The sequence below is a fragment of the Burkholderia pyrrocinia genome, from assembly GCF_003330765.1.
Classification (GTDB): Bacteria; Pseudomonadota; Gammaproteobacteria; order Burkholderiales; family Burkholderiaceae; genus Burkholderia; species Burkholderia pyrrocinia_B.
Genome location: NZ_CP024902.1, coordinates 1,864,946 through 1,922,616 on the forward strand (window position 1 = coordinate 1,864,946; position 57,671 = coordinate 1,922,616).

The following is a 57,671-nucleotide window of genomic DNA, read 5'->3' on the forward strand; positions in this document are numbered from 1 at the left end:
ACGGCGGCGTGCATGCCGGGTCGAACCCGGTTATCACGAAGACGCTAAAGAAAGATGACAGCGTCAGTCTACCGATGTTCCGCAAAATGTTAAAAATTTTAAAGGGGGTCGGCTCATTCGTTTCGCAGTGCGGTAAATCGGGTTAAATCAGCATTTATTACGACAATTCACGTCAGCCCGGCAATTTGTGCGCGGCCATGCAGCGCGGCGGACGTTCGGATGGCGTCGAAGCCGGCGTCGAGCATCGCTTCGGCGTCGTTCCACAGGTTGCCGCGCAGCCGGTTGGTCCAGATCATCGACGCGAACACGCCTTCGAGCAGCGACACGAGATAGACGGCAGCCAGATGCACGTCGAGATCGGCGGCGATTTCGCCGGCCGCGATCGCACGGCGCAGCAGCGCCTTCGTGATCCGCAGCATCTGCAGCTCGAGCAGCATGCGGCGCCGCTGCAGCGCGCCGTTTTCCTCGCTCTGCTCGCACTTCGTATAGAGGATCACGAGCACGCGCTGCATCGGGCCCGGCTCGCCGCATTCCTGCAGGTAGTGCGAGGCGGCGCGCCGCAGCGTGTCGAGTGGCGGCAGGCCGTCGCCCGCGTCGAAACCTTCCGACGTGCGCGCGAACGCTCGGTCGCACATCGCGAGACACACTTCCATCTTGTTGCGGTAGTGGCCGTAGACGGCGCCCCGCGACATCCCGGCGGCCTCGGCGAGGTCCGCCATCGCGGTTTGCGCGACGCCTTTCTCGAGCAGCACGAGCTCGGCGGCGTCGAGGATCCGGTGCTTGATGGCGAGCGATTCTTCCCGGGTCTTGCGGGCCATGTCGTGAGTTTCCTTACAATTCGCTGTCGTTTTATTGAGACAGTGTGGCGGTCGGATTGAAACAGCGTTTAATTAATCAGTCGTGACTGATTATAATCGGCCACCCTGAGCCGCCGCATTGTATCGGCGGCGAACGATCCGAGGTCATAGATGAATAACAATCGCTTCCTGTTGCGCCACCGGCTGGCGCCATTCGCGCTGGCGGCCGTGCTGGCCGTGGCCGGCTGCGGAAAGGGCGACAAGGACGCAGCGCCGGAGACCGCGAAGCAGGCGACCGTCGTGACGGTACGCCCGACGGCCGTGCCGATGACCGTCGAATTGCCGGGCCGGCTCGACGCATACCGGCAGGCGGAAGTGCGCGCGCGGGTCGCGGGCATCGTTACCGCGCGCACCTACGAGGAAGGCCAGGAAGTGAAGCAGGGCGCGGTGCTGTTCCGCATCGATCCAGCGCCGCTGAAGGCCGCGCGCGACGCCGCGCAGGGCGCGCTCGCGAAGGCGCAGGCCGCCGCGCTCGCGGCGAGCGACAAGCGCCGCCGGTACGACGATCTCGTGCGCGACCGCGCGGTGAGCGAGCGCGACCACACCGAAGCCGTCGCCGACGACACGCAGGCGAAGGCCGGGGTCGCGTCCGCGAAGGCCGAACTCGCGCGTGCGCAGTTGCAGCTCGACTATGCGACCGTCACCGCGCCGATCGCGGGCCGCGCACGGCGCGCGCTCGTGACCGAAGGCGCGCTCGTCGGCCAGGACCAGGCGACGCCGCTCACGACCGTCGAACAGCTCGATCCGATCTACGTGAACTTCTCGCAGCCGGCCGCCGACGTCGACGCGCTGCGCCGCGCGGTGAAGAGCGGACGCGCGACGGGCATTGCACAGCACGACATCGCGGTGACGCTGTTGCGCGCCGATGGGTCCGCGTATCCGTTGAAAGGCAAGCTGCTGTTCAGCGATCTCGCGGTCGATCCGACCACCGACACCGTCGCGATGCGCGCGCTGTTCCCGAATCCGGAGCGCGAGCTGCTGCCGGGCGCGTATGTACGGATCGCGCTCGACACGGCGGTCGACCAGCGGGCGATCCTCGTGCCGCGCGACGCGCTGCTGCGCACGACCGACCGCACGTCGGTGCGCGTGGTCGGCGCGAGCGGCAAGGTCAAGGACGTCGAGGTCGTCGCCGACCAGATGAGCGGCCATGACTGGCGCATCACGCGCGGCCTGACGGGCGGCGAGCGCGTGATCGTCGACAACGCCGCGCAGTTCGCGCCCGATACGGCCGTCAAGCCCGTCGAGCAGGCGCCGCCGTCGAAGGTGGCGCCGGCAGCGGCCGCTTCGCACGCGGCCGCCCGTCAAACCTGACCGGTTCAAACCAATCACCATGGCACGTTTCTTCATCGATCGCCCCGTCTTCGCGTGGGTGATCGCAATCTTCATCATGCTGGGCGGCGCGTTCGCGATCCGCGCGCTGCCCGTTGCGCAGTACCCGGACATCGCGCCGCCCGTCGTCAGCATCTATGCAACGTACCCGGGCGCGTCCGCGCAGGTCGTCGAGGAATCGGTGACTGCGCTGATCGAGCGCGAAATGAACGGCGCGCCGGGGCTGATGTATACGTCCGCGACGAGCAGCGCCGGGGCGGCGTCGCTGTACCTGACGTTCAAGCAGGGCGTGAACGCCGATCTCGCGGCCGTCGAAGTGCAGAACCGGCTGAAGACGGTCGAGGCGCGGCTGCCCGAGCCCGTGCGCCGCGACGGCATCCAGGTCGAGAAGGCCGCCGACAACATCCAGCTCGTGGTGTCGCTCACGTCCGACGACGGCCGGATGACCGACGTGCAGCTCGGCGAGTATGCGTCGGCGAACGTCGTGCAGGCGCTGCGCCGCGTCGACGGCGTCGGCAAGGTGCAGTTCTGGGGCGCCGAATATGCGATGCGGATCTGGCCCGACCCGGTGAAGATGGCCGGGCACGGCCTCACCGCGTCGGACCTCGCGTCGGCCGTGCGCGCGCACAACGCGCGCGTGACGATCGGCGACATCGGCCGCAGCGCGGTGCCGGACAGCGCGCCGATCGCGGCGACCGTGTTCGCCGACGCACCGCTGAAGACGCCGGCCGAATTCGGCGCGATCGCGCTGCGCACGCAGGCCGACGGCTCCGCGCTGACCCTGCGCGACGTCGCGCGCATCGAGTTCGGCGGCAACGACTACAACTATCCGTCGTACGTGAACGGCAAGGTCGCGACCGGGATGGGCATCAAGCTCGCGCCGGGCTCGAACGCGGTGTCCACCGAGAAGCGCGTGCGTGCGGCGATGGACGAGCTGTCCGCGTACTTCCCGCCGGGCGTGAAGTACCAGATCCCGTACGAGACGTCGTCGTTCGTGCGCGTGTCGATGAACAAGGTCGTCACGACGCTGATCGAGGCCGGCGTGCTCGTGTTCCTCGTGATGTTCCTGTTCATGCAGAACCTGCGCGCGACGCTGATCCCGACGCTCGTCGTGCCGGTCGCGCTCGCGGGTACGTTCGGCGTGATGTACGCGGCCGGCTTCTCGATCAACGTGCTGACGATGTTCGGGATGGTGCTCGCGATCGGCATCCTGGTCGACGACGCGATCGTCGTGGTCGAGAACGTCGAGCGGCTGATGGTCGAGGAAGGGCTCGGCCCGTACGACGCGACTGTCAAGGCGATGACGCAGATCAGCGGCGCGATCGTCGGGATTACGGTCGTGCTGACGTCGGTGTTCGTGCCGATGGCGTTCTTCGGCGGCGCGGTGGGCAACATCTACCGGCAGTTCGCGCTGTCGCTCGCGGTGTCGATCGGCTTCTCGGCGTTTCTTGCGTTGTCGCTGACGCCCGCGCTGTGCGCGACGCTGCTCAAGCCCGTGTCCGGCGAGCATCATGAGAAGCGCGGCTTCTTCGGCTGGTTCAACCGTTTCGTCGCGCGTTCGACGCAGCGCTACGCGACGCGCGTCGGCGCGATGCTGAAGAAGCCGGTGCGCTGGCTGGTCGTCTACGGCGCGCTCACCGCGGCGGCGGCGCTGATGCTCATGCAACTGCCGACCGCGTTCCTGCCGGACGAGGACCAGGGCAATTTCATGGCGATGGTGATCCGGCCGCAAGGCACGCCGCTTGCGGAAACGATGCAGAGCGTGCGCGAGGTCGAGTCGTACATCCGCAACGATGAGCCGGCCGCGTATACGTTCGCGCTCGGCGGTTTCAACCTGTACGGCGAAGGGCCGAACGGCGGGATGATCTTCGTCACGCTGAAAAACTGGAAGGAGCGCAAGGCCGCGCGCGATCACGTGCAGGCGATCGTCGCGCGCATCAACGCACGCTTCGCGGGCACGCCGAACACGACGGTGTTCGCGATGAATTCGCCGGCGCTGCCCGATCTCGGCTCGTCGAGCGGCTTCGACTTCCGGCTGCAGAACCGCGGCGGGCTCGACTATGCGACGTTCAGCGCCGCGCGCGAGCAGTTGCTCGCGGCGGGCGGCAAGGACCGGGCGCTCACCGACCTGATGTTTGCCGGCACGCAGGACGCGCCGCAACTGAAGCTCGACATCGATCGCGCGAAGGCCTCCGCGCTCGGCGTGTCGATGGACGAGATCAACACGACGCTCGCGGTGATGTTCGGCTCCGACTATATCGGCGACTTCATGCACGGCACGCAGGTGCGGCGCGTGATCGTGCAGGCCGACGGGCTGCACCGGCTCGATCCGGACGACGTGAAGAAGCTGCGCGTGCGCAACGCGCGCGGCGAGATGGTGCCGCTCGCGGCGTTCACGACGCTGCACTGGACGCTCGGACCGCCGCAGCTCACGCGCTACAACGGCTACCCGTCATTCACGATCAACGGTTCGGCTGCCGAGGGCCACAGCAGCGGCGAGGCGATGGCCGCGATCGAGCGGATCGCGGCGAAGTTGCCGGCCGGCATCGGTTACTCATGGTCGGGGCAGTCGTTCGAGGAGCGGCTGTCGGGCGCGCAGGCGCCGATGCTGTTCGCGCTGTCGGTGCTCGTCGTGTTCCTCGCGCTCGCGGCGCTTTACGAGAGCTGGTCGATCCCGTTCGCGGTGATGCTGGTCGTCCCGCTCGGCGTGATCGGCGCGGTGCTCGGCGTCACGCTGCGCGGGATGCCGAACGACATCTATTTCAAGGTGGGGCTGATCGCGACGATCGGGCTGTCCGCGAAGAACGCGATCCTGATCGTCGAAGTCGCGAAGGATCTGGTCGCGCAGCGCATGTCGCTGGTCGACGCCGCGCTCGAGGCCGCGCGCCTGCGGCTGCGGCCGATCGTGATGACGTCGCTCGCTTTCGGCGTCGGCGTGCTGCCGCTCGCGTTCGCGTCGGGCGCCGCGTCCGGCGCGCAGATGGCGATCGGCACCGGCGTGCTCGGCGGCGTGATTACGGCGACCGTGCTCGCGGTGTTCCTCGTCCCGCTGTTTTTCGTGATCGTCGGCCGTCTGTTCGACGTCGGCCCGCGCCGACGCGGCGGGTCGCAACCGGCGACGATGGAGGGATCGCAATGATGTTTGCGCTGAATGCACGCGCGACGCTGCGGGTTCAGCTCGCGCTGGCCGCCGTGCTCGCGCTCGCCGGCTGCTCGCTCGCGCCACGCTACGAGCGCCCGGCGGCACCCGTGCCGGCCACCTATGCGCCGGCCGACGGCAGCGCATCGCCAGCTGCGGCACCGGGCGCCGAGTCCGATGTCGCGCTGCTCGACGACTGGCATGCGTATTTCACCGATCCGGCGCTGCAGGCGTGGATCGACGCGGCGCTCGCGAACAACCGCGACCTGCGGATCGCGGCCGGCCGGCTCGAGGAGGCCCGTGCGCTGTACGGCGTGCAGCGCGCGGACCTGATGCCGTCGGTCGATGCGAATCTCGGCTATGAACGTGCGCGCCAGTACGACCCGGTCGTGCGCGAAAGCGCGATCAGCGGGCTGTATCGCGCGGGCGTTGGTGTCAGCGCGTATGAACTCGACCTGTTCGGCCGCGTGCGCAACCTGTCCGATGCGGCGCTCGCCGAATATTTCGCGACGGCTGACGCGCAGCGCACGGTCCGCATCGGCGTGATCGCCGAAGTCGCGGGCGCGTACGTATCGGAGCGTTCGCTGTACGAGCAGCTCGCGCTGGCGCAGCGCACGCTGGACGCGCGCGAACGCATGGCCGCGCTCACGCAGCGCCGCTACGCGGCCGGCACGAGCGACGCGATCGAGCTGCGCTCGGCCGAGATGCTGGTGGCGTCCGCGCGTGCATCGCAGGCCGCGCTGCAGCGCGAGCATGCGCAGGCCGTGCGGGCGCTGCAGTTGCTCGCGGGCGATTTCGCGCGCAACGTGCCCGTCGACGCGACCGCGCTCGATACGCTGTCGATCGCGCCGGTGGCGCCTGGCGCACCGAGCGCGCTGCTCGAGCGGCGGCCGGACATCCGGCAGGCCGAGGCGCGGCTCAAGGCGGCGAACGCGCAGATCGGTGCCGCACGCGCGGCGTTCTTCCCGCGCATCGCGCTGACGACCGACTACGGCTCGGTCAGCGATGCGTTCTCGAGTTTGTTCGCGGGCGGCACGAGCGTGTGGACGTTCGCGCCGCGCATCACGCTGCCGATCTTCGCGGGTGGACGCAATCGCGCGAACCTCGACGTCGCGAACGCGCGCAAGCACATCGCCGTCGCCGAATACGAGAAGACGGTGCAGACCGCATTCCGCGAAGTGGCCGACGCGTTCGCCGCGCGCGACTGGATCGATCGCCAGCTTGCCGCGCAGCAGGACGTGTACACGGCCGACGGCGCGCGGCTGAAGCTCGCGGAGCGCCGCTACGCGGGTGGCGTCGCGACGTATCTCGAACTGCTCGACGCGCAGCGCAGCACGTACGAGTCGGGGCAGGAACTGATCCGGCTCAAGCAGCTCAGGCTCGCGAACGCGATCGCGCTGTACCGCGCGCTCGGCGGCGGCTGGGCGCCGGCATCGGCGGAGGCCGCGGCCTCCGCGTGATGCCCGTCGCCTGACGCCACCGCGCGCGGGCGACAAGACGGCGGCGGCACGATCCGACGTGCCGCCGCCGCTTCGACCGATAGCGTTACCCCGGCGATACCTTCCTTCGTCGACCCGCCAGCCAAACGTTTTTCATCCTTTGGCAGCGCGCAGGTGCACGTTCCGGAACATCCCGCATTCCGCGACCGATCGTGTCGCGACCCGGTGCAAACGTGTGCCGCGCCTCTTTCGTTCCCGTCTCCTGCAGTCTGTCGGCAAGTCGCGTTCCGACGGCTGCGCATGCGCGCGATTCCCGATCGGGAGTTGACGGTCGGATTAATCCGTGCATTGAAATTAATGAGAGTGGCAAAGTGTCGCAGTAAAACGTTTGTATTTATACCGCAATCGTTTGCGCAATGAATTTGGATTTTCGGAATAGCTGGTTAATTTCCTGTCTGTTGAAAATGATTTGATATTGGCGTTGTCGGTTGCCAACGGTGGCGGTATTGGACAATGTTTTGTCTTTTTCGGGGTGGATCTTGCATGATCCAATACCAGCAAGGGTGAGCGGGGTGGTTGCGGTTATTCGTCGAAAATATCTTTAATCTTCAATTGGTTCTGTCGAATAGAAAATGACTGCGGATAAAAATGACAGGATTGAAAATTGTCAGGAAATAATGTGATTTGAAGGGCGTAAATCGGACATTGTCAGAGGCATTTGACAATGATTTACAGAATTCTTTCATGATTATCTCGATAATGCCGCCTCGTGACGGACGGGAGCCAACCACACGCTGCCGTTTGAGTCCGCCACGTCGTCCATTCCATTTGCACTCCTTACGGGAAACGTCATGAAAAAATCCATCCTGACCGCTGTCGCACTCGCGGCCCTGTCCACCTCGGCCTTCGCAGCGGGCACCGGCACGATCAACTTCACGGGCGAGATCGTCGCGGGTGCGTGCGGCATCGATTCGGGCTCGGTCAACCAGACCGTGAACCTCGGCAAGGTGCCGACCAACGTGTTCAAGCAGGCAGGCGACAAGTCCACGCCGACCAACTTCGACATCAAGCTGACCGACTGCGACACGAGCATCGCGCAGAACGCGTACTTCACGTTCACGGGCACGTCGAGCGCGGGCCAGCCGAAGCTGCTCGCCACGATCGGTTCGGCAACCAACGTCGGCATCCGCCTGCAGGCCGCGTCGGGCGAATACCTCGACAACGGCGCCGAGCAGAAGGCCCCGACCTTGCTGCAAAACGGCACGAACACCGCACGCTTCGCAGCGATGTACGAAGCGACGGCAGCCGGCGTGACGCCGGGTACCGCCGACGGCGTCGCGAACTTCACGGTCCGCTACCAGTAAGCCGCCGCACCGGGGAAGGGTGCACGCACCCTTCCTCGTTCATTTTCCCTCCCGTTTTTCTCCTCCTCGGACTTTCGGTAGCGCCGCGTGCGAATCAGACATTCCTTCCTTTGCGTCTCCGTGCTGGTCGTCGGCAGCCAGGGCCATGCGACGGAATTCAATTCGTCGTTTCTGAACATCGACGGCACGGGCAATGTCGATCTGTCGCAGTTCTCGCAGGCCGACTTCACGCTGCCGGGCGAGTACATGCTCGACGTGCAGGTCAACGACCTGTTCTACGGGCTGCAGTCGGTCGAGTTCATCGCCGTCGACGCGTCCGGAGCGGGCAAGCCGTGCCTGCGCCCGGAGCTCGTCGCGCAGTTCGGGCTGAAGCCGTCGCTCGCGAAGGACCTGCCGCGCTTCCAGGGCGGACGTTGCGTCGATCTGGGCGCGATCGAGGGGGCGACCGTGCGTTACCTGAAGAGCGACGGACGGCTCAAGATCACGATTCCGCAGGCCGCGCTCGAGTTCACCGATTCGACCTATCTGCCGCCGGAGCGCTGGTCCGAAGGGATTCCGGGCGCGATGCTCGACTATCGCGTGATCGCGAACACGAACCGCAACCTCGGTGCGGGCGGCGGGCAGACGAATTCGATCCAGGCCTACGGGACAGTCGGCGCGAACTGGGACGCATGGCGTTTTCGCGGCGACTACCAGGCGCAGTCGAACGTGGGCAACACGGCGTACGCGGACCGCGCGTTCCGCTTCAGCCGGCTTTACGCATTTCGCGCGCTGCCGTCGATCCAGTCGACGGTGACGTTCGGCGACGACTACCTGACTTCCGACATTTTCGACACGTTCGCGCTGACGGGCGCGTCGATCCGCAGCGACGACCGCATGCTGCCGCCGTCGCTGCGCGGCTATGCGCCGCTGATCGCGGGCGTCGCGCGCACCAACGCAACCGTGACCGTGTCGCAGGCGGGGCGCGTGCTGTACGTGACGCGCGTGTCGCCGGGCGCCTTTGCGCTGCAGAACATCAACACGAGCGTGCAGGGCACGCTCGACGTCGCGGTCGAGGAAGAGGACGGCAGCGTGCAGCGCTTCCAGGTGACGACCGCCGCCGTGCCGTTCCTCGCGCGCACGGGGCAGTTGCGCTACAAGGCCGCGGTCGGCAAGCCGCGCCTGTTCGGCGGCGCGGGCATCACGCCGTTCTTCGGCTTCGGCGAAATTGCGTACGGCCTGCCGTTCGACGTCACGGTGTATGGCGGCTTCATCGCCGCGTCGGGCTATACGTCGATCGCGCTCGGCGTCGGCCGCGATTTCGGCGCGTTCGGCGCGGTGTCGGCCGACGTCACGCATGCGCGGGCGCGCCTGTGGTGGAACGGCGCAACGCGCAACGGCAACTCGTATCGCGTCAACTATTCGAAGCACTTCGACGGGCTCGATGCCGACGTGCGCTTCTTCGGCTATCGCTTCTCCGAACGCGAATACACGAACTTCGCGCAATTCTCGGGCGACCCGACCGCGTACGGCCTCGCCAACAGCAAGCAGCGCTACTCGGCGACGATGTCGAAGCGCTTCGGCGACACGTCGACCTATTTCTCGTACGACCAGACGACCTACTGGGCGCGCGTGTCGGAGCAGCGTGTCGGCCTCACGCTGACACGCGCGTTCTCGATCGGCGCGCTGCGCAACCTGAACGTCAGCTTGTCGGCATTTCGCACGCAGAGCGCGGGCGCGAGCGGCAACCAGTTCTCGGTTACCGCGACGCTGCCGATCGGCGGCCGCCACACCGTCACGTCGAACCTGACGACGGGCAGCGGCAGCACGAGCGTGAACGCAGGCTACATCTACGACGATCCGGATGGCCGCACCTACCAGGTCAACGCGGGCGCGACCGACGGCCGCGCGTCGGCGAACGCGAGCTACCGCCAGCGCACGTCGGCGTACCAGCTCACCGCGCAGGCGTCGACGCTCGCCAATGCGTATGCGGCCGCGTCGCTCGAAGTCGACGGCTCGTTCGTCGCGACGCAGTACGGCGTCTCCGCGCACGCGAACGGCAACGCGGGCGATACGCGGCTGCTGGTGTCGACCGACGGCGTGCCCGACGTGCCGCTGTCCGGCACGCTCACGCATACCGATTCGCGCGGTTATGCCGTGCTCGACGGCATCTCGCCGTACAACGTGTACGACGCGACCGTCAACGTCGAGAAGCTGCCGCTCGAAGTGCAGGTGACGAACCCGATCCAGCGCATGGTGCTGACCGACGGCGCGATCGGCTTCGTGAAGTTCTCCGCCGCGCGCGGCAGCAACCTGTACCTGACGCTGACCGACCCGGCCGGCAAGCCGTTGCCGTTCGGTGCTTCGGTGCAGGACACGGCGAACGGCAAGGAGCTCGGCATCGTCGGCGAGGGCGGTGCGGCGTTCCTGACCCAGGTCCAGCCGAAGTCCACGCTTGCGGTGCGCGCGGGCGAACGCACGCTCTGCACGGTCGACGCACTGCCGAACCAGCTCCAACTCGAAGGCACGCCGATCCCGGTGACGTGCCAGACGCCCGGCGAGTCGCATGCAGCGGCCGCGCGGGTCGAACGATGATTTCACGGATCCTGAGATGAAAAATCCTTTCTCCCTTTCTTTCCCGCGGCGCGCGTCGTACGTGCTCGCAACCGCCGGCGCGCTGCTCGCGGGCGCCGCGCAGGCGGCGATCGTGCCCGACCGCACGCGCGTGATCTTCAACGAAGGCGAACAGGCCGCGATCGTCACGATCACCAACAAGAGCACGACGTATCCGTATCTCGTGCAGTCGTGGCTCGAGGATGCGAAAGGCAACAAGATCACGTCGCCACTGATGGTCGTGCCGCCGCTGCAACGCGTCGAGGCGAACGAGCGCAACGTGCTGCGGATCGCGAAGCTGCCGGGCACCGAGTTGCCGGCGGATCGCGAATCGGTGTTCTACCTGAACATCCGCGAAGTGCCGCCGAAGACCGATACGCCGAACACGCTGCAGATCGCGCTGCATACGCAGATGAAGCTGTTCTACCGGCCGAAGGCCGTGCAGCCCGCGCGCGACGAGGACTGGACGCTGCCGATGACGCTGCGGGTGGACGCGGCCGCGCACAAGCTGGTGTTCGACAACCCGACGCCGTACCACGTGACGGTGGTCGACGTGAGCGCGGGCGCGCAGAAGACGCCGGTGCCGATGGAGCCGGTGATGGTGAGCCCGATGAGCACGGCCGACGTGCCGTTCAAGGCCGCGACGCCGTTGACGCTGTTCGTCACGCATATCGACGATTACGGCGGCCAGGTGGCGGTCGAGTATGCGTGCGATGCGGGTGCTTGCAAGAGCGTGAAGAAATGAGCGGGGGAATGCGTCGACGGGTGTCGCCCGTAGGGTGGCTGCGCTGGGCCGTACTCGCGCTGCTGATCGTGGCCGTGCAGCCCGCGTGGGCATTGCGCTGCCTGACCAACAGCGGCGCGACTTCGCTGACCGAGCCGATCGGCGGGGTCGCATCGTATCCGACCGATGCACCCGATGGCTACGTGATCTGGGTGTCGCCGGTGCGCACGACGTCGGGGTATTGCTACAAGGACCTGGGCGACGACAGCAGCCTGAAGGTCGTCGACAACATTTACTTTTACGCGAACCCGAATCGCACGAACCTCGCCGCATGGGGGCTCGAGATCGGTATCCGCTACCAGGGCGTCGACTATTTCGACAAGACCAGCAATCGCGGCGGCGGGGTATTTACCGGGTATTCGGTACCGCCGTGCAGCAAGTACGACTTCGACCGCGGGCGTTGCCAGCAGACGCGAATCAGCATCGACTACCAGGTCGTCGTGCGCAAGAAGGGCAACTGGGTCCAGCCGCCGAGCGATATCTACACGGTGTTCCAGTTCGACGGCGAGTTCGGGCTGAACGCGTATAGCCCGAGCTTCCAGTACCGCCTGAGCGGCCTGCGCAACCTCAAGCCGACGCCGTGCTTCGTCGACGTGCTCGTGACGCCCGAACCGGGCATCGTCAATTTCGGGCAGGTGCAGGCGGTCGGCAACGGCTTCCTGCCGGCCGTGCCGCGCAAGCGGTTCTCGTTGTCGCTGACCAAGAAATGCAACGTCGCGGTCCGGGTCGACGGGTACTTCGAAACGAGCTATCCGGTTCAGAACGGCTTGCTGGTGCCCGCGAAGGACAGCAACTTCGGCATCGGGATCGAAGACAGCACGGGCAAGGCGATTCCGTTCAACGAACAGTTCACGCTGGCGCAATTCCCGTCCAACGTCATGAATCAGAGCGTGCTGATGGACGCGGTGCTGAAGTCTTTCGGATCACCGAAGATCGGACGGTTCGACGCGACGGCGACGATCCGGTTGTTCATCTACTGACCTGCGCCGGGTTCGGCGGAATGAAAAAAAGCGCCGGCAAGCCGGCGCTATTTCGCATCTGCTGCGCGATGCTCAGCGCACCCAGCGGCACACCTTGTGATGGTGATGCTCGAAATGGCACACGCGGTGCGGATGCGCTTCGGCGATGGCCGGCACGAGCACGGCGGCGGCGACGGCGGCGGCAGTCAGGGTTTTCAGTAGCGTCTTCATGTTGAGGTCATGTCGTTGAATAGCGGGTCACGGGAGCGGAAGGGCATTACCACTGCGGCCGCTGATCGTCCCGGCGGTTGTCCCGGTGGTCGTCCCGGCGATCGTCGCGGCGGTCGTCATGCCCGCGAGAATGCTGCGCTTCCCAGTCGTGGCGCTCCCAGTAGCGATTTCCGTCCCAGTAACGATCGCCATGCCAGCCGATCGTGACTTCGGCCGGGCCCGGGTACGCGACGCACCCTGTCAGCATCACGCTCGACAGCGCGCCAACCAGAACAGCGGATAACACGATGGATTTCATATTGTTCTCCCTTGGAAACAGCAAGTCGATCGTACGTGCCCCCAAAATTTCACGTCGTAATAAGTTGCTACGGCAAATGACGGGTGCAGGCGTTTCGTCAGGTACGTGAAAGGCCGTATCGGCGCGGCGCAAGCCGTGCGCGCCGCACAAGATTTCCGATAGCCGGCGCCGCGGCCAACTGCGTGCGGCCCGTCTGCCCGGGCAACGATTTCGGCAATTGTTCAGACAAATCCTGACAGCTGAAAGGGTTATCTCGTAATCGTATTGAGAATGATTTGCGTTTACGTTAAATTGACCTATCTCAGAATTTGACGGAGCAGATCGATGGCCATGGCGGAAGTGCTCGACCGATCGGCGGCGGCAACGGCGAACCCGTTCGCCGGCTGTTGTCCGGACCTGCCGTCGCGCGCCGCGCCGCGCGCGCGACGTGCCGCGGCGCCCCGCGCACAGGGCGCGCTGCTCGACGTGCTGATCTCGCATCGCGCGATGCTCGTCAATGTCGCGCGCGGCTTCGTCGGCTGCGCGAGCCGTGCCGAGGACGTCGTGCACGACGTGTTCGTGAAGCTCGTCGAATTCCCGAACCAGGACGCGGTGCGCCAGCCGGTCGCCTACGTGGCGCGGATGGTGCGCAATGCGTCGATCGATGCGTGCCGCCGGCAGAGCCTCGAAAACGTCTATCACACGGAAGAGGACGACGGCTACGACGTGCCGTCGCCCGAACCGACGCCCGAAGCCGCGCTGATGACGCGCGATACGCTGCGGCGCGTGTGGGCCGCGCTCGACGACCTGCCGGCGCGCAGCCGCGCGGCATTCGAGATGGTGCGATTGCGCGAGGAGACGCTGCAGACCGCGGCGCGCGCGCTGAACGTGTCGCAGACGCTCGTGCATTTCATGGTGCGCGACGCGGAGCGCCACTGCGCGGAATGCCTCGACGCATGCCATCGCGGCGTCGCGTGCCCGGTCTTCCTGGGCGGCCGCGCGCGGCGGCGGTAAAAAAATGCGCCGGCCAATCGTCTATCAGACAGGAGCGGCCGAATCCGCCGCTTCCCATCCTTCAACCGTCTCCCGCTTTTTTCCGATCATGACGCAAGCCACGACGCCTTCCGCCGACACCGACGATCTCGTCTATACGGTCGTCATCAACGACGAAGAACAGTATTCGATCTGGCCGACCTTCCGGCCCGTGCCGGCCGGCTGGCGCGAGGTCGGCGTGAGCGGGCCGAAGGCCGACTGTCTCGCGCACATCGAGACCGTCTGGACCGACATGCGCCCCGCAAGCCTGCGCCGCGCGATGGACGGCGAGCGCGTGTCGCGCGCATCGTGATCCGCTGCGCCGCGTTTCCGGCGCGCCACCTGAAGAGGACGTTGCATGACCCTGCTTTCGTTGCCGACGCTCGACGACCTGCGTATCGAGCCGGGGCTGCCCACCGTCGTGTCGCCGCGCGGCAGCGACGGCATGTCGATCGACGACGTCGCGCCGCTTGCGCGCCAGATCGCGGCCGACACGCTCGAACGGGCGGGCGGCGTGCTGTTCACGGGCTTTCACGTGCCGTCGATCGACGCGTTCCAGCAGTTCGCCGCGTCGTTCGGCGATCCGCTGATCGGCTATGAATACGCGTCGACGCCGCGCAGCCAGGTCGAAGGCGCGGTCTACACGTCGACCGAATACCCGCCGCACCGTGCGATTCCGCTGCACAACGAGCAGTCGTATACGCGCGAATGGCCACTGCGGATCTGGTTCCACTGCGCGCTCGCGGCGCCGCAGGGCGGCGCGACGCCGATCGCAGACAGCCGTGCCGTCTACCGCGCGCTCGATCCGGCGCTCGTCGCACGCTTCGAGCGGCGCGAGCTGCTGTACGTGCGCAATTTCGGGCAGGGGCTCGACCTGCCGTGGCAGCAGTCGTTCGGCACCGACGAGCCGGCCGAGGTCGAACGGATGTGCGCGGCGCGCGGCATCGAATGCACGTGGCGTACCGACGATGACGGCGAGCTGCTGCTGCGCACGCGCGAACGCTGCCAGGCCGTCGCACGCCATCCGCGCACCGGCGACCGCGTGTGGTTCAACCAGGCGAACCTGTTTCACCTGTCGGCGCTCGACGACGACATGCAGGAAGCGCTCGTCGATGCGGTCGGGCTCGAGAACGTGCCGCGCAACGTGTATTACGGCGACGGCGAACCGCTCGAAGCCGACGCGCTCGCGGAGATCCGCGGCGTGCTCGACCGGCAGCGCATCGTGTTCCCGTGGCGGACGGGCGACGTGCTGATGCTCGACAACATGCTGACCGCGCATGCCCGCGATCCGTTCGAAGGGCCGCGCAAGGTCGTCGTCGCGATGGCGCAGAGCTACACGGTCCCGCGCGCGGCCGAACGGAGGACCGATGACGCGTAGTCCCGCCGCGCTTGCCGCGCGCGGGCTGACGGTAGGTTATCGCGACCATGTCGTGATCGACGGTTTGGACCTGTCGATCGCGGCCGGCCGCGTTACCGCGCTGTGCGGTCCGAACGGCTGCGGCAAGAGCACGCTGCTGCGCACGCTCGCGGGCCTGCAGCCCGCGCGTGCCGGCCATGTCGAAGTCGACGGCAAGCCCCTCGCGTCGTTTCGCCGTCGCGCGCTCGCGCGCGAGCTGACGATGCTCGCGCAGTTCAACCAGATTCCGTCGGGCCTCACGGTGCGCGAGCTCGTCGCGTATGGGCGCTATGCGTATGGCGGCTTCCTGCGCGGGCTGTCGCGGGCCGACCATGCAGCGATCGACGAGGCACTCGAGACGAGCGGCCTCGCCGACGACGCGGGCCGCGACGTCGGCGCGCTGTCGGGCGGCGAGCGCCAGCGTGCATGGATCGCGATGGCGCTCGCGCAGCAGGCGCCGATCGTGCTGCTCGACGAACCGACGACCTATCTCGACATCCATCACCAGCTCGACATCCTCGATGCGCTGCGCGCGCTGAACCGCGTGCGCGGGCTGACGATCGTGTGGGTGCTGCACGACCTGAACCAAGCGGCCGCGTACAGCGACGAAATCGTGCTGATGCGCGCGGGTCGCCTCGTCGCGCAGGGATCGCCCGACGCGATGCTCGATCCGGCGCGACTGCGCGCGGCGTTCGGCGTCGAGATGCTGAAGCTCGCGCATCCGCAGACGGGCGCGCCGATGTGCGTGCCGGCCTACGGGCCGTCGACCGTCGGCACGCCGCATGCGGCCGGCGTCTTCGACCGGGATCTCGCCGTATGACGACGTTCGCGATGCGCAAGCGCCTCGCGGCGACGGGGCAGGGCGCGACTGCGGGCCGGGCCGGCGCGATCGCGATCGGCCTCGTCGCGCTGATCGCGGCACTCGCGGCGCTGCGCGTCGCACCCGATCTGCGCGTGTGGTGGGACGCGACGCCCGGCAGCGACGCCGCTGCGCTCGCGCACGTGTTCCTGTTCGACCTCAACCTGCCGCGTGTCGCGGCCGCGCTAGTCGCGGGCGGCTGCCTCGGCATCGCGGGCGCGCTGTTCCAGTCGCTCACGCGCAATCCGCTCGCGTCGCCGGACCTGCTCGGCGTGACGGGCGGCGCCCAGCTCGGCCTGCTCGCCGCGATGCTCGTGCCGGCGCTGGCGGGCGTCGCGTCGGTGCCGCTGCTGTTCGTCTGCGGGCTGGCTGCCGCCGCGTGCGCGATCGTCGCGGCCGGCGGCTGGCGCGCAACGCCGTTGCGCCTGGTGCTCGCGGGCAGCGTGTGCATGCTGCTGTTCGCCGCGCTGTCGACACTCGTGCTCGCGTTCTTCGAGCAGAACATCGCGGGCGCCGCGCTGTGGACCAACGGCAGCCTTTACCAGCCCGGCGCGACGGGCCTCGCGCTCGCCGCGCGCTGGCTGGTCGTGCCGGTTGTCGCGCTGCCGTTCGTGATCCGGCCGCTGAATCCGCTCACGCTCGGCGACGATGCCGCGGCCGCGGCCGGCGTGCGCGTCGATGCGACGCGGCTCGCCGCGACGATCGTCGCGGTCGCGTTTACGAGCGTGGCCGTCAGTATCGCGGGCCCGCTGTCGTATGTCGGCCTCGTCGCACCGAACCTGCTGCGCCAGGTGCGCGGTGCGCGCGCGGCGCGCCTCGGCGTGCTGGTGCCGCTGTCGGCGCTCGCGGGCGGTGCGCTCGTGCTGGTCACCGACAGCGCGGTGCTCGCGTCGGGCCTCGACGCGACGCTGTCGACCGGTGTCGCGATCGCGCTGGTCGGCACGCCGCTGATGCTCGCGATGATCCGGCGCGGCGCCGCGTGGTCGGGCGTGCTGCATGCGGAAGCCGAACGCACGGCCGGCGGCGGCTCGACGCGGCTCGTCGGCTGGCTCGAACGGCTCGGCTGGCCATTGCGCACGGCGCTGTTCGTCGTGGCCGGCGCACTCGTGGTTTTTGTCGGCGTGTCGGCCGGCCCCGAATGGCTGTCGCCCGCGCGCTGGTCCGCCGCGCTCGCCGGCCACGATGCGCTCGCGCGGATGCTGATCGACCTGCGCATGCCGCGCCTGCTGTGCGCGCTCCTCGCGGGCGCGCTGCTGGCGGTCAGCGGCGTCGCGATGCAGAGCGTCGTGCGCAATCCGCTCGCCGGCCCCGAAGTGCTCGGCGTCACGCAAGGCGCGGGGCTCGTCACGCTGTTCGCGCTGTCGACGTGGCCGCTGCTGGGCCACGTGACGCTCGCGGCCGCTGCGCTGATCGGCGGTGGACTGTCGCTCGCCATCACGCTCGCGCTGAATCATCGGCATCGCTATGCGCCGCTCGCGGTGGCGCTGACGGGCATCGTGATCGGCGCGTTGTGGACGACGCTCGCGCAATGGCTGATCACGCAGGAAAGCGTGCAGCCCGCGCGCTTCGTCGTGTGGCTCGTCGGCGGCACCTATGGCCGAAGCTGGGGCGAGGTGTCGATGCTGCTGCCGTGGTGCGTGCTCGCGGTGCCCGTGTTCGCGTGGCTCGCGAGACCGCTCGACATGCTCGCGCTCGGCGACGACCAGGCGGCCGCGCTCGGCCTGCCGGTGGCCGCGCTGCGGCCGCTCGCGCTGACGATCGCGACGCTCGCCGCATGCGCGGCCGTCGCGGCGGTCGGGCCGGTCGGCTTCATCGGGTTGATGGCGCCGCACGTCGCGACGATGCTCGGCGCGCGCCGGCATCGCACGCGGCTGTGGCTCGCTGCCGCCTGCGGCGCGCTGATCCTCGGCGTCGCGGATCTCGCGGCCCGCACGGTCGTCGCCCCGCGCGAAGTGCCGGCCGGCGTGCTGACCGCGCTGATCGGCGCGCCGTACCTGCTCGGTCTGTTGATCCTCGAAGGGCGCCGCGCCCGGCGCGCGGGACGATGACGGCGCCGTTCGACGGCGCGCGTGCCACGCGTTTCTCGGCGTTCGCGCCCGAACCGTTTGCCGAATATCTCGACGTCGTCTGGCTCGGCATGCCTGACGACGCGCACGCGCCGGGCCGGATCGTCGTGCCCGCCGCCGCGTTGCCCGAGCACCGCGACGCCGTGCTCGGCGCGATGGTCCGCCATTACGGCGGCGATCCGGCGCAGCATGCGCGCGCGCTGATGTCGCAATGGAGCAAGTACTACTTCGGCCGCGCGGCGCCGGCCGGCGTCGTCGCCGCGCTGACGCTCGGCCGGCCGCTCGACATGGCGCCCGAGCGCACGTTCGTCGCGCTCGACGACGGGATGCCCGCCGCGCTGTATTTCGCACAGGACGCGCTCGGCGCGCCGTGCGACGATCCCCAGCCGCGCTACGCGGGGCTCGTTGCGCATCTCGGCGCGGTGATCGACCTGCTCGCGGCGATGGGCCGCGTCACGCCGCGCGTGCTGTGGAGCAACGCCGGCAACCTGCTCGACTATCTGCTCGACACCTGCCGTTCGCTGCCGTGCGCGGCCGATCCCGTTCGAGACGCGGACTGGCTGTTCGGCACGGCCTGCGTCCGCGGCGAGCCGAATCCGCTGCGCGTGCCCGTGCGCGACGCCGTGCCGCGCTCGCCGCTGCTGCCGACGCCGTTTCGCGCGCGCCGTGTGTGCTGCCTGCGCTACGAAATTCCTGGAGAAACGCAACTGTGTGGAAGCTGCCCCCTGCTACTGACGATGGACGACGCGGCGCTGGCCGAGCAGGACGCGATCCGGTGACGCACGCGGGCCGCCGGCACGCGCTGCGCGCACTCGCCGCCGCGTGCTGCGGCGCGTTTCTTGCACCGGCGACTGCTGCCGCTGCCGTTGCTGCTGTCAGCGACGCACCCGGTGTGCCGCGCGCGCATGCATCGGGCGGCGTGTCGCTTGCCGGCAATCCCGTCGTGTCGCAGGCGAGCGCGACGATGCCCGTGCGGCCGCAGCGCGTGGTCGCGCTCGACTTCATGTTCGCGGAAAGCGTGATCGCGCTCGACATCGTGCCGGTCGGGATGGCCGATACGGCGTTCTATCCGGGCTGGCTCGGCTACGAGAGCGACCGGCTCGCGCACGTGACCGACATCGGCTCGCGGCAGGAGCCGGGGCTCGAGGCGATCGCGGCGGTCAAGCCCGATCTCATCATCGGCGTCGGCTTCCGGCATGCGCCGATCTTCGACGCGCTCGACCGGATCGCGCCGACGATCCTGTTCCAGTTCAGTCCGAACGTGTCCGACGGCGGCGTGCCTGTCACGCAGCTCGACTGGATGCGGCAGATCTTCCGGACGATCGGCACGGTGACGGGGCGCGACGCGCGCGCGCAGGCGGTCGATGCGCAACTCGATGCCGGGATCGCGCGCAATGCAGCGCGGCTCGCGGCGGCGGGCCGCAAGGGCGAGCGCGTCGCGCTGCTGCAGGATCTCGGCTTGCCCGACCGTTACTGGGCCTATACGGGCAACAGCACGTCGGCGGGTCTCGCGCGTGCGCTCGGGCTCGATCCGTGGCCGAAGAAGCCGACGCGGGAAGGCACGCTTTACGTGACGTCGGCCGACCTGCTCAGGCAGCGCGACCTGGCCGTGCTGTTCGTGACCGCCTCGGGGATGGAGGTGCCGCTGTCGGCGAAACTCGATTCGCCGGTGTGGCGCTTCGTGCCCGCGCTGCGCGATCACCGGATCGCGCTCATCGAGCGCAATATCTGGGGGTTCGGCGGCCCGATGTCGGCGCTGAAGCTGGCCGACGTGATGACCGCGACGATGCTGAAGCTGCCGGCCGCGCGGCGAGTGCGTGGCGGTTGATCGGCGGATGACGCCGTTTTGACGGGCAGGGCGTTGTCGTCGGCTTGACGATGGGCGGCCTCGGCTGTTCTTTTCCGCCCCGCGTCGGCAACATTCTCTTCTGAACCGAACACCGCCGATGCGCGCTCATTGCGGCGCGCGTCGGCGATTTCCATTGAGCGCTTACGCGCTCAGCACGTCTACGCCGTCCTGCACGCGCGAACGCGCGGGCGTCGTATCGCTGACGATGCGCCCGTTGTCGAGCTTCAGCAGCCGGTCGGCGAGATCGAAATAGCGGTCGTCGTGCGTGATCACGATCACCGCCTTGCCGCGCGCGCGCAGCTCGGGCAGCAATTGCTCGTAGAACACGGCCTTGAACGACGGATCCTGGTCGGCTGCCCATTCGTCGAACAGGTAGAACGGCCGGTCCTCCAGGTACGCGACAACGAGCGCGAGCCGCTTGCGCTGCCCGGTCGACAGCGCACGGGTCGAGAACGCGCCGTCGACCACTTTCACCTTGTGGTCGAGCGCCAGCTTCGCGACGAGCGCGTTTGCGCGCGCATCGGCCTGCGCACGGGACGGATCGTCCGGGTCGACGATGCCGAGCAGCGCATCGAACAGGTGGAAATCGTTGAATACAGCGCTGAAGCGCTGCCGGTACGCGGCGCGCTCGCGCCAGCCGATCGTCCGGCCGTCGACTTCGATCGCGCCTTCCTCGGGTTCGTAGAGGCCGGTCAGCACCTTCGCGAGCGTCGTTTTGCCGCTGCCGTTGCCGCCGACGATGAACACGAGCTCGCCGGGCTTGATGGTCAGGTCGATCGGCCCGATGCTGAACATTCGTTCGTCACGCTCGTGGAAATACGCGTGCGTGACGCCGCGCAGCGTGACGGGGCCGGCCGGCGACACGTCGGGTGCGTCGGTCGCGGGCGGCACCGTGCGCAGCGCGCCGAATTCGGCCATCACGCCTTCGATCCGCGTGAGCGATACACGCGCCGCGTTGACGGTCGGCAGGTTGTTCAGGAGTCCGTCGAGCGGCACGAGCATGAACAGGAACACGACGACGTAGCCGGCCGCCGCACCCGGGTCGGCATGCACGCCGAGCTGCGGCCAGAACGACGCCACGCCGAGGAACACATAGAACAGGAAGATGATCCAGCCGACGCCGACCGCGTACGCGCTGAACGCGCGGCGGCGGTGGTCGCGCACTTCGCCGATTGCGGCGCCGAGCTGACCGTCGACGAACTGGCGGGCGCGCGCATCGTGCAGCTTCAATTCCTTCGCGCCGGAAAACAGCGAACCGAGATAGCCGAACAGGCGGTCCTGCGCGTGGCCGGCCGCTTCGAGCGACGCGATCGCGCGGCGGTCGCCGGTGTGATAGCCGAGCGAGCCGGCAATGATCGCGGCCAGCGCGAGCACGCACACGGGCCACGACAGCCACGCGAGATAGCCGAGGCAGCCGAACACGATCGAGCCGTGCATCACGAGATTCGGCAGCGCGAAGAACAGCATCGACACGTTGGTCGCGTCGTCGGTCAGCACCGACTGCACGGGCGCCGCGCCGATCCGCTCGATGTCGCGCAGTTCGGCCGCGCCGACGCGCCGCGCGAGATGCACGCGCAGCTGCGCCATCGTGTCCTGCGACAGACGGGCAAACAGCGTGCCCGACACGATCCGCGTGACGAGCGCGATCACCGCGCACAGCGCGAAGCGCCACGCGAGCGACGCATCGGCCGCGCCCGGTTGCGCGAGCGCGCGGTTCAGCGTCGCGACGAGCAGCACGCTCGCGATGCCGTTCAGCACGCACGCGGTGAGTGCAAACACGAGCGGCGCGCGGCTTTCGCGCAATAGCGCAAGGATCAGGCGCGCCGCGGGGCGGGCAGGAGAGGCGTCGAGGGACGGCGGGGAAGAGGGCTCGTGGGCGGCTGTCATCGGCAACGTCGGTAAAGGGAAGGCAAGCGAAAACGCGGAACGGCAAAACGGACGTGAAAGCGGCGGACGGGGCGCACCCCGTTGCGGCTTTCCTTCCTGATAGACGAACGGGCCGCGCAAATATTTAGCAGCGCCTTCAAAAAAACCGCCGTACACACTTTGAGCGCAAAACGGTAAAAAATCGGCCGCGCCGTTCGTCACACCAGTGAAGCCGCCTCAAGCGGCCCCGAGACTTGGCCGTAGCGGCCGGACCGAAGGATTTCACGCACATGACGAGTTTCCCGACTGCGCTGCATCACCGAATCCGCGAACTGGCGCGCGTCGCGCCCGACGCACCCGCAATCGCGGCACCTTTCCAGAATGACTTGCGCCTGTCGCGCGGCGCGCTCGACGCGCGTGCGTCGCGGCTGGCCCGGCAACTGCGCGCGGCCGGTGTCGGCGCGGAAGTGCGGGTCGGCGTCTGCGTCGAGCGCTCGTGCGAACTGTTCGTTGCGCTGCTGGCCGTGCTGAAGGCCGGCGGCGTGTTCGTGCCGCTCGACACGCGTCATCCGGCCGCGCGCCTCGACTGGATCGTCCAGGATGCGCAACTGCGTCACGGCATCGTCGACGAAGCCGGTCGCGCGGCGCTCGGCACGCCGTTCGAACACGCGTTCGACGCGGCAGCCGAAGCGGCGGGCGAGCAGGACTTCGCGGCCACTGACGACGAGGTGCCCGTGCACCCGCGTTCGGCCGCGTACATGATCTATACGTCGGGCTCGACCGGCACGCCGAAGGCGGTCGTCGTCGAGCACGGGCCGCTCGCCGCGCACTGCGACGCGCTCGCGGCCGCGCTGCCGATCGAGGCCGGCGACCGTCTGCTGCATTTCGCGTCGGTCAATTTCGACGCCGCCCATGAATGCTGGCTCGCGCCGCTCGCGGTCGGCGCCAGCGTGACGATAGCGCCGCCGCAGCCGTTCGCGCCGGACGCCGCGCATGCGCTGATGGTGCGCGAATCGGTCGGTGTCGCCGCGTTCCCGCCCGCGTACCTGCGCGAATTCGCGGCTGTCGCCGCGCGCGACGGCGTGCCGCCGGCATTGCGCGTGCTCGCGTTCGGCGGCGAAGCGCTGCCGCAGCAGGCGTTCGAATTCGTACGTCGCACGTTTCCGTCGGTACGCCTGATCAACGGTTACGGGCCGACCGAGGCCGTGATCTCGCCGATGCTGTGGCCGGTCGAGCCGGGCGAGACGCCCGTGCTGGCCGCTGACGACGCATATGCGTCGTTGCCGATCGGCCGTGCGATCGGCCCGCGCGTCGCGCGTATCGACGCCGGTGATGCGGGCGAAGCGGGCGAGCTGCTGCTCGGCGGCGTCTGCCTCGCGCGCGGCTATCACGGCCGCCCGGCGCTGACGGCCGAACGTTTCATTCCCGATCCGGACGGTGAACCCGGTGCGCGCGTCTACCGCACGGGCGACCTCGCACGGCTGCGCGACGACGGCGCATTCGATTATCTCGGCCGCCTCGACGACCAGGTCCAGGTGCGCGGCGTGCGCGTGGAGCCCGCCGAAATCGCCGCGTGCCTGCGCTCGCATCCGGCCGTGGCCGACGCGGCCGTAGTGGCCGAAGCCGGCAACGGGCCGACGCGGCTGATCGCGTGCGTCGCGCTGCGCGCGGCGGCCGACGATGCGGCGCTGAAGGCACACGTGGCCGCGCAACTGCCGGCCGCATGGCAACCGCACCGGTTCGTGCGCTGCGATGCTCTGCCGTATACGCTGAACGGCAAGATCGACCGCGCCGCGCTGCGCGAGCGGATCGCCGCCGCGCGCGACCTGACGCAAGGTGCCGGCGACGCGCCGCGCACGCCGACCGAACAGCAGATCGCGACGCTCTGGCAGACGCTGCTGGGCCTCGACGCCGCGCCGTCGCGCGATGACCGCTTTTTCGCGCTGGGCGCCGATTCGCTTGCCGCGATGCAGCTGCAGGCCGCGATCCGCGCTGCATTGCGCGTGAACCTGCGGCTCGACACGCTATTTGCCGATCCGGCGCTCGCCGAACTGGCCGAGACGGTCGATCGTTCGGAACGCGAGACCGGCGAGCCGCTGGCCGCCATTTCCGCACGCCGCGCGACGGCCGATGCGGCCGCATCGGGCGCACCGCATGTCGACCGTGCGGCGTCGCTCGCCCAGCAACGTTTCTGGGTGCTCGCGCAAACGCGTGACGCGAGCGCTGCCTATCACATTGCCGCGCACTGGACGATCGATGGCGTGCTCGAGCGCGATGCGCTGCAGCGCGCGCTCGATCACGTGATCGAACGGCACGAAGCGTGGCGCACGACGCTCGTCGACAACGACGACGGCGTCGTGATGCAGCGGATTCATGCGCATCTGCCGGTGTCGATCGCCGAGATCGACCTGCGTGACCAGCCGCCGGCCGCGCGCGATGCGCAAGCGGCGCGTCTCGCCGAGCACGACGCGGCCGAACCGTTCGACCTCGCACACGGCCCGCTGCTGCGCGCGACGCTCGTCGTGCTGGCCGACGACCGTCACCGCCTGCTGCTGACCGCGCATCATGCGATCACCGACGGCTGGAGCTCGCGCTGCGCGTTCGACGAACTGTCGGCCGCCTACCGCGCGGTTGCCGAAGGCCGCGAACCGTCGCTGCCCGATCTGCCGATCCAGTACGCCGACTACGCGGACTGGCAGCGCGACATGTTGGCCGGCGGCGAGGGCGAACGCCAGCTCGACTACTGGCGCGGCGCATTGCGCGACGTGCCGGGCCCGATCGCGCTGCCGGTCGACCGCCAGCCGGGCGCCGCGCGCACGCTGCAGGGCGCGCGCGTGTCGGTGCGACTGCCCGACGCGGTCGCGGCCGACGTGCGGCAACTCGCGCGCGACGCGCAGGCCACCGTCTTCACGGTGCTGCTGGCCGCGCTCGACGCATGGCTGTCGCGCCTGACCGGCGCAACGGATATCGTCGTCGCGGTGCCGGTCGCGCATCGCCAGCGCGCCGAAACGCGTGCATTGCTCGGGCTGTTCCTGAATACGGTCGCGCTGCGCGTGCGCGTGGCGCCGACGCTGCCGTTCCGCGCGCTCGTCGACGCGGCGCGCACGGCGGCGCTCGACGCGGTCGCGCACCAGGACGTGCCGTTCGAGCGCGTCGTCGATGCGGTGAAGCCGCCGGTCAAGCGCGGCGACGAATGGCTGCGCGTGAAATTCGCGCAGCAGTTCGACGCGCGGCACGACAGCGTGCTGCCCGGCGCAACGGCGGTCGCGACGCCGGGCCCCGATCTCGCCGCGCGCTTCGACTTCGCGCTGGATTTCACCGACGACGCAAACGGGATCGAACTGGTCGCGGCCTATGCGACCGACTGCATCGACACGGACACCGCACGTGCCTGGCTCGACAGCTATGCGGCGCTCGTCGGCGTGGCCGCGCACGATCCGCAACGCACGACGGCCGCGCTGCCGTGCGACGCATCGGCCGCATCGCGCCAGCCGCGCGACGGCCGTGCGCTGCGCGTCGAGCATGCCGACATCGTCGCCGCGTTCGCGCGGCAGGCGGCCGCTTATCCACATCGCGTCGCGCTCGCCGATGCGTCGGCGTCGCTGACGTTCGCCGAACTCGACGACGCTTCGAACCGCATCGCGCATGCGCTGACACAGCGCGGTGTGGCCGCCGAAGCGCCGGTCGTCGTCTGCATCGAACGATCCGCGTGCTTCGTCGTCGGCCTGCTCGGCGCGCTGAAGGCCGGTGCGCTCGCCGTGTTGCTCGATCCTGCGCAGCCGGCCGCACGACTCGCCGCGGCGGCGGCCGACTGCGGCACGCGCTGGGCGCTCGTCGCGGAGACGGCCGCGTGGCCGGCCGGCATCGACGCGCAACCGCTCGACGTCGACACGCTCGCGCAGGACACGACGCTCGCGCATGCGGCCGGCGTGCGCGTCGCGCCGCATCCGGAACAGGGCGCGTACCTGATCTATACGTCGGGCTCGACCGGCACGCCGAAAGGTGTCGTCGTGTCGCACGGCGCACTGGCCGACTACGTGCAGGGGATGCTCGACGAACTCGCGTTCGCACCGGACGCGTCGTTCGCAATGGTGTCGACCGTCGCGGCCGACCTCGGCCACACGACGCTGTTCGGCGCGCTGTGCGCGGGCCGCACGCTGCACCTGCTGCCGGCTGCATGCGCGTTCGATCCGGACGCATTCGCGGACGAGATGCGCCGCCGCGACGTCGGCGTGCTGAAAATCGTGCCGAGCCACCTGCAGGCGCTGCTCGACGCACGCGTGCCGGCCGGCGTGCTGCCGCGCCACGCGCTCGTGACGGGTGGCGAAACGCTCACATGGGCGCTCGTCGCGCGCGTGGCCGCGCTCGCGCCGGCCTGCCGCGTGATCAACCATTACGGGCCGACCGAAGCGACGGTCGGCGCGATCGCCTGCGACACGGCGTCGATCGCCGCCGATGCGCGCGATCCTGCGAGCGGCGTGCCGCTCGGCCTGCCGCTGCCGAATGCGCGCGCGCTCGTGCTCGACGCGTTCGGCGCGTGCGTGCCGGCCGGTGCGACGGGCGAGCTGTATCTGGGCGGGCCGGGCGTTGCGCGCGGCTACCTGGGGCGCCCGGCACAGACCGCCGAGCGCTTCGTGCCCGATCCGTTCGCGTCCGGCGCGCGGCTGTATCGCACGGGGGACCGCGTGCGGTTGCGCGCGGACGGCCGACTCGCGTTCCTCGGCCGCATCGATGACCAGGTGAAGATCCGCGGCTACCGCGTCGAACCGGGCGAGGTGAGTGCGGCCGTGCGCGCGGCCGGCACGATCGCGCAGGCCGAAACGCTCGCGATCGACCACGACGGCCGCCTGCGGCTCGCGACCTTCGTCGTGATGCGCGACGGCGCGGCGTTCGACGAGGCCGCCGTGCGCGCGGCGCTCGCCGCGAAATTGCCCGACTACATGGTGCCCGCGCAGTTCGCCGCGCTCGCGCGCCTGCCGGTGACCGCGAACGGCAAAATAGATCGCGCTGCGCTGCGCGATCTGGCTGCCGCTCCGGTCGTAATCGCATCCGGCGACGCGCCGCAGGGCGCGGTCGAAACGGTGCTCGCCGAAGTCTGGCAGGCCGTGCTGAAGGCGCCGCAGGTCGGCCGCGACGACAACTTCTTCGAACTCGGCGGCGATTCGATCCTCGTGCTGCAGGTGATTGCCCGTGCACGCAAGCGCGGCGTGCGCTTTACGCCGAAGCAACTGTTCGACGGCCCGACGGTGGCCGAACTCGCACGTATCGCGAAGACGGATGATGCCACCGCCGCTGCGCAGCCTGCGATCGCAGCCGCAACCGCAGTGGCGACGCCGGCTGCCGCGCCAATCCTGACGCCCGCGCAGCAGCGTTTCTTCGCGCTCGACGTCCCGCAACGCGGCCACTGGAACCAGTCGGTCGCGTTCGACGTGCGCGGGTCGTTCGACGCGGACGCGTTCGCGCGCGCATTCGACGCGTTGTTGACGCATCACGACGCATTCCGCCAGCGCTTCGCGCGTGGCACCGACGGCACCTGGCACGCCAGCGATGCCGCCAAGCCGTACGACGCGCTGCCGTTCGTCGAAGTCGCCGCACGCGACGAAGCCGACGCGCTCGCACGCTTCGATGCGTTGCAGCGCCGTCTCGACCTCGGGCGCGGGCCGCTCGCTTGCGCGTGCGCGGCACGGCTGCCGGACGGCTCGACGCAGCTCTATCTGGCGATTCACCATGCGATCGTCGACGGCGTATCGTGGCGCATCCTGCTCGACGACCTCGACACGGCGTACCGCGCCGCATGCGAACGCACGTCGGCCCGCCTGTCGCAGCCAGGCCTGCGCGCGGACGCATGGGCCGCACGGCTCGCGCGCGCTGCGACGGAACCGGCATCGCCGTTCGCGGCCGAGGCCGCGTACTGGGCCGGCATGGCGCAGGGCGACGACCTCGTGCCCGATCATCCCGACGCAGCGGCGACCAACGCCGATGCGGCCGTCGTCGTGCAGACGATCGACGCGGCCTTGACTCGCGCGGCGCTGGCCGATGCGCACGCGGCCTATCGCACGCAGACGATCGAACTGCTGGGCGCGGCGCTCGCGCTGGCGCTGGCCGGCGTGCGCGGCGCCGCATCGTGCCGTATCGAACTGGAAGGACACGGCCGCGAGGCGCTGTTCGACGACGCGGATGCCAGCCGCACGATCGGCTGGCTGACGAGCCACTACCCGGTGACCTTGCCGGTCGCGGCGACGGCGCGCGACACGCTGTGCGCGGTCAAGGACACGCTGCGCGCCGTGCCGCACAAGGGGCTTGGCTTCGGCGTGCTCGCACACTACGGCGATGCGGCGACGCGCACGGCGCTGGCCGCCGTGCCGCGCCCGCGCGTCACGTTCAACTATCTCGGCCAGTTCGATGCGCCGCGCGATGCGATGCTCGTGCCGCGTTTCGGCGGCACCGGCGTCGAGCGCGACCGCCAAGGGCCGCTCGGCAATGCGCTCGCGATCCATGCGTACCTCGATACGGACCGCGACGGCGCACGCACGCTGAAACTGCACTGGGTCTATGGCGCACCGCAGTTCGAGCGCGCGACGATCGATGCGTTCGCCGAACGCTTCGCGGCCGCGCTGCGGGAACTCGTTGACGCCAGCGCATCGCGCGTCGCGCATCGCGGCGGTGGCGCGACACCGGGCGATTTTCCGCTCGCGCAGGCCGCCGGCCTCACGCAGGCCGCGATCGAACGCGCGCCGCTCGACTGGCGCGCGATCGACGACGTTTATCCGCTGTCGCCGATGCAGCAGGGCATCCTGTTCCATGCGCTGTTCGCGCCCGGCCACGCGAGCTATGTGAACCAGCTCGTCGCCACCGCGACCGCGCTTGACGCAGACCGGCTCGCGGCCGCGTTCGACGCGTCCGTCGCGCGCCACGACATCCTGCGCACGAGCGTGATGCCGGACGAAGCCGCGCCGCTGCAGTGCGTGCATCGCCACGCGCAGATGCCGGTCGAACAGCTCGACTGGCGCACACGCGGCGACACGCTCGACGCCGATTTCGACGCATGGCTGGCGGCCGACCGCGCACGCGGTTTCGACTGGCGCGAGCCGCCGCTGATGCGGCTCACGCTGATCCGCGTGACGGACGACGCATGGCGCATCGTATGGACGCGTCACCACGTGCTGCTCGACGGCTGGAGCACTGCGCGCCTGCTCGGGGACGTGCTGCGCGACTATCGCGACCCGGACGCGGTGTCGCCGTTCGCCAGCCGCCCGGCGCTGCGCTACCGCGACTTCATCGCATGGCTCGGCACGCGCGACCGCGACGCCGACGAGCGCTTCTGGACCGACCGCCTCGCACGGCTCGATGCACCGACGCTGATCGCGGAACGCGCGGCCGACCGCGCGGACGCCGAGATGGTCACGTGGCGCGCGACGCTCGGTGCGGATGCGATGACGCGCGTCGCGCAGACGGCGCGCGCACTGAAGCTGACCGTCAACACGCTGGTGCAGGGCGCGTGGGCGCTCGCGCTGCAGCGGATGACGCACCAGCCGGCCGTCGCGTTCGGCGCGACCGTCGCGGGCCGTCCCGATGCGCTCGCGGACGTCGACACGGTGCTCGGCCTGTTCATCAACACGCTGCCGGTGATCACGGCGCCCGCGCCGCAGCAGCGCGCGGCCGACTGGCTGCAGGCACTGCAGCGCGACAACGCGGCCGCCGCCGAACATGCGCACACGCCGCTCGCCGACATCCAGCGCTGGGCACGCGGCGCGGGCGGCGCACTGTTCGACACGCTGGTCGTGTTCGAGAACTACCCGGTCGACGACACGGCGCGCGACGCCGATCCGCGTGCGCTTGCACTGAGCGGCGTGCACAGCATCGAAGCCACCGATTTCGCACTGACGCTCGTGATCGAAAGCGGTGCGGAGCTGACGATCGACTACGGCTACGACACCGCACGCGTCGATGCGCGCCAGGTCGAGACCTGGCACCGTGCGTTCGCCTGCGCGCTCGATGCGCTGGCCCGCACGCCGGACGCGCTGCTCGGCACGCTGTCGATCGCCGACGACGCAACACGCGACGCACTGGCGCTGGCGCAGGACATCGCGCGTGCGTGGCCGGCTTCGCAACGGCAGCCGCTGCACCTGCAATTCGCCGAAGCAGCACGGGCGACGCCCGAGGCGATCGCGCTCGAATACGCGGACATTCACGGCGGCGTGCATCGCGCGACCTATCGCGAACTCGACATCGGCACGTCGCGCATCGCGGCCGCGCTGCGCCGGCGCGGCGTGCGGCCCGACACGCCGGTTGCACTGTGCGTCGAGCGTTCGTTCGACATGGTGATGGCGCTCGTCGGCGTGCTGAAGGCCGGCGCCGCGTATCTGCCGGTCGATCCCGACTATCCGGCCGAGCGCATCGCCTACCTGCTGCGCGACGCGCGGCCGGCCGTCGCAATCACGCAGGCTCACCTGCGCGAGCAGGTCGACGCCGCGCTTGGCGACGGCACCGCGACGCAGTTGCTGACGGTCGCGGACCTGCTCGCCGATGACGTGGACGACGCGCCTGCGGGCGTCGCCGCCGCGATCGACGATGCCCGGCTCGCCTACCTGATCTATACGTCGGGTTCGACCGGCAAGCCGAAGGGCGCGGGCAACACGCACGGCGCGCTCGCGAACCGGATCGCGTGGATGCAGGACGCTTACCGGCTGACGCGCGACGACGTCGTGCTGCACAAGACGCCGTTCGGCTTCGACGTGTCGGTGTGGGAATTCGTGTGGCCGCTGGCGATCGGCGCGAAGCTCGCGATCGCCGCGCCCGGCGACCATCGCGATCCGGCGCGTCTCGCGGCCGCGATTCATGCGCACGGCGTGACGGTGCTGCATTTCGTGCCGTCGATGCTCGCCGCATTCGCCGCGTATCTCGACGATTTCCCGGCCGCCGCGCAATGCGACAGCGTGCGCCTGATCGTCGCGAGCGGCGAGGTGCTCGCGCCCGAACTCGTCGCGAAGCTGGCACGGCTGCTGCCGAACGCGACGCTCGTGAACCTGTACGGGCCGACCGAGGCTGCGATCGACGTGTCGCACTGGACCTGCGGCCCCGACGACGCGAACGCGGCCGCGGTGCCGATCGGCCATCCGATCGCGAACCTGCAACTGCACGTGCTCGATGCCGCATGGCAGCCGGTGCCGGCCGGCGCGACCGGCGAACTGTATCTCGCGGGCGCGGGCCTGGCGCGCGGCTATCTCGGCCGTCCGGCGCTGACCGCCGAGCGCTTCGTGCCCGATCCGTTCGTGCCGGGCGCGCGCATGTACCGCACGGGCGACCTCGCGCGACGGCGCGCCGACGGCGCGCTCGACTACCTCGGCCGTGTCGACACGCAGGTGAAGCTGCGCGGCCAGCGGATCGAGCCCGGCGAGATCGAAGCGCTGCTGCGCGCGGCACCCGGCGTGAACGATGCGGTCGTGATCGTGCGCGACGAACAGCTGATCGGCTATGTCGCACGCGGTGACGCGGGCCCGCTCGATCGCGCGGCGCTGCTCGACGCGTTGCGCGCGCAATTGCCGGCCTACATGGTGCCGTCGCAACTGATCGAACTCGACGCATTGCCCGTCACGCCGAATGGCAAGTGCGACCGCCATGCGTTGCCCGCGCCGGTGCGCGAAGCGGCCGACGCCGTCGAACTGGCGACCGATACCGAACGCGCGCTCGCGGACATCTGGCAACGCGTGCTGCACGTGGACGCGATCGGCCGAGACGGCGATTTCTTCCTGCTCGGCGGCCATTCGCTGCTTGCGACGCAGGCCCACGCGCAGGCGAACCTGCACTGGGGGCTTGCAATGCCGCTGCGCACACTGTTCGACACGCGCACGCTGGCGCGCTGCGCGGAAGCGATCGACGCGGCCTGCGCGGCGCGCGGCGTAACCGATGCGGCGAGCGCGATCGACGCGCTGCTCGGTGAACTGGAAACCCAATAAGGACGACGGATGACGAAGGTTCAACCCGACTGGCTCGCGCTCGCAACGCGTTTCGCGCAACTGCCCGACGCGCAGCGCGCGGTCTTCATCGACAAGCTCGGCACGGCCGGCATCGACTTTCGCGTGCTGCCGATCCCGCCGCGCACGCCGCGCAGCGACCGCGTACCGGCGTCGTTCGCGCAGACGCGGCTGTGGCTGCATGCGCGGCTGATCGATGCGCCCGACGCGTATCACATCACCGAGCGTCTGGCGCTGACGGGCCCGCTCGACGCGCATGCGCTGCGTCTCGCGTGCGACGCGCTGATCGCGCGCCACGAAGCGCTGCGCACGACCTTCGACGAAGCGCAGGACGGCGGCGCGCAAACGATCCACGCGCCGTTGCGCTGCCCGTGGCGCGAAACGGATCTCGAAGCGCTGCCAGACGCGCAGCGCCTCGCGCGCGCGGAGGCCGTCGCGACGGCCGACGAAGCCGAACCGTTCGATCTCGGCGCGGCGCCGCTCGTGCGCGCGCACCTGTTGCGCTTCGATGCGACGCATCACTGGCTCGCGCTGACGGTGCACCACATCGTGTCGGACGGCTGGTCGTCGGGCGTGATGCTGGAGGAACTCGCGGCGTTCTATCGCGCGTATGCGTCGGACAAACCGGTGGCACTCGCGCCGCTGCCGATCCAGTACGCCGACTACGCGCTGTGGCAGCGTCGCTGGCTCGACGCCGGCGAACGCGATCGCCAGCTCGCGTTCTGGCGCGAACGGCTCGATCCGCAACGCGGCGTGCTGACGCTGCCGGGCGCGACCGCACGCCCGGCGCGCCGCAGCGCGCGCGGCGCGCGTCACGTGTTTTCGCTCGACGCGCGGGTCGGTGCGCAACTGCGCGCATTCGCGGCGGCATCGGGCGCGACGCCGTTCGCGGTGCTGCTGGCGGCCCTCGATGCGCTGCTGGCGCGTGCGACCGGCGATGCGCGGATCTGCGTCGGCGTGCCGGCCGCGAACCGCGAACGCGCGGAGGTCGCCGGCCTGATCGGCTTCTTCGTCAACACGCTTGCCATCGACGTCGACGTGCCCGCGCACGGCGATTTCTCGTCGCTCGTCGCGCGCACGCAGCGCGCACTCGTCGACGCGCAGATGCATCAGGACGTGCCGTTCGAGCAGGTGGTCGATGCGCTCGGCGTGCCGCGCAGCGCGAGCCATCATCCGCTGTTCCAGGTGATGGCCGCGTATGGCGAGCGCCGTGCGCTGCCGGCGCTCGGCGCGGCGTCGGCCGCGCTGCTGCCGTCCGGCACGCCGTCCGCGAAATTCGACCTGACGCTCGCCGTCGAGGCGACGCCGGACGGCACATTCGACGCCGCATTCATCTACGCGCTCGACCTGTTCGATGCCGATGCGATCGCACGGCTGGCCGCGCGCTTCGTCACGCTGCTCGGCGATGCGCTCGCGCGCCCCGACATGCCGGTCGGCGATCTCGACTGGCTGCCCGCCGATGAGCGTGCGCAACTCTTTGCATGGAACGCGCCGGCGGGCGCGACCGAAGCCGAACCGTTCGTGCCCGTGCACGCGCGCATCGCCGCACATGCATGTGCGCGGCCCGACGCACGCGGCGTCGCCGATATCGATCGCGCGCTGACGCGTGGCGAAGTCGACGCGCGTGCGGCGCGCCTGGCGCGCCAGCTGGTTGCGGCCGGCGTGCGGCCGGAAATGCGTGTCGGGGTTGCGCTGCAGCGCTCGGTCGACCTGCTCGTCGCGCTGATCGCGGTGCTGAAGTCGGGCGCCGCGTTCGTGCCGCTCGATCCGGCCCATCCGCGCGAACGGCTCGCGCAGATCGTCGGCGATGCAAACATCGCGCACGTACTGGCCGACGGTGCGAGCGCCGCGTCGCTGCCGGAGCTGCCGGCACTGCGCGTCTGGCGCGCCGATGAAATCGATGCGCTCGACGAAGCCGCGGAAGTCGCGCTGCCCGATGTGCAGCCCGGTCACGCGGCTTACGCGATCTACACGTCGGGTTCGACCGGCAAGCCGAAGGGCGTGATCGTCGACCATGCGTCGTTCGCGCTGCATTGCGCGGCGATTGCCGAGCGCTATGGCGCGGGCGAGCAGGACGTGTTCCTGCTGTTCCAGTCGGTCAACTTCGACGGCGCGCACGAAGGCTGGTTTTCGCAATACATGTCGGGCGCCGCCGTGTCGGTGACGGCCGACGTGCTGTGGCCGCCCGCGCAGACCTGCGCGATGATGGTCCGCGACGGCGTGACGATGACCTACGTGCCGCCCGGCTGCGCCGCGCAGCTCGCTGAATGGGCACTCGCGCACGGCGCGCCGCCGACGCTGCGTTCGCTGACCGTCGGCGGCGAAGCGACGTCGCGCGAGGCGTTCGCGATGCTGCGCCGTGCGCTGCCGAACGTGCGCGTGGTCAACGGCTACGGCCCGACTGAGACGGTCATCACGCCGACGCTGTGGATGTTCCGGCCCGGCGACGATCTCGCGAAGCTCGGCGACGCCGCGTATCTGCCGATCGGCACGCTGGTCGGCGCGCGCACCGCACATGTGCTCGACGAGCGGCTGCATCCGTTGCCGGTCGGCGTGATCGGCGAGCTGTATCTGGGCGGCGAGGGGATCGGCGTCGCGCGCGGCTATCTCGACCGCCCGGCGCTGACGGCCGAGCGCTTCGTGCCCGATCCGTACGGCGCACCGGGCGCGCGCCTGTACCGCACGGGCGACCTCGTGCGGCGCCGCGCGGACGGCGTGTTCGACTTCATCGGCCGCGTCGACCACCAGGTGAAGCTGCGCGGGCTGCGCATCGAGCTTGGCGAGATCGAGGCACAGCTGGCCGCGCACGACGCGGTGCGCGAAGCGTGCGCGGTCGTGCACGGGCAGGGCGCGCACGCGCAGCTCGTCGCGTATGTCGAGCTGACCGCCGACGCGCGGGCGGCCGCGCAGCCGATCGAAGCCGCGACGCTCGACGCGCACCTGCGCCGCACGCTGCCCGACTACATGGTGCCTGCGCAACTGATCGTGCTCGACGCGCTGCCGCGCAATGCGAACAGCAAGGTCGATCGCGCGCGGCTGCCGGCGCCGGTGCGCGTCGAGCGCGCGTACGAAGCACCGCACGACGGCGATGAAGCCGCGCTCGCGGCGATCTGGCGCGACGTGCTGAATCTCGAGCGCGTCGGTCGCGGCGATCACTTCTTCGATCTCGGCGGCCATTCGCTCGCCGCCGTGCGCGTCGCGACGCGCGTGGCCGAACGGCTCGGCCGCGACGTGCCGGTGCGCGCGCTGTTCGAAGCGCCCGTGCTCGCACAGTACGCGCTTCAGGTGGCCGACGCGCCGAGCGCCGCGCATGCCGGCGCCGCGGCGCCCGGTGTCGCGGTTGCCAAACCCGACGCGCACGGCGTGTGGCCGCTGTCGCCCGCGCAGCTCGGCCTGTGGTTCCTGTGGCGCGCGCAGCCGAACAACGCTGCGTACAACATTCCGGTCGCACTGCGCATGCGCGGCCCGCTCGACGTCGATGCGCTGCGCACCGCGTTCTCGGACGCGGCGGCCGTGCATCCGGCGCTGCGCACGCGGCTCGTCGCCCGCGACGGCGCGCTGCCGGGCCAGCGGATCGACGCGGCGGCGCCGGTCGCGCTGCCGGTCGTCGACCTGTCGGTGCAGCCCGACGCGCTCGCCTGTGCGGCGGCACTGACCGACGAGGATGCACTCGCGCCGTTCGACCTCGCGGCCGATGCGCCGCTGTGGCGCGCACGCGTGCTGCGGCTCGGCGCGGACGACCACGTGCTGTCGGTGACGATCCATCACATCGTGTCGGACGGCGAATCGATCGAGCTGTGGCTCGACGCGGTTCGCGCACGCTATGTCGCCCGCGTGCACGGCAGCACGGTGCCGGCCGCAGAAGCCGTCCAACTGGCCGTGCCGCTCGTGCTGCCCGCGCCGTGCCATCCGGCCCGCATCGCGTACTGGCGCGACGCGCTGGCCGATCTGCCGTCGCGCGTGCTGCCTCAGCGCGCAGACGCTCCGGCCGTGCCGCAATGGCGCGCAGCACGCATCGCGTTCGAATTCGACGCGCCGCTGATCCGCGCCGCGCGCAACGCCGCGTCGGCCGCGCACGCGACGCTGCCGATGCTGCTGCACGCGGCGCTCAATACCGCGCTGTTCCGCGCGACGGGCCTGGCCGACCAGCCGGTCGGCGTGCTCGCGTCGACGCGCGCGCTGACGGGCGACGCGGCACGCGATGCGCTCGGCCTCTTCATCAATTCGGTCGTCGTGCGCACGCGGATCGATCCGGCCGCCCGCCGCGCGGATGTGCTCGCGCAGGTGCGCGACACGGCGCTCGCCGCGTATGCGCATGCCGACGTGCCGTTCGCCGACGTCGTCGCAGCGCTGCGCGTGCCGCGGGCCGCGCAGGCCAATCCGCTGTTCCAGGTGATGTTCAACTACCTGCGCCCGACGGGCGCCGCTGAGCGCGACTGGGCCGGCCTGTCGCTCGCGGCATTCGACGACGTGCGCCATCGCGTCGTGTTCACGCTGGAGCTGGACGTCGTCGAGCATCCGGACGGCGGCGTGAGCGCCGCGTTCTCGTATGCGGACGAGCTGCTCGACGGCGGCTTCGTCGATGCGCTCGTCGATGTCTATCACGACGAAGTCGCGCGCTTCGCCGGTGCGTCGGAAGCGGCGCTCGGCGCGCCCGATGCGCGTGCCGTCGCGCCGGCGGCCTGCATCGCACAAGCAAGCGGCGACGCACACGCCGCCGCACCGTTACGTGCGCTGCACGCGGCTGCCGCGCTCGCGGCGCTGTGGTCGGACACGTTCGCGACGGCCGCGCCCGAGCCCGGCGCAGACCTGTTCGAAGCCGGCGCGACGTCGTTCGATGTCGTGCGCTTCGTCGACGCGGCCGGACGTGCCGGTTACGCGCTGACGGTCGCTGACGTGTTCGCGTCGCCGACGCTCGCGGCACTCGGCGCGCGGCTCGATGCGCGGACGGAAACGGGACAGGAGGAGCGCCATGCTGGCTGAAGTGCGTCCGGACGGATTCACGATGCTCGATACATACCGTCTCGCATTCGCGGACGGCCTGTTCGCCGCACGCGACGGCGCGGAGATCCGCGTCGCGCAGGGCGACGGCATCGGCGCGCAGTTGCTGCGCGCGCAACTCGCGGACGACGGCACGCTGCGCCTCGTCGCGTACAACCATCGCGCGGCGCCGGCCGACCAGCGGCGCGCGCTGCTGGCCGCGCTGGCCGCCGCGTTTTCGGACGGCGCGCAGCACGCGGCGATCCGGCTCGATCCGGCGGCGTGGCCGGCGGTGGCGCTCGATGCGCTGCGCGCGAGCGGCGTGCTCGCCGACGGCGGTCGCTGCGTGCGCGACGGCTGGGCGCAGCAGGCCGATCTGTGGCTCGTCGGCCCGCATCTGCCGTGCGCGACGCTGCCGATGTTCACCGACGGCCGGCGTCACCCGCGCCGGCCGCCCGCGCCGCGCGGCGACGTCTACGCGCGCGACCTGCCGGCGCTTGGCGTGCGCTTCACGCTGCGCGGCTGGCAGCCGGCGGAGGACACCGAGCGGCTCGCGCGCTGGTTCGACGAGCCGCGCGTGCGCGACGGCTGGCCGGGCGCGCAGCCCGACGCCGATCCGCACGTGACGCCGCTCGTCGGCTGTTTTGACGGCGAACCGTTCGCGTATGTCGAGGCGTTCTGGCTGAAGGAGGACGCGCTGGCGCCGCACGTCGCGGCGCGCGATTACGACCGCGGGCTGCGGATGCTGGTCGGCGAATCGCGCTGGCGCGGCCCGCATTGCGTCGCGGGCTGGCTGCCGTCCGTCGTGCATTACCTGTTTCTCGACGACCCACGTACCGAAGCGGTCGGCTGTGCCGTTCCGGCCGGCCACGCGCGGGTTGCCGACCATCTCGCGCGGCATGGCTTCGCGCGGCAGCGCCGTCTCGCGCTGGCCGACGCGCAGCCGCTGTGGATGCGCACGCTGCGCGAGACGTTCTTCTCCGGCCGTCACGTCTGACGGGCCGGATTCACCGACAAGGGAGCTGAAACATGCAGAGAGAAACCGTATTCGACCTGATCGGCGTTGGCTTCGGGCCGTCGAATCTGGCGCTGGCCGTGCGCCTCGCGGAGCGCAGCGGCGCGCGCACGTTCGCCCATTGTTTCGTCGAGCGCCAGCCGGAATTCGGCTGGCATCGCGGGATGCTGCTCGACGACTGCCGGATGCAGATTTCGTTTCTGAAGGATCTCGTCACGATGCGCGATCCGAAAAGCCGCTACACGTTCATCAACTACCTGTTCGAACGCGGCCGGCTGAACGAATTCGTCAACCTGAAGAACTTCTATCCGACCCGCGTCGAATTCCACGATTACCTGAGCTGGGTCGCCGATGCGTTCGACGATCGCGTCCATTACAGCGAGACCGTGCTGGCGATCGAGCCCGTGCGCGGCGACGGCGCGCGGATCGACGCGCTGCGCGTGCTGTCGCGCGATGCCGCCGGCCACGAGCGCCAGCGCGTCACGCGTGCGCTGTCGGTCGGTGTCGGCGGCACGCCCGCGATTCCGGACGCATTCGCCGCGCTCGGCCGTGATCGCGTGATCCATTCGTCGTCGTATCTCACCGACATCGACCGGCTCGTCGCGTCGCCGGACGGCGAGCGCCGCCGCGTCGCGGTGATCGGCGCGGGGCAGAGCGCGGCCGAGGTGTTCATCGACCTCGCGCGCCGCTTCCCGCATGTCGACGCGAGCCTGGTGATGCGCGCCGGCGCGTTGAAACCGGCCGACGACAGCCCGTTCGTCAACGAGATCTTCAGCCCCGCGTTCACCGACGTCGTCTATGCGCAGCCGCACGACGCGCGCCGCGCGCTGCTCGAGCGCTATCGCGATACGAACTACGCGGTGGTCGACCGGCCGCTGATCGAGCAGATCTACGAAATGCTGTACCTGCAGCGCATCGACGGCACGCCGCGTCATGCGCTGCTCGCGAACAGCGCAATCGAGGCCGCGGCGCGCACCGCCGACGGCCGCATCGAGCTGACGCTGCGCGACCGGATGAGCGGCGACACGCGCGTCGAGTGCTTCGACGCGCTCGTGCTCGCGACGGGCTACCGCCGCGACACGCATTCGGCGCTGCTCGAAGGGCTCGCGCCGCACCTGGGCGACGCGCTCACGCGCGGCGATGTCACGCGCGACTACCTGCTTGCGACGCCCGAGCACTTCGCGCCGCGCATCTACCTGCAAGGCTGCTGCGAAGACAGCCACGGATTGTCCGACACGCTGCTGTCGGTCCTGGCGCGCCGCGCGGACGAAATCTGCGCGTCGCTCGAAGACGGGATCGCGCCCGCCCATGACGATGGCGCGGCCCGGGCACCGCAGGAAAAACGACAGGAAAACGGGGTGAGCGCGGGCCGGATGGCTTTCGCTCTTTGACAAAGGCGCGGTGAGACCGCATGAAGAAAGTGGAGCAGAGAAAGATGGAGTGGGCAACAGGCACGCGTTTGCGTGCGATCGCAGCCGCGGCGAGCGTGGCGTTCGGTGCGGCAGCAGCGGGGCAGGCAGTGGCCCAGACGGCGCCGGCCGTGAACACCGGCGCCGCGGCGTCGGCCAGCAGTGCGCAGAACGCCGCGGCGTCCAGTGCGTCGACCAGCGCACCGAATGGCACGCTGCCGGCGATTACCGTCAATGCGGCCTCGGAAGGAGACGGCACGGTCGGGCTCGTCGCGAAGCGCAGCAAGACCGGCACCAAGACCGACACGCCGATCAACGAGATCCCGCAGACGATCAACGTCGTCACCGCGCAGCAGATCGAGATGACCGGCGCCACCGACGTGAACGCGGCGCTGCGCTACGTGCCGGGCTTCTCGTCGTACGGTTCGGACAACCGTTCGGACTGGTACGCGGCACTGCGCGGCTTCACGCCGACCGCGTACGTGAACGGGCTGCAGGTGCCGAACACGATCAACCTCGCGAGCTGGCGCGTCGATCCGTACATGATCGACAGCATCACCGTGCTGCGCGGGCCGACATCGGTGCTGTACGGCGCGGGCGACCCGGGTGCGATCGTCGACGTGCAGACCAAGCTTGCCGACGGCGAGCGCGTGCGCGAGGCGGGCGTGCAGATCGGCAACTACGCGCGCAAGCAGTTCATGATCGACGTCGGCGACAAGATCGATGCGGACGGCAAGTACGCGTACCGGTTCGTCGGCGTCGCGCGCGACGGCAACGCGCTGACCGGCCCGAACAACGACCAGCGCGTCGCGCTCGCGCCGTCGTTCCGCTGGCGCCCGAATGCGGATACGTCACTGACGCTTTCCGCGACCTACCTGCAGGACTGGGGCGACATCTCGTCGAACTTCCTGCCCGCGCAGGGCACGGTGCTGCCGAACCCGAACGGGCAGATCAACAAGGACGTCTACGAGGGCGACGGGAACTTCAACTACTACCGCAAGAAGCAGTGGTCGGTCGGCTATCAGTTCGAGCAGAACCTGACCCCGGCGTGGACGTTCCGCCAGAACGTGCGCCTGATGCACCTGTCGCTCGACAACGGGTCGGTGTTCGGCAACGGTTTCGTCGAAGGCAGTACGACCGACGTGTCGCGCTGGGCCGGCGTGTTCCAGATGAACTACAGCCGCTTCGACATCGACAACAACGTGGAAGGCCGCTTCGCGACGGGCCCGCTCCAGCACACGCTGCTGCTCGGCTTCCATTACAACCGGCAGACCGCGACCGACAGCGAATGGCTCGCCGCGGCGCCGCCGCTGAACATCTACAACCCGGTCTACCTGCCGGTCACGACGGCCGTGTTCGACCCGGCCTCGACGTTCCGCACCAACACGTACACGACGATGAACACGTTCGGCCTGTACGCGCAGGACCAGATCAAGTGGAACCGCTGGACGCTGACGCTCGGCGGCCGCGAGGACTGGGTCAACATGCGGATGGACGACCGCGCGGGCGGCACGCAGTCGAAGGCGGACGTCTCGGCGTTTACCGGCCGCGTCGGCCTCACGTACCAGGGCGATTACGGGCTGTCGCCGTACATCAGCTACGCGACGTCGTTCAATCCGCTGATCGGCGTGAACCTGGTCGGCGGCGGGCTGCCGCAACCGACGCGCGGCAAGCAGATCGAGGCCGGCCTGCGCTGGCAGCCGCCCGGCAAGAACCTGATGCTGAACGCGGCGATCTACCAGATCAACCAGACCAACGGGATCACGCCGGCGCTGCCGGGTCAGGACACGACCGGCACGAAGTCCGTGCAGACGGGCGAAGTGCGTTCGCGCGGGATCGAGCTGAGCGCGACCGGCAAGGTCACGCCGAACCTGTCGCTGATCGCGTCGTACGTCTATCAGGACGTGAAGAACGTGAAGGCCAACGACGTGTCGCTGAACAACTGGCCGGTCGACATTCCGCGTCCGCGTCAGATGGCGTCGCTGTGGGCCGACTGGACGTGGCACACGGGCGCGCTCGCGGGCTTTGGCCTGGGCGGTGGGGTTCGCTACCAGAGCGCGTCGGCCGGTGCGGCCGACAACTCGCTGACGGTGTCGAGCGTCACGCTGTTCGACGCGGGCGTGCACTACGACACGCGTAACTGGCGCTTCGCCGTGAATGCGACGAACCTGGCCAACCGCCACTACATCAGCGGTTGCCAGTCGATGAACGTCTGCGTTTTCGGCACCGACCGCACGGTGATCGCGACCGCGAAATACAACTGGTGACGTTGCGCGCCGCGGCTCGCCGGCGGGCCTTCGTGGCCGGCGCGGGCCGGCTGCGGCGCCTTCGTCCGCTTTTCCACGACGCATCCATGCCGAAGAAAAATCTCGTCTACATCCAGTCGCTGCGCAACGGTGCGGCCGATCGTGCCGGCCAGCCGGTCGCTTATCAGGGCGGCACGCGCTACATGAAGGCGCCGCTCGAATTCCTCGTCGAGCGCCTGAACGACTCGCCGCTCGGCGAGCGCTACACGCTCAGGGGCGTGATCGTCGACGACGACGACGGTTCGCCGGCCGACCGTGCGAAGGTCGCCGATTACGGCTTCGCGCGCACGCCGGGCCGCCCGTGGATCCTGCCGGACGGGTTGACGGTGCACGGCCGGCCGGTCGACGAACTGTTCTGTTCGATTCCGTCGACGTACCGGCGGCTGCCGCGCGACGCGAGCGAGCGCATGGCCGGCAAACAGGCGTTCGAGCGCCGCGTGCTCGAGCGCCTGCTCGAGCTCGACGCCGACGTCGTCGTGCTCGACGGGCTGCTCGTGATCCTCGACGAACTCGTGCGGCCCGGCGCGCGCTTTCACCGGCGCATCGCCAACATCCACCCGGGCATCACGGCCGACGATTCGCCGTACCAGCGGCGCGGCGCGTGGGCGACGCTCGACGCGCTGCATGGCGCGCGCGGTGAGCGGGTCGACTGGGCGAGCGGCGCGACGTCGTCCGTGGCGCCCGTGACGATGACGGGCGCCTCGTTCCACTACGTCGACAACGGCATCGATTCCGGCGAGGTGATCTGCGACGTGCTCGACACGCCGATCGCGCCGGACGACACGATTCTCGAACTGCGCTGGAACAACTTCCAGCGCAGCCTGTTTCCGGCGCTCGAGCGGGGGCTTCACGTCCTCGCCGACCGCCACGACACGGGAGCACTGTGATGGAAGACACGCTGACGAAACCGGCCGGCGCGGCGGACGCCGTCGAAGGTGAAGTGGCCGCGGCGCTCGATGGCGCCGCACATGACCAGGCGACGCAGGTCGCGGAGCACACGCTCGACGCATGGCATCCCGACGACTCGCCGGACTGGCTGCTCGCGGCGTTCGTGCCGTTGTTCAATACCGACACGCGGTACGACGCGGCGACGATCTCGGTGCCGCTCGGCGGCGCCAGTGCGGCGGCCGTCGCGTCATACGTGGCGCGAGCAGTGCGCGAGGGCGTGATCGACGGCGCGCAAGTCGCGGGCGACACGCTGCGGCTCACCGTGTCGCGCACGACGTTCTGGCAGAACCCGCGGCCGTGGCTGAAGGCGCCCGCATCGGGCGGCATGCCGCTGCGCTACGCGATCACGAACGGCCACCGGCACCCGGTGCGGCCGCCGTCTCCGGCCGGCGAAGTCTACGCACGCTACATGCCGCAGGTGGGGATGACGTTCAGCCTGCGCACCGTCGACATCGACGCGCACGCGGACCTGTTCAGCGGCTGGATGAATCTCGACCGCGTCGCGCATTTCTGGGACCAGCGCGGCACGCGCGACGAGCATGCGGCATATCTCGCCGAGCGGCTCGACGATCCGCACATGCACCCGATGATCGGCTATTTCGACGACACGCCGTTCGGCTATTTCGAGTTCTACTGGGCCAAGGAGGACCGTCTCGCGCCGTTCTACGACGCGCACGACTACGATCGCGGGCTGCACCTGCTGATCGGCGACTCGCGCTTCCAGAGCGCCGGCAAGCTGCATGCGTGGTGGAGCGGGGTGCTGCACTACATGTTCGTCGACGAACCGCGCACGCAGCGGCTTGTCGGCGAGCCGCGCGTCGATCACGTGCGGCACATCGCGTACATGCACCGGCTCGGGTTCTACACGCTGAAGGAATTCGACTTCCCGCACAAGCGCGCGGCGCTCACCGTGATCGAGCGCGATACCTTCTTCGACACTTTCCGGTTGCCGTGACGGGGTGGCACGCGCGGCGCGCCAGGCGACGTTCCGCGCGCCACGCGCAGGCTCGCTACCCGCTGCATCGGCCGTCCGGCATATGGACCGCGCGGCCCCGGTCGTGAAGAATGGATCGCTCCTCTTGGCGATCACAGGTTCACGACATGGCGAAAACACCCGCGGCAGCGTGGGGCACGACCCCCCGCTTGCACACGCCGATATTGACATATGCCAGCATATGCATAAAATGGGCGCATCGTAGTCCCGTGGAGTGGCTTATGCGCACCGTTTCCATTTTCAAGAACGCCCGTAACCAGGCGATCCGCATCCCGAAGGACATGGAGTTCGAAGGAGTGACGGAGCTCGAGATCCGTCGCGAGGGCGATACGCTGCTGCTGCGCCCGGTGCGTCCCACGTGGACCTCGTTCGCGAACGAGCCGCTGGCCGACGCCGATTTCCTCGCCGATCGCCCGGCCGTCGTCGAAGCCGGCCGCTTCGACCTGTCCGGCAGCGATGGCACACCGACGGAGTCCGGCCGGTGACCACGCTCTACATGCTCGATACGAACATCTGTTCGTTCATCATGCGCGAGCGGCCGCCGGTGGTCCTGTCGCGGTTGCAATCCTGCGTCAATGCGCAGCACCGGATCGTCGTATCGGCAATTACCTATGCCGAGATGCGGTTCGGTGCGGTCGGCAAGAAGGCATCGCCGAAGCATGCGGAACTCGTGACGGCCTTTGTCTCGCGGCTGGACGGCGTGCTGTCGTGGGATACGGCGGCCGTGGACGCGACGGCCGCGATTCGCGCCGATCTCGCCGCGCGCGGCACGCCGATCGGCGCAAACGACGCGTCGATCGCCGGGCATGCGATCGCGGCCGGCGCGGTGCTCGTGACGAACAACGGTCGGGAATTCGGCCGTGTCGCGGGGCTGTCGCTCGAGGACTGGGCGGCCTGAGCACGGCGAAAGCGCGATGGCGCAGCTGTTCCGCAGCGGCGCATCACACAGGTGGGGAGGGCGGATCGGCGAGGAATGCGTTGCGGAACGCGTCGAGATACCGGTCGGCTTCGTCGCTGAATTCACCCGGCAACAGCGCGAACGCGCGTGCCAGCAGATCCTGGCCGAGCGTCGCGTAAGTCGCTTCGTCGGACAACAGCGCGCGGATGGCGTCGCGCGTTTGCGGCGAAGCAATCCGTTTCGCATCTCGCGCGAGCAGCGCGGCGGCGGCGAGACCCGGCTGGAACGCATGCGTCTCGAGCAAGTCCGGCGCGGCATCCCAGATGCGTTCGCGATTGCCGGTGTCGTGAAAATTCCGCAGCAGGAACAGCAGGTCATACGCGTCGCTGTTCTGGCGCGCGCGCCGGTCCTTCCATGCGAGCAACTTCAGCAGCGCGAGCGCCGGCAGGCTGGCCACCGGCACCACGGTGCGTGCGTCGATCGACACCGGCTGCGCCGTGTCGACCGCTTCCCGGAACCCGAGCACGTTCAGCACGAAATCGCCGCCCGGCGGCCACGCGATCTCGCCCGGCGGCGTTTCGAGCGGCCCGAACGGCACGAGATCGAGCTCGGTGCGAAAACCGTGCGTTCCGCTTTCGAATAGTAGTTTCTGCTGCTGTTTCGGCGCGCGCGTGAATTGCCCGGTCGCGACGAGCGCATCGACGAGCTGCTCGTGAAACGGCCAGCTCACCGCGCACACCGCGACGTCGACGTCCCGCGTCGCGCGCACCGGCCGGATGCCGTATACGTGCCACATCAGGATGTCGCGCGCGGTTGCGCCGGCGACGACGAAGGCTGCATCGAGGCGCGCGCAGGCCATGCTGACCGCTTGCAGCAGCGCGACCGCCGCCGGCTCGAGCGGCCGGCGTGCATCGACTTCAAGCGGGCGGGTGGGCGAGGTATCGGTCATGGATCCGTTCGGCGGCGGCAAGATTGCGGCTGTCCCCGGACGAGACGAGATCCGCGTAGATCAGGAGCGGCGGCACGAGCGGCACATCCTGCTCGTGCCAGTCGAGCACAGGCGAGCGCGGCCAGAACGCTTCGAGGATCTCGACGTCGCCGCGATCGTCCGGACGCAGGCGGGCCTGGAGCAGCAGGCGGTTCGGCACCGTGCCGTGCGTATAGACGGTGATCGCGGCCGGCTTCAGATCGTGCGTCAGCAGGTCGGCCGCCGGCTCACCGCCGAGCCGCGCGTCGAATGCCGCGAAATCGAACCCGCGCCACCAGTCGGGCGCGAGGCCGGCAAACCGCCGGCTCGGCAGTTTCGCGCGCAAGCGGCTCGGGTACAGCGCGACCCATTCCTGCACGAAGCGCGGCCAGTCGGGAATCAGGCGCTCGCCGTTGCGGCGTCGCCCGACGAGGCCGCGCTCGATCAGATCGTCCATCGCGAGATTGACCGTGCCGAGCGCGACACCCGATGCGGCGGCAATCCCCCGATACGGCTGCGCGACGAGGCCTGGCTGCGTCGCGAGTGCGAACATCACGGCGAGCCCCTTCGGCGTCGTCGCGCGCGACGCCTGCCGACGTGGTGCGCGTGCGGGCTTCGGCCGGCCCGCGATCAGCACGGTGGCCTCCGGCTGAATCAGGCATGTGTTGCCGGCGGTATCGAGAAACGGGATGCCCTGGTCGGTCAGGCCGGCGGCCAGTTCGGCCGAAAGATGCGGCGCGACCAGCATCAGCGGCCGCTCGCCGGGCTTCGGGGTTCCGCCGCCGCGGCGGCGCAATTCCGCGAGCGCGCCCGCCAGCGATTCGACGCGCAGGCTCACGGCGACCGGCATCTCGAATGCCTGCCCGGCAACGTCGAAGCGGATCATCGCGTCGGCACGCGCGTTGTACGCGGCCGGTACGCGCACGGGCCGCGCCTTGAAGCGCCGGGTCGCGCGTTCGAACGCGGCGCAGGCTTCGTCGAGCACGTGCTGTTCCGACCTCGGGAGGGTGGCATTCTCGGGCATCAGAGCGGATCGCTTGTTCACTTTTTTGTCAGCGTACACAAAAAATGTACGTGCGTCAAAAAATGAACAATCTTTCACAAGCCTTTGATGTATAGGAAGTATTCCGAATACTTCAGCGACAGCCAATAGATCCTCCTCACTTGGGAAATCGATGTCGAACAGGCAGTTTCGCGCATGCCGATCGCGCGAGGCAGTCATCCGGATGGCCGGTTTCCGTCTGTCCGTGCATCACGTTCGCCCGGCAACTGAAGGTTGTCTCAGCGACGACTTTCCGTCTGCCCGGTTGCCGTTGAACCGACTATCCTTGCCTGCACCTTCCCCGCAGAACACAGGAGACGACACCGTGACGCACAGCGTGATCCCCGCAGGCCTCGCCGATGAAATGATCCAGATCCGGCACCGCATCCATGCCCATCCCGAGCTGGGCTTCGAGGAATTCGCGACGAGCGATCTCGTCGCGGAGCAGTTGCAGTCGTGGGGCTATACGGTGCATCGCGGGCTCGGCGGCACGGGCGTCGTCGCGCAGTTGAAGATCGGCAACGGCGCGCAGCGTCTCGGCCTGCGCGCGGACATGGACGCGCTGCCGATCCACGAGGCAACCGGCCTGCCGTACCAGAGCACGATCGCAGGCAAGATGCACGCGTGCGGCCACGACGGCCACACCGCGATGCTGCTCGCGGCCGCGAAGCATCTCGCCCGCGAGCGGCGCTTCTCGGGCACGCTGAACCTGATCTTCCAGCCGGCCGAGGAAGGGCTCGGCGGCGCGAAGAAGATGCTCGACGAAGGGCTGTTCGAGTTGTTCCCGTGCGACGCGATCTTCGCGATGCACAACATGCCGGGCTTTCCGACCGGCAAGTTCGGCTTCCTGCCGGGGCCGTTCATGGCGTCGTCGGATACCGTGATCATCGACGTGCAGGGCCGCGGCGGCCACGGTGCGGTGCCGCACAAGGCGATCGACTCGGTCGTCGTCTGCGCGCAGATCGTCATTGCGCTGCAGACGATCGTGTCGCGCAACGTGTCGCCGCTCGACATGGCGATCGTCACGGTCGGCGCGATCCATGCGGGCGAAGCGCCGAACGTGATTCCCGATCGCGCGCAGATGCGCCTGTCCGTGCGCGCGCTGAAGCCCGAGGTACGCGTCCTGCTCGAGACGCGCATCAAGGAAGTCGTGCATGCGCAGGCGGCCGTGTTCGGCGCGACCGCGACGATCGACTACCAGCGCCGCTACCCGGTGCTCGTCAACGATGCGGAGATGACCGCGTTCGCGCGTAGCGTCGCGCGCGAGTGGGTGGGCGATGCGAACCTGATCGACGGCATGGTGCCGCTCACCGGCAGCGAGGATTTCGCGTTCCTGCTTGAAAAGCGGCCGGGCTGCTACCTGATCATCGGCAACGGCGACGGGGAAGGCGGCTGCATGGTGCACAACCCCGGCTACGATTTCAACGACGCGGCGCTGCCGACGGGTGCGTCGTACTGGGTCAAGCTGGCCGAGGCGTTCCTGGTGTGACGGAGAGGGCGACGTATGCGGCGCGGGGCCGGACATCGACGAGGTTGCCGGAGCGGCCGAATGAGAAATGTACCAAATTTTGGTATAGGGTGGTCGCCTTGAAACGGAGGTGGCTCATGTCGCGAAACACATCCGTTTCCCTGGGCGACCGCTTTGCCGAATTCGTCGACGCTCAAGTGCAATCGGGGCGCTATGGCTCCGCAAGCGACGTCGTGCACGCCGGTTTGCGACTCCTCGAGTCACACGAAACGCAAATGCGTGCGTTGCAGGAAGCGTTGAAGGCCGGTGAGGCATCAGGGGTGCCCAAGCCGTTCGACAGCGAGGCCTTCCTGGCCCGCATGCGGGCAACGCATGGCGGTTAAAGGCAAACAGCTTCAGCTGAGTTTGCCGAACTCGATCTCGAAGACACTTGGCGCTATACCGTCGAGCATGGGTCGCTCGAGCAGGCAGACCACTACCACCGCGATCTGATTGGGACCATGGAAGCGTTGGCGCACGGCAAAAAGGCGGGTCGGATTTGCATTGTTCGGGATGGGTATTTCCGGTATGCCGTTGGTGCTCACGTCGTGTTCTATCGCGAAACGGACGACACGATCGATGTGATTCGGGTCCTGCATCAGCGGATGGATATCGAACGACATCTGTAGCCGCGCACGTCGAGCGGCGCGATTGTCGCAAAGCGGCCCACCAACCCGGTATGCCTTGTGCCGCCGTGATCCGAGCGCGGCATCGATCAATCTAGAATGCTTCCCCGCTGAACAACGCCGCGACCGCATCCGGATTCGACGGCCAGTACATGTGCATGTACGTCGCGACGATCGCGCCGCTGCGATAGACGGCTTCGCCGCTGCCCGGCGCGCCGTCGGGGCGCGCGGCGCTCGCGACCGGTTCGAGCGGCGTCGCGAGCCGCGAGTAGTGGAACGTATGACCGCGCATCGGCCCGGTGCGCGTCTCGAACTGCTGCATGCCGAGCGCCGCGAACCGGCGCTGCATCGTCGCATGGCCCGGCAGCAGGCCGAGCATCGGCGTCATTGCGCCGTCGACGTCCGTCAACGACTCGCAGAGATACACCATCCCTCCGCATTCCGCGACGATCGGCCGGCCGGCGTCGGCGTGCGCGCGAATCGTCCGTGCGGTTGCGGCATTCGCCGCGAGCATCGCCGCATGCAGCTCCGGATAGCCGCCCGGCAGGAACAGCGCGTCGCAATCGTCGGGCACGCCCTCGTCGGCGAGCGGCGAGAAGAACCGCAACTGCGCGCCGAGCGCGTCGAGCAGCGCGAGATTCGCGGGATAGATGAACGAGAACGCCGCATCGCGCGCCACCGCGATCCGCTTGCCGGCGAGCGCGCGCGGCAGCGGGGCGGCGGCTTCTGGCTCGGCGAACGAGACCGCTGGCGGCAGTTCCGCGAGTGCTGTTCCAGCAAGCACGTCGGCCGCGCGATCGAGCCGTGCATCGAGATCGTCGATGTCGTTCGGCTGGTGCAGGCCGAGGTGCCGCTCCGGCAGCGCGATGCTCGCATCGGCCGGCACATGCCCGAGCCAGCGCAGGTCGTCGGGCAGCGCCTGCCGCAGCAATTCCGCGTGCCGTTCGGAGCCGACGCGGTTCGCCAGCACGCCGTGAAACGGCAGCCCCGGCCGGAACCGCGCGAGCCCGAACGCGATCGCCGCGAACGTCTGCGCCATCGCCTTCGCGGAAATCACCGCGACGATCGGCACGCCGAACGCGGCGGCGAGATCGGCACTGCTCGGCGTGCCGTCGAACAGCCCCATCACGCCTTCGATCAGGATCAGGTCCGCCTCGCGCGCGGCATCGGCCAGCAGCGCGCGGCAGCCGGCCTCGCCGACCATCCCGAGGTCGAGCGCATGCACGGGCGCGCCGCTCGCGCGTTCGAGCAGCATCGGATCGAGAAAATCGGGCCCGGTCTTGAACACCCGCACACGGCGGCCGAGCCGGCGGTGCAGCCGCGCGAGGCCGGCCGTCACCGACGTCTTGCCCTGGCCCGACGCGGGCGCGCTGACGAACAGCGCGGGGCAGGCCGGCACGGTCAGAACTCCACGCCGCGCTGCGCCTTCACGCCTTGCTCCTTGTACGGATGCTTGACGAGCCGCATTTCGGTGACGAGATCGGCCGCGTCGATCAGCGCATCGGGCGCATGCCGCCCGGTCACGACGACATGCACCGGGTCCGGACGCGCGACGAGCGTCGCGAGCACTTCGTCGAGCGGCAGGTATTCGTACTTCAGCACGGTGTTCAGCTCGTCGAGGATCACCATCCGGTAGTCGCCGCTTTCGATCATCCGGCGCGCCTCGTCCCAGCCCTTGCGCGCGGTCGCGATGTCGGCGTCGCGGTTCTGCGTGTTCCACGTATAGCCGTCGCCCATCGTCACGAAGTCGCATTCCGCGACCGCGCCGAGGAAGTCGCGCTCGGACGTGTGCAGCGCACCCTTGATGAACTGCACGACACCCAGCCGCATGCCGTGGCCGAGCACGCGCACGGCCATGCCGAATGCGGCTGTGCTCTTGCCCTTGCCGTTGCCGGTGTGGACGATCAGCAGGCCCTTTTCGTGGGTGGCGGCGGCCTGCTTCTTCTCGTGGCCGGCGCGGCGGCGTTCGGCCATCCGCTGATGGGATTCGGAGTCGGTCTTCATCGGGAATCGTCCTGTCGAAAGCGAAACAAAGGGTTCAGAGCGGGCCGGCGAGTGCGACCGTCACGCCGTCCCGGATGGATTTGGGGCCCAGCAGCCGGCCGTGCGGCGCCGCGAGCTGCGCGCACGGCTCGGCCACGCCCGCGACGCCGTAGCGCGCGAGCGCGGCGTCCGACGGGCCGCTCGCGGCCAGTTCGGGACGGCTCGCGAGCCGCGCCGCGTCGAACGCGACGAGCCGCCAGCCGCGTCGCGCGCACAGCGTACGCAGCGCGCGGGCACGCGCCTTGTCGGCGAGCGTTGCGACGATCGCCGGTTCGGCGAACGGGTAAAGCGCCAGCGCCGCGCGAATCGCGGCATCGAGTTGCGCGGCCGTGACGCTTGCGCGGAAACCGACGCCGAGCGCGACGCGCATCACGCACCGCCGCCGAGCGCCGCCCGCACCGCCGGATCGTCGGCAAGCGCCGCGACGCGGCCGATCACGACGATCGCCGGCGAACCGATGCCGGTCGCGCCGACGCGTTCGACGAGGGTATCGAGCGTCGCGAGCACGTGCCGCTGCCCGGGGCGCGTGGCATTCTCGATCGCCGCGCACGGCGTATCGCCGGGCAGGCCACCGTCACGCAGCGCCGCCGCAATCGTATCGAGCCGGCGGATGCCCATATAGATCACGATCGTCAGGCGCGTCGCCGCAAGCGCGCGCCAGTCGGGTTCGTCGGCGCCCGCGCCGTGGCCGGTGACGAAGATCACGCCCTGCGCGTCGCCGCGCTGCGTGACCGGAATGCCGAGCGCGGCCGGCGCGGCGATGCCCGCCGTGATGCCGTTCACGACCTCGACCGGAAAGCCCGCCGCGCCGAGCGCGGCCAGTTCCTCGCCGCCGCGGCCGAACACGAACGGATCGCCGCCCTTGAGCCGCGCGACGCTGCGGCCCGCGCGCAGGTGCGCGAGCATCGCGGCGACGATCGCTTCCTGCGGCGTGGAGGCATGACCGCCGCGCTTGCCGACATGCTCGATCTGCGCGTCGGCGCGCGCATGACGCAGCACGTCGGGGTTCACGAGATCGTCGACGAGCAGCACGTCCGCCGCGCCGATCGCGCGTACGGCCCGGAGCGTCAGCAGGTCGGCGTCGCCGGGGCCGGCGCCGATGAGCCACGCGCGGCTCATCGCGCGCGGCACGGCACGCACCGTGTCGAAACAGTGGAACAGGGAAGGCGGGCGGCACATCGGCGGCCGGCGGGCAGGCAAGGCATGACGGATCGGGCGAAGCCCGCGCGAACGCGAGCGGAATACGCACCCCATCCGTCCCCCGCGGATCGGGCGTTCGGCGAGCGTCGGGCTCGCCCCTTGCGTCGGCCGGTATCCGGGCTGGCCGCTTGCCAGGCCGCGGCCTTCCCGCCCGGCTGAAGGGCAGTGGCATCGTGGGCGGCATGGGCGCGTGCGCGGGGAAGCGCGTCGCGCGGGCGGCGTACCGTTGCGGGGACAGCACAGGCCGGGCGGTCGTCCGCCTCCTGTTTCCCGTTTAACTGCATGCGCGGAATGCGCATGCGAGCACCGAACGCGGCGCATACGATAGCACAGCGGTCCGCCCGCGCGAACCCGCTGCGCCGATGCCGGAAGCGGCCTCCGACATGGTGCGGCAGCCATGCAAAACGCCGTTCGGCGGCTCACGCCGCCTTGACGCTCCCGCCACCGGCGCCTACACTCGCACGCGTTTTGGTGCTCGCGCGCGCCCTTCCGGCGCGCGCAGTTAAACGGGAAACAGGGAGCCTGCCTGCGTCGCAGTCGAGCCAGCCTGTGCTGCCCCCGCAACGGTAAGCGAACGCATCGTGCCCGCCGCGATGCAGCGCCGCTTCGCCGCATGCCGCGCGCATGCGGACGACCGCCACTGGATGCCCTGCGCATCCGGGAAGGCGAAGCGGCGTGTTCGTCAGCCCGGATACCGGCCTAAACGTTGGGGTTCAGCGCCGCGGGGAGGCGGCGCATCGTCCACGGCCGCAGCGTGCCCGACACCCGAGCGTCTCCCGATTCCCGTCGTCCGACCGCCTGCGCGAGTGCGCATGATCCGGCCCGATGACGGGCCGGAGCGCGCAGGGCCGCGCAGCGACGGCCGTGTTGGCATTCTGCATGTCGACCGTTCGCAAAGGAGCGTCATGCTCGATTCGCTGTTTCGCCTGTTCAACGACAGCTCATCCGGGCTGCGCGGCAAGATCGTCGCAATCTATGTGCTGCTGATCGTCTTCAACGCAGGCGCGTGGGTCTGGGTGTTCGCCGCCTTCCATGGCCAGCCGGTGCTGCTCGGAACCGCGCTGCTCGCGTACGTATTCGGCCTGCGCCACGCGGTCGACGCCGACCACATCGCGGCGATCGATAACGTCACGCGCAAGCTGATGCAGGAAGGCCGCAGCCCGCTCGGCGCGGGCCTGTTCTTCTCGCTCGGCCATTCGACGGTGGTGATCGTGATGTCGGTCGTGGTTGCGCTGACGGCGGCGTCGATCGCAGGCTTCGACGGCTTGCGCGCGATCGGCGGGACGATCAGCACCTGCGTGTCGGCGTTTTTCCTGCTGCTGCTCGCGGCCGCGAACCTGATGATTTTGATCTCCGTATGCCGGACGTTCCGCGCGGTGAAGCGTGGAGAGCCGCTCGTAGAAGAGGATCTCCATCTGCTGATGAACAAGCGCGGCGTGTTTGCGCGCATTTTCCGGCCGTTGTTCCGGCTCGTGTCGCGCAGCTGGCACCTGTATCCGATCGGTTTCCTGTTCGGGATCGGCTTCGACACCGCGACCGAGATCGCGCTGTTCGGCATCTCGGCAACGCAGGTGCAGGGCGGGATGTCGTTCTGGTCGGTGATGGCGCTGCCCGCGCTGTTCACCGCCGGCATGACGCTCGTCGACACGACCGACGGCATCCTGATGATGGGTGCGTACCGCTGGGCGTACGTGCGGCCGATCCGCAAGCTCTACTACAACATCACGATCACGTTCGTCTCCGTGCTGGTCGCCGCGCTGATCGGCGGCATCGAGGTGCTTGCGCTCATCGCCGACAAGCTGTCGCTGCAAGGCCCCGTCTGGGATTTCGCATCGATGGCGGCCGCGCATTTCGGCATGCTCGGCTACATCGTGATCGGGCTGTTCGTCGCGAGCTGGCTCGTGTCGGCCGTGATCTACCGCGTGAAGCGCTACGACGAAATCGACGTGACCATCTCCGTCTGATTCCTTTTCCGACACAGGACCTACCATGACCCTACGCAAGCTTCCCGTCACGATCGTCACGGGCTTTCTCGGCAGTGGCAAGACGACACTGATGCGCCACATCCTGCAGCACGCCGAAGGCCGCCGCATCGCGGTGATCGTCAACGAATTCGGCGAGCTCGGCATCGACGGCGAAATCCTCAAGGGTTGCGGCATCGGCTGCGACGACGCGCAGGCCGAAGCGTCGGGCCAGCTTTACGAGCTCGCGAACGGCTGCCTGTGCTGCACCGTGCAGGAAGAGTTCTATCCGGTGATGGAGGCGCTCGTCGAGCGGCGCGCGGACATCGACCACGTGCTGATCGAAACGTCGGGGCTCGCGCTGCCGAAGCCGCTCGTGCAGGCGTTCAACTGGCCGACGATCCGCAACAGCTTCACGGTCGACGCGGTCGTGACCATCGTCGACGGGCCGGCCGCCGCGAGCGGCCAGTTCGCGGAAAACCCGCAGGCCGTCGACGCGCAGCGCCGCGCCGATCCGAACCTCGACCACGAATCGCCGCTGCACGAACTGTTCGCCGATCAATTGTCGTCCGCCGATCTCGTGATCGTGAACAAGGCCGATCTCGTCGGCGACGCGCAGTTCGCGCAGATCGAAACCGCGATCCGCGACGAGATTCCGCCGCAGGTGAAGATCGTGCGCGCGACGCGCGGCGAACTCGATCTCGCGATGCTGCTCGGCCTTGAATCCGCGTCGGAAGAAACGATTCACCTGCGTCACGACCATCATGGCTCGGCCGACGACGGCGATCACGATCACCATCACGACGATTTCGACTCGGTGGTCGTGTCGGGCGACGCGGGCACGCGCGAAGCGACGATCGCCGCGCTGCAGCGCGTCGTCGAGACGCATACGATCTACCGCGCGAAAGGCTTCGCGGCGCTGTCCGGCACGCCGATGCGGCTCGTGATCCAGGGCGTCGGCCGCCGCTTCGACAGCTATTTCGACCGCCGCTGGCAGGACGGCGAAACGCGCGCAAGCCGCTTCGTGCTGATCGGCGAGGATCTCGACGCGGCCGCACTGCAGCGTGCGTTCGACGCCGCGTGCGCGGCCGAACGGCAACCGGCGTAACGCGCGATGCATCTGCTGCGCACCACGCCGGGCGGCTTCGTCGACGATACGCAGGGCGTCGTCCGGATCGATCAGCAGCCGGCCGACATCGTGATCCTGAGCTCGGCCGACACGACGCTGTCGCTGCTCGCGAGCGTCGTGCCGAGGCTGCCGGCCGGCTTCCCGAGCGTGCGGCTCGCGAACGTCACGTTCCTGCGGCAGCCGGCGTCCGTCGATTTCTATGTCGACGACGTGCTGCGCCACGCGAAGACGGTCGTGATCGATCATCTCGGCGGCGAAGCGTACTGGCCGTACGGGATCGAGCAGGCCGTGTCGCTCGCGTCGAAGCGCGGGCAGCAGCTCGCGATGTTCTCGGGCGACCTGCAGGAAGACCCGAACCTCGTCGCGAAGAGCACGGTCGCGCCCGACCGGTGCCGGCTGTGGTGGCGCTACCTGCGCGAGGGTGGCGTGCACAACGCCGAAGCGCTGCTGCGCAGCATTGCATTCCATACGCTCGGCTTCGGCGACGAACCCGAGCTGCCGCGCCCGCTGCCGGCTGCCGCGCTGTATCACCCCGCGCGCGATACGGCGAGCGTCGACGACTGGCGGCCGCGCTGGACGCCCGGCGCGCCCGTCGTCGCGATCCTGTTCTATCGCGCACACTGGCAGGCCGCCAACACGGCCGTGTTCGACGCGCTGGCCGATGCGCTCGTGCAGGAAGGGCTGAATCCGCTGCCGATCGCGGTGACCTCGCTGAAGGACGCGGTGAGCCGCGAGGTCATCACGCGGCTCTGCGACACGCACGGCGTCGCGCTCGTGTTGAACACGACCGCGTTCGCGGCGGGCGCTATCGACGCTGCCGAGCCGGACGTGCTCGCCGGCGACGCACCGGTGCTGCAGGTGATCCTGTCCGGCGGCAATCGCGACGCCTGGGTGGCCGACAACCAGGGGCTGCACGCGCGCGACATCGCAATGCACATCGCGTTGCCCGAGGTCGACGGGCGCATCGTCACGCGTGCGGTGAGCTTCAAGGGGCTCGCGTATCGCTGTCCGCACACCGAGGTCGACGTCGTGCGCTACCAGCCGGACGCCGAACGGATCGCGTTCGTCGCGGCGCTGGCGCGCGGCTGGTGCAGGCTGCGCACGCTCGACAACGCGAGCAAGCGCGTTGCGCTGATTCTCGCGAACTATCCGCAAAGCGAAGGGCGGATCGGCAACGGCGTCGGGCTCGACACGCCGGCGTCCGCGCTGCGCGTGCTCGCGGCGCTGCGCGATGCGGGCTACGCGGTGGCCGACCTGCCGCCCGACGGCGACGCGCTGATCGCGCGGCTCGTCGAAGGCGTGACCAACGATGCGGCCGTGCATGCGCTGCGCCCGGCGTTCCAGAGTTTCGCGCTGGCCGACTACGTCGCGCATTTCGCGCGGCTGCCGGCGGCCGTGCGCGACGCGCTGAACGAGCGCTGGGGCGCGCCCGAAGCCGACCCGACGCTGCGCCACGGGCGTTTCACGATCGCCGGCTGGCGCGCGGGCAACGTGTTCGTCGGCATCCAGCCGTCGCGCTCGCGCGGCGAGAACGACTACGCGAGCTACCACGACGCGGATCTGGTGCCCCCGCACGCGTATCTCGCGTTCTATTTCTGGCTGCGCGACGCGTATTGCATCGACGCGGTCATCCATCTCGGCAAGCACGGCAACCTCGAATGGCTGCCGGGCAAGAGCGTCGCGCTGTCCGACGCGTGCTGGCCCGACCTGACGCTCGGGCCGCTGCCGCACCTGTATCCGTTCATCGTCAACGATCCGGGCGAGGGCAGCCAGGCGAAGCGCCGCGCGCAGGCCGTGATCGTCGATCACCTGATGCCGCCGCTCACGCGCGCGGAAAGCTACGGCCCGCTGCAGGATCTCGAACGGCAGGTCGACGAATACTACGAAGCGCTGATGGTCGATGCGCGGCGCGCGAAGCTGCTGCGCAAGACGATCCTCGCGACGATCGCCGAGCACCGGCTGCACGACGAACTGAGCGTGTCGCCGCCGCGCGACGCGGGCGCCGAGGATGCGCTGCTGACGCGCGTCGACGCGTGGCTGTGCGAGTTGAAGGAAGCGCAGATTCGCGATGGGCTGCACGTGTTCGGTGTGTCGCCGGCCGATCGCCAGCGACGCGACACGCTGCTCGCGCTCGCGCGCTTTCCGGTCAGCGACGGCAAGGGCCCGCGCGCGGGGCTGATCGGTGCGCTCGCGCGCGATCTCGCGCTCGGCGACGGCTTCGATCCGCTGTCGGCCGACTGGGCCGCGCCGTGGGCCGGCCCGCGTCCGGCGATCCTGCAGGCGCTCGACGCAGCGCCGTGGCGCCATGCGGGCGATACGCGCGAGCGGCTCGAACGGCTCGCGCAGCACTGGCTGGACGGGCTGTGCGCGGCCACCGGCGGCAACCACGACACCGACGCGACACCGCCCGGCGAATGGCCGCAGACGCTCGCGGTGATCGAACGCGTCCGCTCGACGCTGATGCCAGCGCTCGACGCATGCGGCGGCGAGGAAATGCGCCAGTTGCTGCGCGGGCTCGACGGCCGCTTCGTGCCGCCGGGGCCGAGCGGCTCGCCGTCGCGCGGCCGTCCCGACGTGCTGCCGACCGGCCGCAACTTCTACTCGGTCGACACGCGCGCGGTGCCGACCCAGGC

General features: G+C 69.4%; 38 protein-coding genes, 1 pseudogene and 2 riboswitches (1 of these 41 cut by a window edge). Of the genes and pseudogenes, 29 read left to right on the forward strand and 10 right to left on the reverse strand.

Annotated features, from left to right (window positions below):
• Nucleotides 1–167 precede the first annotated feature (167 nt).
• Nucleotides 168–818: a TetR family transcriptional regulator gene (locus tag CUJ89_RS09040; RefSeq protein ID WP_114177030.1), complete on the reverse strand. Its 651-nt coding sequence runs from the start codon at nucleotides 816–818 to the stop codon at nucleotides 168–170.
• A 150-nt stretch (nucleotides 819–968) separates the two neighbouring features.
• On the opposite strand from CUJ89_RS09040, the gene CUJ89_RS09045 reads away from it, so the two are divergent.
• From CUJ89_RS09045 to CUJ89_RS09080, 7 genes are all read left to right on the forward strand, one after another.
• The gene (locus CUJ89_RS09045) at nucleotides 969–2,168 is read left to right on the forward strand and encodes a MexX/AxyX family multidrug efflux RND transporter periplasmic adaptor subunit (protein ID WP_114177031.1); all 1,200 of its coding nucleotides are present in this window, start codon (nucleotides 969–971) and stop codon (nucleotides 2,166–2,168) included.
• 19 nt (nucleotides 2,169–2,187) lie between these two features.
• Complete coding sequence (locus CUJ89_RS09050; RefSeq protein WP_114177032.1) at nucleotides 2,188–5,325, forward strand: multidrug efflux RND transporter permease subunit; 3,138 nt, start codon at nucleotides 2,188–2,190, stop codon at nucleotides 5,323–5,325.
• Nucleotides 5,325–6,785 (forward strand): efflux transporter outer membrane subunit, encoded by a 1,461-nt coding sequence (locus tag CUJ89_RS09055; RefSeq protein WP_114178552.1) that lies wholly within the window; start codon nucleotides 5,325–5,327, stop codon nucleotides 6,783–6,785. Before CUJ89_RS09050 ends, CUJ89_RS09055 begins: the two co-directional genes overlap by 1 nt.
• An 830-nt stretch (nucleotides 6,786–7,615) precedes the next feature.
• The gene (locus CUJ89_RS09065; RefSeq protein WP_114177033.1) at nucleotides 7,616–8,128 is read left to right on the forward strand and encodes a fimbrial protein; all 513 of its coding nucleotides are present in this window, start codon (nucleotides 7,616–7,618) and stop codon (nucleotides 8,126–8,128) included.
• Between the two features lie 120 nt (nucleotides 8,129–8,248).
• Complete coding sequence (locus CUJ89_RS09070) at nucleotides 8,249–10,702, forward strand: fimbria/pilus outer membrane usher protein (protein ID WP_114177034.1); 2,454 nt, start codon at nucleotides 8,249–8,251, stop codon at nucleotides 10,700–10,702.
• Nucleotides 10,703–10,718: 16 nt separating this feature from the next.
• Complete coding sequence (locus tag CUJ89_RS09075) at nucleotides 10,719–11,465, forward strand: molecular chaperone (protein ID WP_114178553.1); 747 nt, start codon at nucleotides 10,719–10,721, stop codon at nucleotides 11,463–11,465.
• A complete protein-coding gene (locus CUJ89_RS09080; protein WP_114177035.1) occupies nucleotides 11,462–12,484 on the forward strand; it encodes a fimbrial protein in 1,023 nt (340 codons plus the stop codon). Before CUJ89_RS09075 ends, CUJ89_RS09080 begins: the two co-directional genes overlap by 4 nt.
• Nucleotides 12,485–12,556: 72 nt before the next feature.
• On the opposite strand, the gene CUJ89_RS38230 is transcribed toward CUJ89_RS09080, so the two are convergent.
• Together CUJ89_RS38230 and CUJ89_RS09085 are read right to left on the reverse strand one after the other, a co-directional pair.
• Nucleotides 12,557–12,694, reverse strand: a complete 138-nt coding sequence (locus CUJ89_RS38230) for an HHHH-motif protein (protein WP_014897078.1) — start codon at nucleotides 12,692–12,694, stop codon at nucleotides 12,557–12,559.
• 46 nt (nucleotides 12,695–12,740) lie between these two features.
• The gene (locus CUJ89_RS09085) at nucleotides 12,741–12,992 is read right to left on the reverse strand and encodes a hypothetical protein (RefSeq protein ID WP_114178554.1); all 252 of its coding nucleotides are present in this window, start codon (nucleotides 12,990–12,992) and stop codon (nucleotides 12,741–12,743) included.
• 324 nt (nucleotides 12,993–13,316) lie between these two features.
• Between CUJ89_RS09085 and CUJ89_RS09090 the strand changes: the two genes are divergently transcribed.
• The 7 genes from CUJ89_RS09090 (at nucleotide 13,317) to CUJ89_RS09120 (ending at nucleotide 20,152) form a co-directional block, all read left to right on the forward strand.
• Complete coding sequence (locus tag CUJ89_RS09090) at nucleotides 13,317–13,985, forward strand: RNA polymerase factor sigma-70 (RefSeq protein WP_114177036.1); 669 nt, start codon at nucleotides 13,317–13,319, stop codon at nucleotides 13,983–13,985.
• Nucleotides 13,986–14,073: 88 nt separating this feature from the next.
• Entirely contained in the window at nucleotides 14,074–14,316 is a 243-nt protein-coding gene (locus CUJ89_RS09095; protein WP_114177037.1) for an MbtH family protein, read from the forward strand.
• A gap of 45 nt (nucleotides 14,317–14,361) precedes the next feature.
• Nucleotides 14,362–15,381, forward strand: a complete 1,020-nt coding sequence (locus tag CUJ89_RS09100; protein ID WP_114177038.1) for a TauD/TfdA family dioxygenase — start codon at nucleotides 14,362–14,364, stop codon at nucleotides 15,379–15,381.
• On the forward strand, nucleotides 15,371–16,219 hold the full coding sequence (locus CUJ89_RS09105) for an ABC transporter ATP-binding protein (RefSeq protein WP_114177039.1): 849 nt from the start codon (nucleotides 15,371–15,373) through the stop codon (nucleotides 16,217–16,219). The genes CUJ89_RS09100 and CUJ89_RS09105 overlap by 11 nt, the downstream gene beginning before the upstream one ends.
• Nucleotides 16,216–18,306, forward strand: coding sequence for a Fe(3+)-hydroxamate ABC transporter permease FhuB (gene fhuB, locus CUJ89_RS09110; RefSeq protein ID WP_114177040.1), 2,091 nt, complete (start codon nucleotides 16,216–16,218; stop codon nucleotides 18,304–18,306). Before CUJ89_RS09105 ends, fhuB begins: the two co-directional genes overlap by 4 nt.
• Entirely contained in the window at nucleotides 18,303–19,103 is an 801-nt protein-coding gene (fhuF, locus tag CUJ89_RS09115; protein WP_114177041.1) for a siderophore-iron reductase FhuF, read from the forward strand. Before fhuB ends, fhuF begins: the two co-directional genes overlap by 4 nt.
• A complete protein-coding gene (locus CUJ89_RS09120) occupies nucleotides 19,100–20,152 on the forward strand; it encodes an ABC transporter substrate-binding protein (RefSeq protein ID WP_114177042.1) in 1,053 nt (350 codons plus the stop codon). The genes fhuF and CUJ89_RS09120 overlap by 4 nt, the downstream gene beginning before the upstream one ends.
• A 162-nt stretch (nucleotides 20,153–20,314) precedes the next feature.
• Here CUJ89_RS09120 and CUJ89_RS09125 read toward each other — a convergent pair whose 3' ends face one another.
• Entirely contained in the window at nucleotides 20,315–22,060 is a 1,746-nt protein-coding gene (locus CUJ89_RS09125) for a cyclic peptide export ABC transporter (RefSeq protein ID WP_114177043.1), read from the reverse strand.
• Between the two features lie 269 nt (nucleotides 22,061–22,329).
• On the opposite strand from CUJ89_RS09125, the gene CUJ89_RS09130 reads away from it, so the two are divergent.
• The 9 genes from CUJ89_RS09130 to CUJ89_RS09170 all read left to right on the forward strand — a co-directional run bounded on the left by CUJ89_RS09130 (nucleotide 22,330) and on the right by CUJ89_RS09170 (nucleotide 44,563).
• Nucleotides 22,330–31,995 carry a non-ribosomal peptide synthetase gene (locus tag CUJ89_RS09130; RefSeq protein WP_114177044.1) on the forward strand — a complete coding sequence of 3,222 codons (9,666 nt, stop codon included), beginning with the start codon at nucleotides 22,330–22,332 and terminating at the stop codon, nucleotides 31,993–31,995.
• 9 nt (nucleotides 31,996–32,004) lie between these two features.
• The gene (locus CUJ89_RS09135) at nucleotides 32,005–36,996 is read left to right on the forward strand and encodes a non-ribosomal peptide synthetase (protein WP_114177045.1); all 4,992 of its coding nucleotides are present in this window, start codon (nucleotides 32,005–32,007) and stop codon (nucleotides 36,994–36,996) included.
• The gene (locus CUJ89_RS09140; protein WP_114177046.1) at nucleotides 36,986–37,990 is read left to right on the forward strand and encodes a GNAT family N-acetyltransferase; all 1,005 of its coding nucleotides are present in this window, start codon (nucleotides 36,986–36,988) and stop codon (nucleotides 37,988–37,990) included. The genes CUJ89_RS09135 and CUJ89_RS09140 overlap by 11 nt, the downstream gene beginning before the upstream one ends.
• 32 nt (nucleotides 37,991–38,022) lie before the next feature.
• Nucleotides 38,023–39,399, forward strand: a complete 1,377-nt coding sequence (locus CUJ89_RS09145; RefSeq protein WP_114177047.1) for a lysine N(6)-hydroxylase/L-ornithine N(5)-oxygenase family protein — start codon at nucleotides 38,023–38,025, stop codon at nucleotides 39,397–39,399.
• A 20-nt stretch (nucleotides 39,400–39,419) separates the two neighbouring features.
• Entirely contained in the window at nucleotides 39,420–41,684 is a 2,265-nt protein-coding gene (locus tag CUJ89_RS09150; protein ID WP_114177048.1) for a TonB-dependent siderophore receptor, read from the forward strand.
• An 86-nt stretch (nucleotides 41,685–41,770) separates the two neighbouring features.
• Nucleotides 41,771–42,610 carry a formyltransferase family protein gene (locus CUJ89_RS09155; protein ID WP_114177049.1) on the forward strand — a complete coding sequence of 280 codons (840 nt, stop codon included), beginning with the start codon at nucleotides 41,771–41,773 and terminating at the stop codon, nucleotides 42,608–42,610.
• Nucleotides 42,610–43,626 carry a GNAT family N-acetyltransferase gene (locus tag CUJ89_RS09160; RefSeq protein ID WP_114178555.1) on the forward strand — a complete coding sequence of 339 codons (1,017 nt, stop codon included), beginning with the start codon at nucleotides 42,610–42,612 and terminating at the stop codon, nucleotides 43,624–43,626. Before CUJ89_RS09155 ends, CUJ89_RS09160 begins: the two co-directional genes overlap by 1 nt.
• 260 nt (nucleotides 43,627–43,886) lie before the next feature.
• Nucleotides 43,887–44,150 carry a type II toxin-antitoxin system VapB family antitoxin gene (gene vapB / locus CUJ89_RS09165; protein WP_114177050.1) on the forward strand — a complete coding sequence of 88 codons (264 nt, stop codon included), beginning with the start codon at nucleotides 43,887–43,889 and terminating at the stop codon, nucleotides 44,148–44,150.
• Nucleotides 44,147–44,563 carry a PIN domain-containing protein gene (locus CUJ89_RS09170; protein ID WP_114177051.1) on the forward strand — a complete coding sequence of 139 codons (417 nt, stop codon included), beginning with the start codon at nucleotides 44,147–44,149 and terminating at the stop codon, nucleotides 44,561–44,563. Before vapB ends, CUJ89_RS09170 begins: the two co-directional genes overlap by 4 nt.
• Before the next feature lie 43 nt (nucleotides 44,564–44,606).
• Here the strand turns inward: CUJ89_RS09170 and CUJ89_RS09175 are convergent, their stop codons facing one another.
• Both CUJ89_RS09175 and CUJ89_RS09180 read right to left on the reverse strand, forming a co-directional pair.
• Nucleotides 44,607–45,512, reverse strand: coding sequence for a nucleotidyl transferase AbiEii/AbiGii toxin family protein (locus CUJ89_RS09175; RefSeq protein WP_114177052.1), 906 nt, complete (start codon nucleotides 45,510–45,512; stop codon nucleotides 44,607–44,609).
• On the reverse strand, nucleotides 45,481–46,554 hold the full coding sequence (locus CUJ89_RS09180; protein ID WP_114177053.1) for a type IV toxin-antitoxin system AbiEi family antitoxin: 1,074 nt from the start codon (nucleotides 46,552–46,554) through the stop codon (nucleotides 45,481–45,483). Before CUJ89_RS09180 ends, CUJ89_RS09175 begins: the two co-directional genes overlap by 32 nt.
• 343 nt (nucleotides 46,555–46,897) lie before the next feature.
• On the opposite strand from CUJ89_RS09180, the gene CUJ89_RS09185 reads away from it, so the two are divergent.
• From CUJ89_RS09185 to CUJ89_RS09195, 3 genes and pseudogenes are all read left to right on the forward strand, one after another.
• Nucleotides 46,898–48,061 (forward strand): M20 aminoacylase family protein, encoded by a 1,164-nt coding sequence (locus tag CUJ89_RS09185; protein ID WP_114177054.1) that lies wholly within the window; start codon nucleotides 46,898–46,900, stop codon nucleotides 48,059–48,061.
• 116 nt (nucleotides 48,062–48,177) lie between these two features.
• Nucleotides 48,178–48,423: a type II toxin-antitoxin system ParD family antitoxin gene (locus tag CUJ89_RS09190; protein WP_114178556.1), complete on the forward strand. Its 246-nt coding sequence runs from the start codon at nucleotides 48,178–48,180 to the stop codon at nucleotides 48,421–48,423.
• A gap of 84 nt (nucleotides 48,424–48,507) precedes the next feature.
• A pseudogene (locus CUJ89_RS09195) lies at nucleotides 48,508–48,708 on the forward strand (type II toxin-antitoxin system RelE/ParE family toxin); the annotation flags it as partial.
• A 91-nt stretch (nucleotides 48,709–48,799) separates the two neighbouring features.
• On the opposite strand, the gene CUJ89_RS09200 reads toward CUJ89_RS09195, so the two are convergent.
• Genes CUJ89_RS09200 through cobA form a run of 4 tightly spaced genes read right to left on the reverse strand, consistent with a single transcriptional unit; the run spans nucleotide 48,800 to nucleotide 51,927 of the window.
• Nucleotides 48,800–50,104, reverse strand: coding sequence for a cobyrinate a,c-diamide synthase (locus CUJ89_RS09200; RefSeq protein WP_114177055.1), 1,305 nt, complete (start codon nucleotides 50,102–50,104; stop codon nucleotides 48,800–48,802).
• A 2-nt stretch (nucleotides 50,105–50,106) separates the two neighbouring features.
• Nucleotides 50,107–50,709 carry a cob(I)yrinic acid a,c-diamide adenosyltransferase gene (gene cobO / locus CUJ89_RS09205; protein ID WP_114177056.1) on the reverse strand — a complete coding sequence of 201 codons (603 nt, stop codon included), beginning with the start codon at nucleotides 50,707–50,709 and terminating at the stop codon, nucleotides 50,107–50,109.
• 34 nt (nucleotides 50,710–50,743) lie between these two features.
• Complete coding sequence (locus tag CUJ89_RS09210; protein WP_114177057.1) at nucleotides 50,744–51,118, reverse strand: cobalamin biosynthesis protein; 375 nt, start codon at nucleotides 51,116–51,118, stop codon at nucleotides 50,744–50,746.
• On the reverse strand, nucleotides 51,118–51,927 hold the full coding sequence (cobA, locus tag CUJ89_RS09215) for a uroporphyrinogen-III C-methyltransferase (RefSeq protein WP_201752223.1): 810 nt from the start codon (nucleotides 51,925–51,927) through the stop codon (nucleotides 51,118–51,120). Before cobA ends, CUJ89_RS09210 begins: the two co-directional genes overlap by 1 nt.
• 109 nt (nucleotides 51,928–52,036) lie before the next feature.
• A riboswitch (cobalamin riboswitch) is annotated at nucleotides 52,037–52,274 on the reverse strand.
• Between the two features lie 126 nt (nucleotides 52,275–52,400).
• A riboswitch (cobalamin riboswitch) is annotated at nucleotides 52,401–52,666 on the forward strand.
• A gap of 187 nt (nucleotides 52,667–52,853) precedes the next feature.
• Here cobA and CUJ89_RS09220 point away from each other — a divergent pair.
• The 3 genes in view from CUJ89_RS09220 to cobN are tightly spaced (at most 25 nt apart) and all read left to right on the forward strand, a layout consistent with a single transcriptional unit that may run on beyond the window.
• On the forward strand, nucleotides 52,854–53,912 hold the full coding sequence (locus tag CUJ89_RS09220) for a HoxN/HupN/NixA family nickel/cobalt transporter (protein ID WP_114178558.1): 1,059 nt from the start codon (nucleotides 52,854–52,856) through the stop codon (nucleotides 53,910–53,912).
• 25 nt (nucleotides 53,913–53,937) lie between these two features.
• On the forward strand, nucleotides 53,938–55,017 hold the full coding sequence (gene cobW, locus CUJ89_RS09225) for a cobalamin biosynthesis protein CobW (protein ID WP_114177058.1): 1,080 nt from the start codon (nucleotides 53,938–53,940) through the stop codon (nucleotides 55,015–55,017).
• Nucleotides 55,018–55,023: 6 nt separating this feature from the next.
• Nucleotides 55,024–57,671: the 5' portion of a cobaltochelatase subunit CobN gene (gene cobN / locus CUJ89_RS09230; protein WP_114177059.1), read on the forward strand. It continues 1,162 nt past the right edge of the window; 2,648 of the gene's 3,810 nt are visible here — the first part of the coding sequence; the start codon lies at nucleotides 55,024–55,026; the stop codon falls past the right edge of the window.

Bases quoted from the DNA above. Each gene is read 5' to 3' on its own strand.
- CUJ89_RS09065 (WP_114177033.1), top strand. From the start codon at position 7,616: ATGAAAAAATCCATCCTGACCGCTGTCGCACTCGCGGCCCTGTCCACC.
- CUJ89_RS09210 (WP_114177057.1), bottom strand. From the start codon at position 51,118: ATGCGCGTCGCGCTCGGCGTCGGTTTCCGCGCAAGCGTCACGGCCGCG.
- cobO (WP_114177056.1), bottom strand. From the start codon at position 50,709: ATGAAGACCGACTCCGAATCCCATCAGCGGATGGCCGAACGCCGCCGC.
- CUJ89_RS09045 (WP_114177031.1), top strand. From the start codon at position 969: ATGAATAACAATCGCTTCCTGTTGCGCCACCGGCTGGCGCCATTCGCG.
- CUJ89_RS09095 (WP_114177037.1), top strand. From the start codon at position 14,074: ATGACGCAAGCCACGACGCCTTCCGCCGACACCGACGATCTCGTCTAT.
- CUJ89_RS09085 (WP_114178554.1), bottom strand. From the start codon at position 12,992: ATGAAATCCATCGTGTTATCCGCTGTTCTGGTTGGCGCGCTGTCGAGC.
- CUJ89_RS38230 (WP_014897078.1), bottom strand. From the start codon at position 12,694: ATGAAGACGCTACTGAAAACCCTGACTGCCGCCGCCGTCGCCGCCGCC.
- CUJ89_RS09125 (WP_114177043.1), bottom strand. From the start codon at position 22,060: ATGACAGCCGCCCACGAGCCCTCTTCCCCGCCGTCCCTCGACGCCTCT.
- vapB (WP_114177050.1), top strand. From the start codon at position 43,887: ATGCGCACCGTTTCCATTTTCAAGAACGCCCGTAACCAGGCGATCCGC.
- CUJ89_RS09050 (WP_114177032.1), top strand. From the start codon at position 2,188: ATGGCACGTTTCTTCATCGATCGCCCCGTCTTCGCGTGGGTGATCGCA.
- CUJ89_RS09140 (WP_114177046.1), top strand. From the start codon at position 36,986: ATGCTGGCTGAAGTGCGTCCGGACGGATTCACGATGCTCGATACATAC.
- CUJ89_RS09175 (WP_114177052.1), bottom strand. From the start codon at position 45,512: ATGACCGATACCTCGCCCACCCGCCCGCTTGAAGTCGATGCACGCCGG.
- CUJ89_RS09220 (WP_114178558.1), top strand. From the start codon at position 52,854: ATGCTCGATTCGCTGTTTCGCCTGTTCAACGACAGCTCATCCGGGCTG.
- fhuF (WP_114177041.1), top strand. From the start codon at position 18,303: ATGACGGCGCCGTTCGACGGCGCGCGTGCCACGCGTTTCTCGGCGTTC.
- CUJ89_RS09190 (WP_114178556.1), top strand. From the start codon at position 48,178: ATGTCGCGAAACACATCCGTTTCCCTGGGCGACCGCTTTGCCGAATTC.
- CUJ89_RS09075 (WP_114178553.1), top strand. From the start codon at position 10,719: ATGAAAAATCCTTTCTCCCTTTCTTTCCCGCGGCGCGCGTCGTACGTG.
- CUJ89_RS09160 (WP_114178555.1), top strand. From the start codon at position 42,610: ATGGAAGACACGCTGACGAAACCGGCCGGCGCGGCGGACGCCGTCGAA.
- CUJ89_RS09145 (WP_114177047.1), top strand. From the start codon at position 38,023: ATGCAGAGAGAAACCGTATTCGACCTGATCGGCGTTGGCTTCGGGCCG.
- CUJ89_RS09040 (WP_114177030.1), bottom strand. From the start codon at position 818: ATGGCCCGCAAGACCCGGGAAGAATCGCTCGCCATCAAGCACCGGATC.
- CUJ89_RS09055 (WP_114178552.1), top strand. From the start codon at position 5,325: ATGTTTGCGCTGAATGCACGCGCGACGCTGCGGGTTCAGCTCGCGCTG.
- fhuB (WP_114177040.1), top strand. From the start codon at position 16,216: ATGACGACGTTCGCGATGCGCAAGCGCCTCGCGGCGACGGGGCAGGGC.
- CUJ89_RS09105 (WP_114177039.1), top strand. From the start codon at position 15,371: ATGACGCGTAGTCCCGCCGCGCTTGCCGCGCGCGGGCTGACGGTAGGT.
- CUJ89_RS09150 (WP_114177048.1), top strand. From the start codon at position 39,420: ATGAAGAAAGTGGAGCAGAGAAAGATGGAGTGGGCAACAGGCACGCGT.
- CUJ89_RS09100 (WP_114177038.1), top strand. From the start codon at position 14,362: ATGACCCTGCTTTCGTTGCCGACGCTCGACGACCTGCGTATCGAGCCG.
- CUJ89_RS09155 (WP_114177049.1), top strand. From the start codon at position 41,771: ATGCCGAAGAAAAATCTCGTCTACATCCAGTCGCTGCGCAACGGTGCG.
- CUJ89_RS09090 (WP_114177036.1), top strand. From the start codon at position 13,317: ATGGCCATGGCGGAAGTGCTCGACCGATCGGCGGCGGCAACGGCGAAC.
- CUJ89_RS09135 (WP_114177045.1), top strand. From the start codon at position 32,005: ATGACGAAGGTTCAACCCGACTGGCTCGCGCTCGCAACGCGTTTCGCG.
- CUJ89_RS09080 (WP_114177035.1), top strand. From the start codon at position 11,462: ATGAGCGGGGGAATGCGTCGACGGGTGTCGCCCGTAGGGTGGCTGCGC.
- CUJ89_RS09130 (WP_114177044.1), top strand. From the start codon at position 22,330: ATGACGAGTTTCCCGACTGCGCTGCATCACCGAATCCGCGAACTGGCG.
- cobA (WP_201752223.1), bottom strand. From the start codon at position 51,927: ATGTGCCGCCCGCCTTCCCTGTTCCACTGTTTCGACACGGTGCGTGCC.
- cobW (WP_114177058.1), top strand. From the start codon at position 53,938: ATGACCCTACGCAAGCTTCCCGTCACGATCGTCACGGGCTTTCTCGGC.
- CUJ89_RS09180 (WP_114177053.1), bottom strand. From the start codon at position 46,554: ATGCCCGAGAATGCCACCCTCCCGAGGTCGGAACAGCACGTGCTCGAC.